This window comes from Acetatifactor aquisgranensis, from assembly GCF_943193215.1.
Classification (GTDB): Bacteria; Bacillota; Clostridia; order Lachnospirales; family Lachnospiraceae; genus Acetatifactor; species Acetatifactor aquisgranensis.
The window spans coordinates 57,672-115,342 of sequence record NZ_CALPDH010000022.1; the positions used below are offsets into that span (position 1 = coordinate 57,672).

At 49.1% G+C, this 57,671-nt stretch carries 59 protein-coding genes, 1 tRNA gene, 2 pseudogenes and 1 other annotated feature (2 of these 63 cut by a window edge); of the genes and pseudogenes, 22 read left to right on the forward strand and 40 right to left on the reverse strand.

The annotated features are described in order from the left end of the window. From NFS35_RS18415 to NFS35_RS18505, 19 genes are all read right to left on the reverse strand, one after another. Positions 1–668 carry the 5' portion of a TrmB family transcriptional regulator gene (locus NFS35_RS18415; protein ID WP_251208572.1) on the reverse strand. Its footprint begins 160 nt before the window's first position, so only the first 668 of its 828 coding nucleotides appear in the window; its start codon is at positions 666–668; the stop codon falls past the left edge of the window. A gap of 343 nt (positions 669–1,011) precedes the next feature. Then, on the reverse strand, positions 1,012–1,641 hold the full coding sequence (locus tag NFS35_RS18420; RefSeq protein WP_251208573.1) for a TetR/AcrR family transcriptional regulator: 630 nt from the start codon (positions 1,639–1,641) through the stop codon (positions 1,012–1,014). An 82-nt stretch (positions 1,642–1,723) separates the two neighbouring features. Continuing rightward, positions 1,724–6,028 (reverse strand): efflux RND transporter permease subunit, encoded by a 4,305-nt coding sequence (locus tag NFS35_RS18425; protein WP_251208574.1) that lies wholly within the window; start codon positions 6,026–6,028, stop codon positions 1,724–1,726. Between the two features lie 155 nt (positions 6,029–6,183). Further along, the gene (gene sigH, locus NFS35_RS18430) at positions 6,184–6,801 is read right to left on the reverse strand and encodes an RNA polymerase sporulation sigma factor SigH (RefSeq protein ID WP_251208575.1); all 618 of its coding nucleotides are present in this window, start codon (positions 6,799–6,801) and stop codon (positions 6,184–6,186) included. Between the two features lie 15 nt (positions 6,802–6,816). Next, positions 6,817–7,557, reverse strand: a complete 741-nt coding sequence (gene rlmB, locus NFS35_RS18435) for a 23S rRNA (guanosine(2251)-2'-O)-methyltransferase RlmB (protein WP_251208576.1) — start codon at positions 7,555–7,557, stop codon at positions 6,817–6,819. A 36-nt stretch (positions 7,558–7,593) separates the two neighbouring features. Beyond that, positions 7,594–8,142, reverse strand: a complete 549-nt coding sequence (locus tag NFS35_RS18440; protein ID WP_330640340.1) for a Mini-ribonuclease 3 — start codon at positions 8,140–8,142, stop codon at positions 7,594–7,596. Continuing rightward, positions 8,127–9,548 carry a cysteine--tRNA ligase gene (gene cysS / locus NFS35_RS18445; RefSeq protein ID WP_251208577.1) on the reverse strand — a complete coding sequence of 474 codons (1,422 nt, stop codon included), beginning with the start codon at positions 9,546–9,548 and terminating at the stop codon, positions 8,127–8,129. Before cysS ends, NFS35_RS18440 begins: the two co-directional genes overlap by 16 nt. 76 nt (positions 9,549–9,624) lie before the next feature. After that, positions 9,625–9,786, reverse strand: a complete 162-nt coding sequence (locus tag NFS35_RS18450; protein ID WP_251208578.1) for a hypothetical protein — start codon at positions 9,784–9,786, stop codon at positions 9,625–9,627. Next, complete coding sequence (locus NFS35_RS18455) at positions 9,741–9,899, reverse strand: hypothetical protein (protein WP_251208579.1); 159 nt, start codon at positions 9,897–9,899, stop codon at positions 9,741–9,743. The genes NFS35_RS18450 and NFS35_RS18455 overlap by 46 nt, the downstream gene beginning before the upstream one ends. 4 nt (positions 9,900–9,903) lie before the next feature. Then, a complete protein-coding gene (gene epsC, locus NFS35_RS18460; RefSeq protein ID WP_251208580.1) occupies positions 9,904–10,581 on the reverse strand; it encodes a serine O-acetyltransferase EpsC in 678 nt (225 codons plus the stop codon). Between the two features lie 158 nt (positions 10,582–10,739). Further along, positions 10,740–11,003, reverse strand: a binding site (T-box leader). 112 nt (positions 11,004–11,115) lie between these two features. Further along, entirely contained in the window at positions 11,116–11,652 is a 537-nt protein-coding gene (gene ispF / locus NFS35_RS18465; RefSeq protein WP_251208581.1) for a 2-C-methyl-D-erythritol 2,4-cyclodiphosphate synthase, read from the reverse strand. A 6-nt stretch (positions 11,653–11,658) separates the two neighbouring features. Further along, positions 11,659–14,001 carry a DEAD/DEAH box helicase gene (locus tag NFS35_RS18470; RefSeq protein ID WP_251208582.1) on the reverse strand — a complete coding sequence of 781 codons (2,343 nt, stop codon included), beginning with the start codon at positions 13,999–14,001 and terminating at the stop codon, positions 11,659–11,661. Positions 14,002–14,043: 42 nt separating this feature from the next. Next, positions 14,044–14,514: a GNAT family N-acetyltransferase gene (locus NFS35_RS18475; RefSeq protein WP_251208583.1), complete on the reverse strand. Its 471-nt coding sequence runs from the start codon at positions 14,512–14,514 to the stop codon at positions 14,044–14,046. 164 nt (positions 14,515–14,678) lie between these two features. Continuing rightward, a tRNA-Met gene (locus NFS35_RS18480) sits at positions 14,679–14,752 on the reverse strand. Positions 14,753–14,912: 160 nt separating this feature from the next. Beyond that, complete coding sequence (locus NFS35_RS18485; RefSeq protein ID WP_251208584.1) at positions 14,913–15,662, reverse strand: SDR family NAD(P)-dependent oxidoreductase; 750 nt, start codon at positions 15,660–15,662, stop codon at positions 14,913–14,915. Between the two features lie 77 nt (positions 15,663–15,739). Continuing rightward, positions 15,740–16,717: a hypothetical protein gene (locus NFS35_RS18490; protein ID WP_251208585.1), complete on the reverse strand. Its 978-nt coding sequence runs from the start codon at positions 16,715–16,717 to the stop codon at positions 15,740–15,742. Positions 16,718–17,157: 440 nt separating this feature from the next. Then, positions 17,158–18,822 (reverse strand): M56 family metallopeptidase, encoded by a 1,665-nt coding sequence (locus tag NFS35_RS18495; RefSeq protein ID WP_251208586.1) that lies wholly within the window; start codon positions 18,820–18,822, stop codon positions 17,158–17,160. Then, the gene (locus NFS35_RS18500) at positions 18,823–19,182 is read right to left on the reverse strand and encodes a BlaI/MecI/CopY family transcriptional regulator (protein WP_251208587.1); all 360 of its coding nucleotides are present in this window, start codon (positions 19,180–19,182) and stop codon (positions 18,823–18,825) included. Positions 19,183–19,571: 389 nt separating this feature from the next. Next, positions 19,572–19,922, reverse strand: coding sequence for a DUF2200 domain-containing protein (locus NFS35_RS18505; RefSeq protein WP_251208588.1), 351 nt, complete (start codon positions 19,920–19,922; stop codon positions 19,572–19,574). A gap of 285 nt (positions 19,923–20,207) precedes the next feature. Between NFS35_RS18505 and NFS35_RS18515 the strand changes: the two genes are divergently transcribed. Beyond that, on the forward strand, positions 20,208–20,654 hold the full coding sequence (locus NFS35_RS18515) for a hypothetical protein (RefSeq protein WP_251208589.1): 447 nt from the start codon (positions 20,208–20,210) through the stop codon (positions 20,652–20,654). A 157-nt stretch (positions 20,655–20,811) separates the two neighbouring features. On the opposite strand, the gene NFS35_RS18520 is transcribed toward NFS35_RS18515, so the two are convergent. Beyond that, on the reverse strand, positions 20,812–21,393 hold the full coding sequence (locus tag NFS35_RS18520) for an ABC transporter ATP-binding protein (protein ID WP_251208590.1): 582 nt from the start codon (positions 21,391–21,393) through the stop codon (positions 20,812–20,814). A gap of 21 nt (positions 21,394–21,414) precedes the next feature. Further along, positions 21,415–22,383, reverse strand: coding sequence for a poly(ethylene terephthalate) hydrolase family protein (locus tag NFS35_RS18525; protein ID WP_251208591.1), 969 nt, complete (start codon positions 22,381–22,383; stop codon positions 21,415–21,417). 192 nt (positions 22,384–22,575) lie between these two features. On the opposite strand from NFS35_RS18525, the gene NFS35_RS18530 reads away from it, so the two are divergent. After that, positions 22,576–23,094, forward strand: a complete 519-nt coding sequence (locus NFS35_RS18530) for a TetR/AcrR family transcriptional regulator (RefSeq protein ID WP_251208592.1) — start codon at positions 22,576–22,578, stop codon at positions 23,092–23,094. A 442-nt stretch (positions 23,095–23,536) separates the two neighbouring features. Here NFS35_RS18530 and NFS35_RS18535 read toward each other — a convergent pair whose 3' ends face one another. The 4 genes from NFS35_RS18535 to NFS35_RS18550 form a co-directional block, all read right to left on the reverse strand. Next, on the reverse strand, positions 23,537–25,294 hold the full coding sequence (locus tag NFS35_RS18535; RefSeq protein ID WP_251208593.1) for an ABC transporter ATP-binding protein: 1,758 nt from the start codon (positions 25,292–25,294) through the stop codon (positions 23,537–23,539). Continuing rightward, entirely contained in the window at positions 25,284–27,134 is a 1,851-nt protein-coding gene (locus NFS35_RS18540) for an ABC transporter ATP-binding protein (protein WP_251208594.1), read from the reverse strand. The genes NFS35_RS18535 and NFS35_RS18540 overlap by 11 nt, the downstream gene beginning before the upstream one ends. A gap of 515 nt (positions 27,135–27,649) precedes the next feature. Beyond that, entirely contained in the window at positions 27,650–28,060 is a 411-nt protein-coding gene (locus NFS35_RS18545) for a DUF3788 domain-containing protein (protein WP_251208595.1), read from the reverse strand. Between the two features lie 52 nt (positions 28,061–28,112). Continuing rightward, positions 28,113–28,547: an AraC family transcriptional regulator gene (locus NFS35_RS18550; RefSeq protein ID WP_251208596.1), complete on the reverse strand. Its 435-nt coding sequence runs from the start codon at positions 28,545–28,547 to the stop codon at positions 28,113–28,115. A gap of 485 nt (positions 28,548–29,032) precedes the next feature. On the opposite strand from NFS35_RS18550, the pseudogene NFS35_RS18555 reads away from it, so the two are divergent. Then, positions 29,033–29,329, forward strand: a pseudogene (locus NFS35_RS18555) (recombinase family protein); the annotation flags it as partial. 269 nt (positions 29,330–29,598) lie between these two features. Here the strand turns inward: NFS35_RS18555 and NFS35_RS18565 are convergent. Next, on the reverse strand, positions 29,599–29,928 hold the full coding sequence (locus tag NFS35_RS18565; protein ID WP_251208598.1) for a helix-turn-helix domain-containing protein: 330 nt from the start codon (positions 29,926–29,928) through the stop codon (positions 29,599–29,601). Between the two features lie 180 nt (positions 29,929–30,108). On the opposite strand from NFS35_RS18565, the gene NFS35_RS18570 reads away from it, so the two are divergent. The 9 genes from NFS35_RS18570 (at position 30,109) to NFS35_RS29720 (ending at position 36,088) form a co-directional block, all read left to right on the forward strand. After that, entirely contained in the window at positions 30,109–30,780 is a 672-nt protein-coding gene (locus tag NFS35_RS18570; RefSeq protein ID WP_275564705.1) for a DUF3879 family protein, read from the forward strand. Positions 30,781–30,818: 38 nt separating this feature from the next. Next, the gene (locus NFS35_RS18575; protein WP_251208599.1) at positions 30,819–31,856 is read left to right on the forward strand and encodes a DUF4885 family protein; all 1,038 of its coding nucleotides are present in this window, start codon (positions 30,819–30,821) and stop codon (positions 31,854–31,856) included. A 91-nt stretch (positions 31,857–31,947) separates the two neighbouring features. Continuing rightward, positions 31,948–32,604, forward strand: a complete 657-nt coding sequence (locus NFS35_RS18580) for a hypothetical protein (RefSeq protein ID WP_251208600.1) — start codon at positions 31,948–31,950, stop codon at positions 32,602–32,604. A gap of 155 nt (positions 32,605–32,759) precedes the next feature. Beyond that, the gene (locus NFS35_RS18585; RefSeq protein ID WP_251208601.1) at positions 32,760–32,942 is read left to right on the forward strand and encodes a hypothetical protein; all 183 of its coding nucleotides are present in this window, start codon (positions 32,760–32,762) and stop codon (positions 32,940–32,942) included. 95 nt (positions 32,943–33,037) lie between these two features. After that, positions 33,038–33,220, forward strand: a complete 183-nt coding sequence (locus tag NFS35_RS18590; protein WP_251208602.1) for a ribbon-helix-helix domain-containing protein — start codon at positions 33,038–33,040, stop codon at positions 33,218–33,220. Positions 33,221–33,983: 763 nt separating this feature from the next. After that, on the forward strand, positions 33,984–34,514 hold the full coding sequence (locus tag NFS35_RS18595; protein WP_251208603.1) for a MobA/MobL family protein: 531 nt from the start codon (positions 33,984–33,986) through the stop codon (positions 34,512–34,514). A gap of 14 nt (positions 34,515–34,528) precedes the next feature. Beyond that, positions 34,529–34,828 carry a hypothetical protein gene (locus NFS35_RS18600; RefSeq protein ID WP_251208604.1) on the forward strand — a complete coding sequence of 100 codons (300 nt, stop codon included), beginning with the start codon at positions 34,529–34,531 and terminating at the stop codon, positions 34,826–34,828. Positions 34,829–34,964: 136 nt separating this feature from the next. Then, complete coding sequence (locus NFS35_RS18605) at positions 34,965–35,792, forward strand: hypothetical protein (protein WP_251208605.1); 828 nt, start codon at positions 34,965–34,967, stop codon at positions 35,790–35,792. Between the two features lie 95 nt (positions 35,793–35,887). Continuing rightward, positions 35,888–36,088, forward strand: coding sequence for a transposon-encoded TnpW family protein (locus NFS35_RS29720; RefSeq protein ID WP_251208606.1), 201 nt, complete (start codon positions 35,888–35,890; stop codon positions 36,086–36,088). 185 nt (positions 36,089–36,273) lie between these two features. Here the strand turns inward: NFS35_RS29720 and NFS35_RS18615 are convergent, their stop codons facing one another. From NFS35_RS18615 to NFS35_RS18680, 14 genes and pseudogenes are all read right to left on the reverse strand, one after another. Beyond that, a complete protein-coding gene (locus NFS35_RS18615) occupies positions 36,274–37,497 on the reverse strand; it encodes a siderophore ABC transporter substrate-binding protein (protein WP_251208607.1) in 1,224 nt (407 codons plus the stop codon). A 60-nt stretch (positions 37,498–37,557) separates the two neighbouring features. Beyond that, positions 37,558–38,328 (reverse strand): ATP-binding cassette domain-containing protein, encoded by a 771-nt coding sequence (locus NFS35_RS18620; protein ID WP_251208608.1) that lies wholly within the window; start codon positions 38,326–38,328, stop codon positions 37,558–37,560. Positions 38,329–38,401: 73 nt separating this feature from the next. After that, on the reverse strand, positions 38,402–39,379 hold the full coding sequence (locus NFS35_RS18625) for an iron chelate uptake ABC transporter family permease subunit (RefSeq protein ID WP_251208609.1): 978 nt from the start codon (positions 39,377–39,379) through the stop codon (positions 38,402–38,404). Next, positions 39,376–40,419 carry an ABC transporter permease gene (locus tag NFS35_RS18630; RefSeq protein WP_251208610.1) on the reverse strand — a complete coding sequence of 348 codons (1,044 nt, stop codon included), beginning with the start codon at positions 40,417–40,419 and terminating at the stop codon, positions 39,376–39,378. The genes NFS35_RS18625 and NFS35_RS18630 overlap by 4 nt, the downstream gene beginning before the upstream one ends. 212 nt (positions 40,420–40,631) lie before the next feature. Then, on the reverse strand, positions 40,632–41,606 hold the full coding sequence (locus tag NFS35_RS18635; protein WP_251208611.1) for a helix-turn-helix transcriptional regulator: 975 nt from the start codon (positions 41,604–41,606) through the stop codon (positions 40,632–40,634). A gap of 145 nt (positions 41,607–41,751) precedes the next feature. Further along, positions 41,752–41,823, reverse strand: a complete 72-nt coding sequence (locus NFS35_RS29725) for a DUF2200 family protein (protein WP_334303563.1) — start codon at positions 41,821–41,823, stop codon at positions 41,752–41,754. A gap of 3 nt (positions 41,824–41,826) precedes the next feature. Further along, positions 41,827–42,057, reverse strand: a pseudogene (locus NFS35_RS18645) (hypothetical protein); the annotation flags it as partial. Continuing rightward, positions 42,048–42,578, reverse strand: a complete 531-nt coding sequence (locus NFS35_RS18650) for an ATP-binding protein (protein ID WP_330640348.1) — start codon at positions 42,576–42,578, stop codon at positions 42,048–42,050. The pseudogene NFS35_RS18645 and the gene NFS35_RS18650, both read right to left, overlap by 10 nt. After that, positions 42,578–42,835 carry a transcriptional regulator gene (locus tag NFS35_RS18655; protein WP_251208612.1) on the reverse strand — a complete coding sequence of 86 codons (258 nt, stop codon included), beginning with the start codon at positions 42,833–42,835 and terminating at the stop codon, positions 42,578–42,580. The genes NFS35_RS18650 and NFS35_RS18655 overlap by 1 nt, the downstream gene beginning before the upstream one ends. 149 nt (positions 42,836–42,984) lie before the next feature. After that, on the reverse strand, positions 42,985–45,759 hold the full coding sequence (locus NFS35_RS18660) for a TrlF family AAA-like ATPase (RefSeq protein WP_251208613.1): 2,775 nt from the start codon (positions 45,757–45,759) through the stop codon (positions 42,985–42,987). Positions 45,760–45,906: 147 nt separating this feature from the next. Beyond that, positions 45,907–46,257, reverse strand: a complete 351-nt coding sequence (locus NFS35_RS18665) for a DUF2200 domain-containing protein (RefSeq protein ID WP_251208614.1) — start codon at positions 46,255–46,257, stop codon at positions 45,907–45,909. 22 nt (positions 46,258–46,279) lie between these two features. Next, the gene (locus NFS35_RS18670) at positions 46,280–47,173 is read right to left on the reverse strand and encodes a DNA gyrase subunit A (protein WP_251208615.1); all 894 of its coding nucleotides are present in this window, start codon (positions 47,171–47,173) and stop codon (positions 46,280–46,282) included. A gap of 149 nt (positions 47,174–47,322) precedes the next feature. Next, positions 47,323–47,580: a TfoX/Sxy family DNA transformation protein gene (locus NFS35_RS18675; RefSeq protein WP_251208616.1), complete on the reverse strand. Its 258-nt coding sequence runs from the start codon at positions 47,578–47,580 to the stop codon at positions 47,323–47,325. A 62-nt stretch (positions 47,581–47,642) separates the two neighbouring features. Beyond that, on the reverse strand, positions 47,643–48,908 hold the full coding sequence (locus NFS35_RS18680; RefSeq protein ID WP_251208617.1) for a C-type lectin domain-containing protein: 1,266 nt from the start codon (positions 48,906–48,908) through the stop codon (positions 47,643–47,645). A 580-nt stretch (positions 48,909–49,488) separates the two neighbouring features. On the opposite strand from NFS35_RS18680, the gene NFS35_RS18685 reads away from it, so the two are divergent. The 10 genes from NFS35_RS18685 to NFS35_RS18730 form a co-directional block, all read left to right on the forward strand. Beyond that, on the forward strand, positions 49,489–52,533 hold the full coding sequence (locus tag NFS35_RS18685) for an SrtB-anchored collagen-binding adhesin (RefSeq protein WP_251208618.1): 3,045 nt from the start codon (positions 49,489–49,491) through the stop codon (positions 52,531–52,533). Positions 52,534–52,771: 238 nt separating this feature from the next. Beyond that, a complete protein-coding gene (locus NFS35_RS18690; protein ID WP_021373079.1) occupies positions 52,772–53,098 on the forward strand; it encodes a YdcP family protein in 327 nt (108 codons plus the stop codon). Between the two features lie 15 nt (positions 53,099–53,113). Further along, positions 53,114–53,497, forward strand: coding sequence for a YdcP family protein (locus tag NFS35_RS18695; protein ID WP_021361569.1), 384 nt, complete (start codon positions 53,114–53,116; stop codon positions 53,495–53,497). A gap of 101 nt (positions 53,498–53,598) precedes the next feature. Beyond that, entirely contained in the window at positions 53,599–54,036 is a 438-nt protein-coding gene (locus tag NFS35_RS18700) for a hypothetical protein (RefSeq protein ID WP_021404736.1), read from the forward strand. A gap of 93 nt (positions 54,037–54,129) precedes the next feature. Beyond that, on the forward strand, positions 54,130–55,524 hold the full coding sequence (locus tag NFS35_RS18705) for an FtsK/SpoIIIE domain-containing protein (protein ID WP_251208619.1): 1,395 nt from the start codon (positions 54,130–54,132) through the stop codon (positions 55,522–55,524). Positions 55,525–55,707: 183 nt separating this feature from the next. Continuing rightward, entirely contained in the window at positions 55,708–56,904 is a 1,197-nt protein-coding gene (gene mobT, locus NFS35_RS18710) for a MobT family relaxase (RefSeq protein WP_219693358.1), read from the forward strand. A gap of 12 nt (positions 56,905–56,916) precedes the next feature. After that, positions 56,917–57,051 (forward strand): DUF3789 domain-containing protein, encoded by a 135-nt coding sequence (locus NFS35_RS18715; RefSeq protein ID WP_219693360.1) that lies wholly within the window; start codon positions 56,917–56,919, stop codon positions 57,049–57,051. Between the two features lies 1 nt (position 57,052). Continuing rightward, entirely contained in the window at positions 57,053–57,274 is a 222-nt protein-coding gene (locus tag NFS35_RS18720; RefSeq protein WP_251208620.1) for a hypothetical protein, read from the forward strand. Positions 57,275–57,349: 75 nt separating this feature from the next. Beyond that, the gene (locus NFS35_RS18725) at positions 57,350–57,646 is read left to right on the forward strand and encodes a conjugal transfer protein (protein ID WP_251208621.1); all 297 of its coding nucleotides are present in this window, start codon (positions 57,350–57,352) and stop codon (positions 57,644–57,646) included. Next, positions 57,565–57,671: the 5' end (the start) of an antirestriction protein ArdA gene (locus tag NFS35_RS18730; protein WP_251208622.1), read on the forward strand. It continues 397 nt past the right edge of the window; 107 of the gene's 504 nt are visible here — the first part of the coding sequence; its start codon is at positions 57,565–57,567; the stop codon falls past the right edge of the window. The genes NFS35_RS18725 and NFS35_RS18730 overlap by 82 nt, the downstream gene beginning before the upstream one ends.

Consider the following 57,671-nt stretch of genomic DNA (forward strand, 5'->3'; position numbering starts at 1 on the left):
AATATCTTGATCAGCAGCTCATTGTTGCTGACTGTCCCGCTCCATGCCCCGGTTCCGGCCCCTCTGTCGGCCAGCAGGGCAATTCTGTCGTCCGCCACCATCATGAATCTGGACGGCATATGGCTCCCGCCCGGTTTCCTGTGATGGGAATAAAACTCCACCTCGCATCCGAAGTCCAAATCGTAGAATGAAAAGGCCACCATGCGGACATGCCTGTCCCTCAGGGCTCTGAACTCCTCCCCGAAGCACGACAGATCGAAGTCCGCGTTGAGATATATCTGGCTCCGGGCTTCTTTTAAAAGGGCTCTGGCCTTGAAGACAAACGTCTCGAAGCCCTTGAAGACAAAATGAATGTCCTTCCGCCTGGCCCTCTGGTATTCCTTCAGCTGCTTTTCCGATTCCCGTATGGCTTCGGTCATCTCAAAATGGAGCTTTCCCAGAATCACCTCCGGCGGCTGGGCGGCATACAGCGCCGTATCGCTGGGCGCCATCTCCACCATCCCCTTTTCCAGCATATGCTCCAGAGCATTGTAGATGGAGGATCTGGCAATCTCGATTTTCTTGGCCAGCTGGTAGGCCGACATGGGCTCCTGGCCCAACAGCGCCAGATAAATCTGCGCCTCCAGCTTCGTGAAGTTCAGTTTCTCCAGGTTTTCCTGAATTCCCACAGGCATCCCTCCCATTAGTTGTATATTTTATACCACTATTATATCCCGGCTGGCCGCATATTGCAAGCATTATCTGGAGATTGAGACAACGTAAAAGAGCCCCGGCATGCACCGAGGCCCTTTTACTATTTTCTTATGAGGGGGGAGATAGTGAGTTCATCAACTATCTGATATACATATTACAGGTCAAATGTGTTCAAATTGTGTCCATTTTCTAATTTAAGTCTAAAAATGCTGAAAAGCATTCCTAAACTTCCGGCAGGAAATATCCTCTGCATGGGGCCGTGCAATCGAGCAGGGGTGCGCACTTCTCCCCTGCGCATGAATAAGGGGAGCCGGCGCCCTACGCGCCCAGCTCCCCCATGATTCCCTGATACACAAAAGGCCGCATGGCCCCGGCATCCAGGCGGAAGCAATCCCTGTTGGCGATCTCCATCATATAGGACAGCACATGCGAAAAGACACAGTGTATCATATATTCCACAGGCAGATCCCCTCGCAGTTCTCCGCGCTCCACCCCCTGGCGCAGCACTTTCCCGAAAACATTCGCCGGGAGGTATGGCGCGAATTCTTCCCTGCCCACTTTCTCCCGCACCATCCGGTTGAGCTCGGAGTTGCTGACCATCATCTGCACGAACCGCAGGAATCCCTCTTTACAGTGCTCCTTTTCCTCTACCACATCCAGGAGGAAATTCACCTGTTCCCCGAAATTCTTCCGGGACTCCAGCTGCCCTCCCAGCCATGCGAAAATCCGCCGCAGATGGTAGGCGATAGCACAGGCCACGATTTTATCCTTTGTGTCAAAATATTCGTACGCCGTTCCCTTGCCGATTCCGGCCCGCTCCGTGATGGTGGAGACGCGGATGTTCACCGCGTCCACGCCCTCCGCCAGCATCGCTATCACCGCGTCATACATGGCAAGCACCTTGGGCGGCACATTTCCAGTCTCCTCCAATCCTGTCATCTTTCCCATATCTCTCCTCTCCTTTTCTCCCGGGCGGACATATGCCCTGTAAGCCCTGCAGCCGCAACTGCCCTTTTCCCGGCATGCAGCATCACTCCCTCTCCGCCAATTTCCCGGCATCCCGTTTCCTCTCTCTTATGACCGCCTCATAGATGCAGGGGATGACCACCAGCGTCAGCAAAGTACCGTAGGTCAGTCCGCCGATGGTGACCACCGCCATGGGACGCGCCATCTCCGAGCCCATATCATTGCTGAACACCATGGTGGACAGAGCCAAAATAGTAGTCAGCGCAGTCATCAGCACAGGGCGCAGTCTGGTGCGTCCGGCAGTCAGAATCGCCTCCCGCTTCTCCATGCCGCTCTCACGCAGCTGGTTCATATAATCGATGATAACAATACCATTGTTCACGATGACGCCGGCCAGCATGACAAATCCAATCATGGCGATGACGCTCACCTCGCTTCCGCTGATATAGAGCCCCATGAAGCCTCCCGTAAAAGCCAGCGGAATGGTAAACAGGATAATGAAAGGCGAAAGCAGGGACTGGAACTGCGCCACCATAATCAGGTACATGAACACCACAGCCAGCACCAGCATCAGCACCATCTGCTCCATGGCGTCCTCAATGGTCTCATTCTCGCCGGAAAATACCAGCTGATAGCCTGCAGGCATCTCATAATCCGCCAGCTTCTCCTCCACGTCCGTGGCCACCAGGCCTACGTTATAACCCTCGGCAATAGACGCGGAAACGGAGATATATCTGGTCTGATCCACGCGGCTGATGGAAGAAAGCGCTTCTGTGGTCTCAAAAGAGGCGATATCGGACAGGGGTACTTTCACGCTCTCCCCCTCCTCATCGGTGCCGTCTATCTCCAGCTGCCTGACCAGTTCTCTGGTCAGTTCAATGTCGCTGCCGTTCATGACATATACATTGTAGTCTTTTTCATCCGCCACCAGTGTCGTGGCGCTGCCGGCCTCCGCAAGCCTTGCGTAAAGCTGGGCGTACACCTGGGCCACTGTGAGGCCATAATGCACCGCCTCGTCCCGGTTGACGGTAATCCGCAGTTCCTCATCCGCGTCCTCCAGACCACTGTTGACCTCGGCAGTACCCTCTACGCTCTCTATGACAGCCGCCACTTCCTCCGCGATGCGCCGCAGGGTGTCCAGGTCACGTCCGCGCACCTGCACGACGATGCCGCTTCCTCCCATGGCGCTCATATCCATGCTGGAGGTGTCCACTGTAATCTCGGCATCCAGCCCTGCTGTCTTTTCTTTGATGATACGGCCAATCTCCTCATTGCTCATGGTCTTGTCTTCCCTTGTCACCACATAGACCGACGCGCTGTTAGTGCTGCCGCCTCCGCCGCCCAGCAGAGCCATGTTGGAGCTGCTGGACATGGCGCCCACGTTCTCCACATCTTCGATGGAGCGGATAGCCTCCACCACCTGATCTGTCACCTCACCGGTCTCCGCCAGCGTGGCTTCTTCCGCCAGCGCCACATTCACCGTCAGCTGGGTGGAATCCATATCCGACATGAAAGCCGTACCATTGGTGAACGCCAGCGCCACACTGGCCACCAGCAGCACCAATGTCAGGAGGAATACCAGTGGCTTTACCCGCAGGGCGCCGCTCAGCAGTTTTTCATAGCCTTTCGCCAGACCGCCGAAAAGTTTCCCCTCTTTCTGCTCTTTCGTCTTCACAAGAAGCTTTGAGGACATGGCAGGCACCACAGTCAGGGCAATCAAAAGGCTTGCCAGCAGGGAATAGGCAATAGTCAGTCCCATGTCCACGAACAGCTGTCTGGTGATGCCTTCCGTGAACACAATGGGCAGGAACACGCACACCGTGGTGAGAGTGGATGCCAGAATAGCTCCCGCCACCTCCCGGGCTCCTTCCGTGGCCGCCTCACGCACAGAGCGTCCCTCGCTGCGCATACGATAAATATTTTCAATCACCACGATGGAATTATCCACCAGCATGCCGATGCCAAGGGCCAGGCCTGACAGCGAAATGATGTTCAGGGTCACGCCGCTGAAATACATGCATACTATGGCGGTGACCAGGCTGACAGGGATGGAGAATGCCACCACCAGAGTCGGCCTGATATCCTTTAAAAAAAGAATCAATATCAGAATCGCAAGAACCGCGCCGAAGAGTATATTGTCGATGATGGAATCCATGACCAGATCGATGTAGATTCCCTGATCCATCAGCGTAATCAGCGACAAATCCGTATTTTCCTCCATCATCTCCCCGAACCGCTCTGCCAGCCGGTCCGACACCTCGCCGGTAGAATAGCCTGTCTGCTTCTGGATGGTCAGCATGACTCCCGCACTGCCGTCCACATTGGCATAGATTTCCCCGGAATTGTCCGTGTAGAACACATCCGCCACATCGCCCAGCGTGATGACAGGCACCCCGTCCATATGCAGATCCATCAAAGGCAGCTCCTGCAGCTCCTCCACTGTGGAGGGCTTGTCGCCTACGCGCACCATATAGCTGATGCCATCCTCGGTCACATAGCCCGCAGGCATGGAAAAGTTCTGAGCCGTCAGCAGGCTTTTGATCGTATCCACGGTAAGCTTATCCGTCATATCCGCCTGGCTCCTGGCAGTCTCCTTTGCCTCCTCCAGCTGCTCCTCGCCATCCTCCAGCTGCTCCTCCGCATCCTCCAGCTGCTTTGCGGCCTCATCCATCTGGTCCAGACCGCTCTTTATCTGTTCTTCCCCGCTGTCCAGCTGGGACTCCGCCATCTCCAGCTGGTATTCTCCCATGGAAATGGTGGCCTTGCCATTGGCAAACTCAATGGCCGCAGTCATCTGTCCTTTCTCGATAGCCACAAGCCCTGCATTGATATCACTGATGGCCTTGTTCAGATCCGTGACATTCTGACTGGCCAGGACAGCATTGATCTGCGCCACATATCCCTCATAGCCCAGGCCGCCTGTAAGCGCTGTCAATGCGGTCTGCATGTCGTCATACTGCTCCGGCAGCTTGAACATGTCCATGGAAAGCGCTTCTGAAGCCGCCATCTCAGAAGCCCCCAGTGCAGTCCCCACTGTGGTGGTCAGATTCTGCACAGATTCCGTTATAGCGCCTATATCAGGCAGATTTCCCGTTGCGATATCCTCCAGATTCAGCACAGGATACCAGGGATCCAGATCCCTTGCGGCATTGATTATCTGGGCCATCTGCTCGTCCGCGGATACCAGCATGTCCAGAGCGCTGTTGCCCACAAATTCCTGCCGCAGCTGTTCGATATTGCTCTGGGCTCCATACATGGCGTTCACGGCCTCGCTCAGCGCCCTGAGAGACTCTTCATCGGTAATCCCTCCTGAAACGATTCCCGCAAGGGTTTTCAGAGAGTCCCCCCATATCTGCATATTTTCCGCGTATCTGGTCGTATAGCTGCCATCCCGCAGCTGCTCCAGTCCCGCTCTCTGTTCTCTGATCTGAGGAATCATGGGGGCCATCTGCTGCAACCCGTCATTCAACTGCTTCGCCGTAGCCAGATTGGTCTGGATCTCCTCCAACTGGGATTTCGCCGTCAGCAGGGCATTCTTCTGTGCCGCCAGCTGGCTGCTGATTGCCTCCTGCTGGCTCTCCAGTTCCGCCTTGCCGTTCTCCAGCTCCGCCTTGCCGTCCTCCAGTTCCTTTCGTCCGTTCGCCAGCTCCCTCTGTCCGTCCAGCAGTTCCCTGCGCCCGTCCTCCAGCTCCGCCTTGCCGTCCTCCAGTTCCTTTCGTCCGTCCGCCAGCTCTTCTTCCGCATCCTTCATCTTGTCGTCGATGGCGGCAAATATCTTCTCATTGATGGCGTCCACCTTATCCTGGCGGATGATGACATTCACACTCTCCTCCAGCAGCCCAGTAGCGCTGACGCTGGCCACGCCCTCGATGCTCTCCAGCTCCGGCATGACCTGATCCTGTACATATGTACTGATCTGGGCATTGTCCATGCCATCCACGCCCACTGCCGCAATCATCACCGGCAGCATATCCGGATTCAGCTTCATGATAATGGGATTTCCGATGGAGTCGTCCCAATAGCTCTTGATCTGGTCCAGGCTCTCCCGGATTTCCAGGGACACCGCGTTCATGTCTGCCGTCTGGGCGAACTCCAGGATGACCATGGAATAGTTCTCATTGGACACGGAGCTGATACTTTCGATGTTGCTCACCGTGGCCATGGAGGCCTCCACCGGCTGCGTCACCGCCATCTCCACCGTCTCAGGGCTCGCGCCGGGATATGTCGTCATGACGATGACATAAGGCAGGCTGATGCTTGGCAGCAAGTCCGTGGTCATCCTGGTAAAGGACACCACCCCCAGCACGATGGCCAGCACCACGCCCACCAGCACTGTGTAAGGTTTTTTTACGCTGAATTTCGATATCATGTTCTTTCCTCCCTGCACATTCCGACTGACTGGTCGGTTTCCGCCGTTTATTGTATGCCCTGAATCATACAATGTCAATAGAGGGAATCTATTGTTTTTCTAAAAAAAATATAAAGACAGCCGCACATGTCTTCCATGTACAGCCGTCCTCATTTTCACAGCATCTTCTTTATCTTGGCTTTCAGGCGCTGCAGCGCATTGTCCGTGGCTTTCTCGTCCCTGCCCAGCACCTTGGCGATCTGGGTGTAGCTCATGCCGGTGATGTAGAGATCCAGCACCTGATTCTCGAAATCGCTCAGTTCCTCCTCTATGGTCTTCTCCAGATAGGCCACCCGCTCCTTGTCCAGGAACAGTTCCTCCGGGTTCAGCTCCGGCCTGTCCGTCAGAAGCTCCGCCAGCCGCAGGCCGTCCCTGTCGTCCCCGGCAGTCTCCCCGTCCAGAGGCACATAGGTGTTCAGCGGAAAATGCTTTTTACGCTTGGCGGCCTGCACCGCCGTGTAAATCTGGCGGTTGACGCACAGTTCCGCAAAAGTGCTGAAGCTGGCGTCCCTTCCCATGTCATAGTCCCGCACAGCCTTGAACAGGCCTATCATGCCCTCCTGAATCAAGTCCTCGCTGTCCGCTCCTAAGATGAACATGGACTTTGCCTTGCTGCGCACCAGGTTCTTGTATTTGTCGCAGATATAGTCCATGACGGAAGTCTCCCCCCGCCGCAGGCGGTCAATCAATTCATCATCGCTGTATTGGCTGTAGCCATCAAACCACTCACCCATATCCGAAATTCCTCTTTATCCCCTTCTCTGGCGCAGGATTTCATAGGCCAGCACACCGGCCGCTACCGAGGCATTCAGGGAGTCGATTTTCCCTTTCATGGGAATGGCGGCCACCATATCGCATTTCTCTTTCACCAGCCTGCCGACGCCCTCGCCCTCGTTTCCTACCACCAGCCCGACGGGGCCTTTCATATCAACGTCGTACATGACCGTACCGCTCATGTCGGCACAGACGAACCATAATCCCTCTTTCTTCAGCTCCTCAATGGTCTTTGCCAGATTGGTGACCTTGGCTACAGGTGTGTAGTTCAGCGCCCCCGCGGAAGTCCTGGCCACCGTGGCCGTCAGTCCCGCCGCCCGGTTCTTCGGAATGATGATGCCGTGGGCGCCAGCCAGATTTGCCGTACGGATAATCGCGCCCAGATTGTGGGGATCCTCGATATTGTCCAGAAGGATGATAAAGGGCGGCTCCTGTTTCGCTTTCGCTGCCTGGAGAATATCCTGCACGGTGGCGTACTCATAGGCTGCCGCCATGGCGATGACCCCCTGATGCTTCCCTGTGGCGGACATCTGATCCAGGCGTTCTCTGGTCACATACCTGATGATGGTGTCCTGCTTTTTGGCCTCTTTCTTAATGGCCACAATCGGTCCGTCCTGGCAGCCGTCCTGCACATAGATTTTATCTATGGTCTTGCCCGAACGGAAAGCCTCCCTCACTGCGTTTCTTCCTTCTATCGTAAATTCTTCGTATCTCATATTTCCTCCTTCTCTATTGTCCCTTTTTTGGGATTTTCATATTTCCAATCCTGCCAGTTCGATGCCCTTTTTTACCAGATATAATGCCCGCTCCATATTGTCCGCCAGATAGAGATACCCTATCACCGCCTCGAAACCGGTGGCTTTCAGATAATCCGCCACGCTGGCGTTCTTGGCCGTGGTATGCGGTTTTGAGTTCTTTCCGCGACGGTAAACCGACTGTTCTTCTTCCGTAAAGCTGTCCATCAGGGTCTGTACAATCCTGGACTGGGCGCCCGCACTGACATACCGCACGGTAATCCGATGCAGATTGTTCACGGGACGGTTCGCCCGCGACACCACCACCGTGCGTATGATCAAATCATAGACCACGTCCCCGATATAGGCCAGCGTCAGGGGAGAATAGCTGCGGATATCCTGTTGTTTACCGGGAAAAACATCCTTGATTGCCGCAAGCAGACTTCCCCTGCCCGTGTTCTTTCCCGCTTCTTCCCATGCCTGACCGCACCTGTCTCCCGCATTCATTCCGAGACTGCCGTCTCTTCCATCCTCCGGCCTGTCTGGCGTCTTTATGCTTTCTTCCATTTCACGCCCTCACGAGTATCTTCCAGGATAATCCCTTTCTCCAGCAGTTCTGCCCTGATTTCATCTGCTCTGGCAAAATTCTTCTCTTTCTTGGCAGCCTTGCGCTCTTCGATCTTCTCTAAAATATAACTCTCCATCTCGGCGTCCACACCGCTGTCCGCCTCCTTTTCCGCATAAGCTGTGGTCAGATCCAGGGACAGCACCTTGTCGAAGTCCTCCGCCAGGGCATATTTCGTGGCATCCGACATCTCCTCCTTCAGCATGTCGTAAAGCACCGTCAGCGCCATGGAGGAATTCAAATCGTCGCACAGAGCCGCCTGGAACTTCTGCCTGTAAAGTTCCGCTTTCTCCCGGTCCGCTTCCCCTTCCTTCCCCAGCCCGCCGATGCGCTTCACCAGCTTCTCATAGGCCGCCCGGGCATTGTCCAGTGCGTCAAAGGAGAACTCCAGGGGCTTGCGGTAATGGGACTGGAGACAGAACAGCCGGTACACTTTCGGGTCATAGCCCCTGGACTTCAGCAGAGAAACCGTCAAAAACTCCCCCTTGGACTTGCTCATCTTCCCCGCCTTATCGTTCAGATGATGCACATGAACCCAGTAATTGCACCATTTATGCCCCAGATAGGCCTCGCTCTGGGCAATCTCGTTGGTGTGATGAGGGAAGATATTGTCCACGCCGCCGCAGTGGATGTCCATGTACTCGCCCAGATGCTTCATGGAGATGCAGGAGCACTCGATGTGCCAGCCGGGATACCCCAGCCCCCAGGGGCTCTCCCACTTCAGCTCCTGATCCTCGAACTTGGACTTGGTGAACCACAGCACGAAATCCGTCTTGTTCCGCTTGTTCCCATCCTCGTCCACGTCGTCCCGCACGCCCACCAGCAGCTCCTCCTCACTGTGGTTGGAGAGCACATAATACTCTTTCAGTTTGGAGGTGTCAAAGTAGATGTTCCCGCCGCTCTCATAGGCGTAGCCCTTCTCCATGAGCCCCTCTATCATGCGGATGAACTCAGAAATGCAGTTGGTGGCAGGCTCCACCACATCCGGTGTCTTGATGTTCAGGTCTGCGCAGTCGGCGAAAAAAGCATCCGTGTAGAACTTCGCAATCTCCATCACCGTCTTGTGCTCCCGCTTCGCGCCCTTGAGCATCTTGTCCTCGCCGGTGTCCGCGTCGCTGGACAGATGTCCCACGTCCGTGATGTTCATGACCCGCTTCACATCATAGCCGATATACCGTAAAGTTTTTTCCAGCAAATCCTCCATAATATAGCTTCTCAGGTTCCCGATATGGGCAAAATGGTACACCGTGGGGCCGCAGGTGTACATGCCTACCCTCCCCTCCTCATTGGGGATGAACTGCTCCACCTTTCTGGTGAGCGTGTTGTAGATTCTTAGCTTGTTCTCCATTTTTCTCCTCTCTGCCCCACCGGGCTATAGTGCTTATTTTCCTACCGTAAATCGATTCGTCTTTCTCTCCATACCCTCACAGCCGGAAACGCTCTTTGATTTCCAGCCTGTATCTTTCGTCATAGCTCTGTAGCCTGCGGAAAGAAGTTTCGATATCCTGCTTCGATGCCTTGCTGCGCAGCCTGTTCTCCGTCACGTTCCTTGCTTTGCGCACCTCTTCGGAAGCCGCCAGCTCCACATAGTAGTCGTCATATGGTTACGGAAAAGCCGTAAATCCGTTATCTTCATCAGTTCTCGGCCTACGGTCATCTTGCCCACGGCACTGTTGCCGATGATGAATACCAGCTTCATGTCTCTATTCCCTTCTGCTGCTCCCCGTCAGGGCTTTCATCTGCTGCTCCAGCTCCAGGATGCGGTTAATCATCTCCGAATTGGCATGCTGCAGATTCGCGATGTCCTCCTTGATCGGATCGGGCAGATCCGTCTGGTTCAAAGTCTCCTGGGGCAGCGCCTGATTGCCCCGCTTCACCACCCGCCCCGGCACGCCCACCACCGTGGAACAGGGGGGCACCTCGCTTAGGACCACGCTTCCCGCGCCTATCTTGGAATTGTCGCCGATAGTAAAGGAGCCCAGAACCTTCGCCCCCGCGCTGATCATCACATTGTTGCCGATGGTGGGATGGCGCTTGCCATGCTCCTTACCCGTACCTCCCAAAGTCACCCCCTGGTACAGGGTCACATTGTCCCCGATAATGGTCGTCTCTCCGATAATGACGCCATTTCCGTGGTCAATAAAGAACCCCTTCCCAATCTTCGCGCCGGGATGAATCTCAATCCCTGTCTTGCGCACCCCTCTCTGCGAAACCCACCTGGCCCAGAAATAATGCCCTTTCTCGTAAAGCCTGTGGGCAATCCGGTAATGTATCATCACCTTAAAGCTGGGATAAAGAAACACCTCCATGGAAGAGTGAATAGCCGGATCCCGCTCCCTGATAATGCGAATCTCTTCCGTAATATTCCTAATAATCCCCATACGATCCCCTTTCCAGAACCACCCCTTCAACACTACACCCCTACACAAAACCTGCACTTGCGAAACCCCGGGAGAATGCCTGCCCCTGGCATTCTTCCGCGTGGGATGGCCCATAAAGCGAACTTCTTCCCACGCTAAAACCGCGGACAGTCCCTCTCTTTAGAGACGGATAATCCGCGGTTCCACTCTACTTAAAGGCCCATGGGCCTTTCCCTCAATACGCCTAACGCGCGCCTGCGTGTCCGCCTACCATTCCTGCCCGCCTGCCCGCTCCTCCGAGGGGCTTCTGCGGTCAAGGCCTTTCAACGAACCTGCTCCCGGATGCACTTCCTTTTCCCCCGGCGAGGACTGCTTCCAGCACCTTTACAGTCCCTCTCTGACACCCTGTCCGGAAAAGTACTCTCTCCGTTCCCTGCATTTCACACTTATGATAAAATCAATGGCAATTCCCTACTAAACAGAATATGCAAAAAAACCGATTCTGTCAATCAATATTTTCATTCATTTGTCTGCATGCATTTTGTCCGCAACAGCTCAACCTTTGCGGCAGCCCGCACAGCCCCCGCACCCGCCCGCAATCTGCTGCGCCGTCAAGTCAAATGGACTCGTCAGCAGGCATACCGCCTGCGCAGCGATGCCCTGGCCTGCGCCGGTGAAACCCAGACCCTCTTCTGTGGTGGCTTTCACGCTGACGAATTCCGTCTCCAGCCCCAGCGCCTTTGCGATATTTTCCCGCATAGCGTCGATATGAGGGCGCATCTTCGGCGCCTGGGCTATGATGGTGGAGTCGATGTTCTCTATCACGAAGCCTTTTTCCTCCAGCAGCGCTCCTACCTTTTCCAACAGCGCTATGGAAGAAATCCCCTCATAGGCCGGGTCGCTGTCCGGGAAATGCTTTCCGATATCGCCCAGGGCCGCCGCCCCCAAAAGGGCGTCCATGACGGCATGGAGAAGCACATCTGCGTCCGAATGGCCAGCCAGCCCTTTCTCATACTCTATCTTCACACCGCCGATTATCAAATTCCTGTCCCGGACAAGCCTGTGGACATCATATCCTGTTCCGATTCTCATACTGCCCTATTTCCTTTTTTTCTTGGGGAAAGAGAACGCAAGCCCTTTCTCGCTGCCCTCCATCCTGATGTCACGCAGTCTGGAAGAACGGCTCTCCTCACGGTCGCGTTTTCTGCGGCTGTCGCGGTCGTCATCCCGCCTCCTGCGGCTCTCACGGCTGCTCTCCCGCTCGAACCTTCCATGAATTCCTCGGTCCTCTCCTCGGTCACGTTTTCTGCGGCTGTCGCGGCTCTCCTCGCGGTCGAATCTCCGGCGGCTCTCACGGTCGTCATCTCGGTCGCGCCTCCTGCGGCTCTCACGCTCTTCGTCACGGTCACGGCCGCGGCGCTCCTCGCGGTCTTCCTCCCTGCCGCGCCTCCTGCGGCTCTCACGCTCTTCGTCACGGTCACGGCTGCGGCGCTCCTCGCGGTCCTCATCCCGGTCGAATCTCCGGCGGCTCTCACGCTCTTCGTCACGGTCACGGCCACGGTCCTCATCCCGGTCGAATCTCCGGCGGCTCTCACGCTCTTCGTCACGGTCACGGCCGCGGCGCTCCTCACGGTCTTCCTCCCTGCCGCGCCTCCTGCGGCTCTCACGGTTCTCGTCCCTGTCGCGTCCGCGGCGCTCCTCATCCCGGCCGCGTCTCCTGCGGCCTCTTCTTCCGCGCTCTCCACGGCCGCCGCGGGACTCATAATCATCGGCCTCTATCTCCGGCCCGATATCACCGATATGATATTTCAACATCACGGCAGCAAGGTCTAAAGCATCACAGCCCTCTTCCTCCATCTTCCGCTCCACATAACTCTTCATCAAATCTATGTCGTCGCGTCCGTGAAGCTCCCAGGACTGGTTCAGATATTTCTCCGCTTTCGCCTTCATTACCTTGGAGGCGGCGGGAAGTTCCCTCTCCTCGATGGCAGTATGGCAGAAACGCTCTATCTGTTTTACACGGAAAAGCTCTCTTCCGCTGACAAAGGTGAACGACCGTCCCGTCTTGCCCGCACGGCCTGTCCTGCCGATACGGTGCACATAGTATTCGTTGTCCTGGGGCACATCGTAATTGATGACCACCTCCACATTGTCCACGTCGATGCCTCTCGCCGCCACATCCGTAGCAATCAGGATATTGGTGCTGCCGTTCCTGAAGTGGTTCATGGCTACATCCCTCTGGTGCTGGGACATGTCCCCATGAAGCCCCTCCGCACGGAAATCGGCTTTCTTCAGCATCTCCGAAACCTCGTCCACCTTGATTTTCGTATTACAGAAAATCAGGCAGAGCTTCGGCTGATAATATTCCAGCAGGCGGATGCAGGCGGCATCCTTGTCCTGGCTCTTTACCCTGTAATATCTCTGGGACACCAGCGGGATGGTCAGCTCTTTCGCGGCCACCCTCACCAGTCTCGCGTCTTTCTGGAACTGGTTGGCAATCTCCAGAATCGGCTGGGGCATAGTGGCGGAAAACAGGGCTGTCTGATGGGCATTGGGTATCTCGCCCAGTATCAGCTCCATATCTTCGCGGAATCCCATATCCAGCATCTCATCCGCCTCGTCCAGCACTACCATGTTCACATAGTCAAGCTTGATGGTGCGGCGGCGCATATGATCCATCACGCGTCCGGGCGTGCCCACCACGATCTGCACCTCTTTCAGGCCCCTGATCTGCTTGCTGATGTCCTGGCCGCCGTAAACAGGAAGCACCTTAATGCCGTGCATATATTTCGCTATATGGCGGATTTCCTCCGCTGCCTGCATGGCAAGCTCCCTGGTGGGGCAGAGGATAATCGTCTGAAGCTTCCTTAAATCCGGGTCAATCTTCTGCAGGGCAGGGATGGCAAAGGCTGCCGTCTTGCCGGTCCCCGTCTGGGCCTGTCCGATGATGTCCTCTCCGTCCAACAGGTAAGGAATCGCCTGTACCTGGATGGGGGTCAGCTTCTCGAAGCCCATCTCCCGTACCGCACGCACGATGCGGTCATCCAAAAGGGGCTCGATGGAAGCCAGACTGGACGAATCCACACCGTCCGCGTCCCCTTCGTCTGTCCGCGCATCCTTTTTCTTTTCGGAAACATCATCTGTATGCTCCGCTGCCTGTTCCTGTGTCATGTCTTCTGTATCGAGCTCTTCGTACTCATCTGAGCTTTCCGTCTCCTCCGACGTCTCTTCCGCGTCAGAGTCTTCGCCCTCATCCCATTCTTCCGTGGTTTCCTGTAGTTCTTCCGTCTCGTTCCACTCTGTCGTTCCGTTCATATCTGTTCCCTCGCTCTGCTTAGCTCTCTCCGCGGCCTTTTCCGTTTCTGCTGCCGCATTCTGCTCTGCCATCTGATCCTGCTCCGCTGCCATATCCTCTGCCAGCGCTTCGTTCCATTCGTTCATCCTGAATTACCTAAACTTCCCTTCTTTAAAAATGTGTGCCGCCTACAGTATCTTTTCCATTCCAGTCTTCTGGGGCAGCAGCCCGCAGCTTTCATAGAATCTCTTCGCGCCCTGATTGCATTCCCATACATTCAGGGTCAGGTTATAGCAGCCCTCTCTTCTGGCAAACTCCAGCACATACTCATACAGGTCCCTGCCTATATGCTTCCCTCTGGAAGACTCGTCCACACACAAATCGTCGATATACAGTGTCCTGATATCCGTCAATATGTTGTCGTTTAAATGCTGTTTAAATACGCAGAATGCGTAGCCCACAACGTTGCCGTCGGCATCTACCGCAACGAACACAGGCTTTGTGTCATCGCATAAAATAGCCAGAAGCTCCTCGTCCGTGTACTTTTTCGTGTCGCTCTTGAACAGATCCGGCCTCCCGTCATGATGCACCGCCAGGACCTGGCCCAGCAGTCTGCCTATTCCTATCAGATCCCTTTCTTCCCCACGCCTGATAACCATATTTTTCCCTCCGGAAGAGCATCTTATCACATCTGCAACCCAAAAATCTCCAGACCTTTTTGTCTGGACAAACAAAATCCTGAAAACCGCAGAGGTCTTCAGGGTCCGGCTGACATAACTTAAAAAGAATGCCGAAAAATCATATTTCTCAGCATTCTTTCTAGTAGCGAGAGGGGGATTTGAACCCTCGACACTGCGGGTATGAACCGCATGCTCTAGCCAACTGAGCTATCTCGCCATATAAAAAAACTTGTCTGCACAACCGACTTTGTTAGTATACAATGAGAATCTCTTTTTGTCAACAAATTTTTTTCAAAAATTTATATTTTTTCAAAAACATATTTCAGGACGGCCAGACGCGATCCTCTGCCCGGCCGTCCATGAAGTCCGTCATGCCGTCAGGTCCTGGCAGCTCCGTCCACGGACAGGATGACCCCTGTCACATAGCTCGCCATATCGCTGGCAAGGTAAAGGAATGCGTTGGCCACGTCCTCCGGCTCTCCCACACGTCCCAAGGGAATGCCCGCGATAATGGGCTTGATGACCTCTTCAGGCAGCACCGCCACCATGTCGGTCCTGGTGACGCCGGGCGCCACTGCGTTCACGCGGATATTGTCCTTGCCCAGCTCTCTGGCCAGGGACTTGGTCAGTCCGTTCACGGCGAACTTGGACGCGGGATAAGCCACGCCTGATGGCTGTCCGTAGATGCTGACCATGGAGCTGGTATTCAGAATGACGCCGCCTCCCTGCTCCTTCATCACCTTGGCCGCAGCCTGGGCGCAGTTGAACACGGCATTTACATTCAGCGCCATAGTCTTCGCGAAATCTTCCGGCTTATAGTCGTAGATGCTGTCCCTGGCGGAGACGCCCGCATTGTTGACCATGATATCGAGACTGCCGAAAGTCTCTTTCACTGTGGCCACTGCCTTTTCGATTTCAGCAGAATTCTGCAGGTCGGGGCATAATCCGATTACTTTGTACTCCGGATTCTCCGCTCTGAGCTTATCCAAAGCCTTGTCCACAGTCTCCTGCCTGGAACCGCACAGGGCCACGCTTGCCCCATTGTCCAGATACAGCTTTACGATTGCATAGCCGATGCCTCTTGTGCCGCCGGTGACCATGGCGGTCTTGCCTTTTAATAATTCCATGTTCCGTTCCTCCTGTTTTATGTTCCGCATGGATGCTATTCCTTAATATAATCAAGTTCTGTCAGATTAATACCTGCTCAGCCTACAGCCACATGCTTTCTGAGAAAAGCAGCGGCCATATTCCTATCATCATTATAGCAATCAATTCCCAAAGTGTAAAGCCTTACTTCCGGTTCCCGTCCCACAAATCTATCATCTGCCTGGCGAAGTTCAGCTCCTTTCCTGTCCATCCGTAGAGGATGCAGGTGCGGTAGGCGTACTCCGGGATGCAGACATCGTTGTACCCGGCGGTCTGGATGGAAAATACGTTTACGTGGGAGTTCACTTTGCGGCGATATTCCAGAATCAGGTCGAAGACGTTTATGTAGCTTGACGGCACCTGTGGCCATAAATTCGTCGATCAGGGCGGAATGGGCATGGGTGATGCGGACGGCGTCCCTCAGGCCAATCTCCGCGTTCTTATATTTTGCGGCCTCATAGGGCTCCAGGCGCTCCAGCTTTGCCGCTATGGAGCGCTTCAGGAGGCTGGGCATATTCTGTTTTCCATGGTTGCTGTAGAGGAAATAGGCCAACTGGGACAGGGCATCGTCCCCCCGGCTCATGACCCGGCGCTCCAGCTCCCCGAACAGGCCGGGGTGGATCCGGGTGAATTCCTGCCGCCCGGGGTGCAGCGCCGCCCTGACCATGATGACCTGGGGATTCAGGCGCATGGAGAAATCCGCCCGCAATGTGGCGGCCCAGCGCAGCGTCCCCTCGAAGTCCGCCTCCAGGGCCTCGTCTATGGCGCTCTCCATGATTTCCGTGGTGGTGCGGCCCTCCCAGGCGCTGCCGAAGAGCAGGTGGCCCTCCAGGAGCGCGCAGCATCTGTATTTTCCGTCCCGGAGGCCTCCGCCCAGTCCGCCCTCCCGGTAATAGGAGGGTTCCCCGAAGATGGAGGAAGCCGTAATCATCTTCAGGGTGTCCAGCGGGCCCACCCTGTAGGATTCTCCTCCCATGAAATTTTCCACTGTCCCGTTTTTTCCGGCAGAATCAAGGACATCTCGAAAGCGGCTCATTTTCTTTTTTGACCTCCTGTTCCGGTTTTTCGTCAGATTTCCTGTCCGGGAGCAAAACAGCTCTCTCTTTGGAAATAAGTTCCGTATTCTCTGTTGGATTGCCTGATTTCATACCGCTCTCCTTTTCATGCTGGAAAAAGCCCCGAGAAAGGACGGAGACGGTGTGTCGTGCTCTACCATTGAGCTACCGCCGGTCTCCCGGCAGATGGGATTCGAACCCATAACACCGCGATCTGAAGTCGAAGTAACCGTCTCCTGCGCATCGGGGCTGTGTCTGCTGTTATATGTTTTGGGTATAGTGGGATACATATTTTTTATCGGCCGGAACCGGGGATTTGTCAACTCTCCTCCCTGTACCTTTTTGCCGTATTTCTGCCGCAATCCTTCCGCATTTCCGGTCTGTCACTGCTCCCCGGCGCTCCCTGTCCGGCACTGTCTTGTCAATAGCGGGAGTCATGCCTCTCCAGCTCTTTGGTGCGCCTGTCGTATTCATCGTCTCCCGCATGCCAGGCGTCGACGGCGGTAATCTCTCCCAGGCGGTTCCTCCGGACAGCAATGTCTACACCTCCGTCTTCCCTGGACTGATAGGAGCCCAGCATCTCGTCCCGGTAGATGCGCACCTGCTCCCCCTGGTAGCGCAGGAAGCCATTGTCCAGGCATTCGATTCCCCATTCGGCGTATTGGGCGTCCACTGTCTCCGCATCCAGGCACAGGCTCACCGACACGTCAAAGGCGCTCCGCTCCACGCCGAATTCCCGGGCCAGCGCCGCCTGGACCGCCTCCCGGATGATGTCCGGGTCCTGGGAGGCATCCGCGTCCAGCACGGAGAACACTGCGTCCTCCGCCCGCTTCTGGGGACGCTGCCCCAGGGCGATGTCCCGGGTGATTTCCACCTTCACGCCCCATCTGGAGCCTGAGCTGGCGCAGTAGCTGGTCAAGGCATGGGAAAAAGGGGCCTGCCCCCCGGTGGCAGAGGCAACCGTGCCCCCCGCCAGCAGCAATACGGAAAGCAGCAATGCAAAGGCCGAGGCTTTCCGGAACGCCAGAATCCCCTTCACCCGCCTCTCTACCTCGGTTTTGGAGAAAGCGCTGTACAGCAGGGAGCTGCGGCTGGCGCTGACGGCCATGGCCAGCAGACTGTAGGCATAGCTCTTGCGCTGGTCTGTGTCATATTTTTTCAGCACGGCGGCGTCGCAGGCGGCCTCCAGGTCGGAAGCCAGGCATTTCGCCATCAGCCACACCAGGGGATTGTACCAGTGCAGCACGACGGCCGCCAGCATGACGGCTTTCACCCAGTTGTCCCTGCGCCTGATATGCATGGCCTCATGGGCAAGCACATGGCGCAGCAGCACGGCATTTCCAAAGTCCATCCGGGTGGGCAGGCAGATGCGGGGGCCGATCAGCCCGCAGGCCAGCGGGGAGGCGATCTCGTCATTGGTGAACACCAGCACATGGCCCATCCCCATGTCCCGCAGCAGCCCGTTCACAGTCTCATTGCGCTCCATCAGCAGGCCGCCTTTCAGTCTCTTCGCGTAGGTGATTTTCTGCCATGCCAGGATTCCCGCCACAGCGGCCAGACCCAGCAGGTACAGCGCAGGCAGGGCATTTCTCAGGGAATCGCTTCCCAGGGAATTGTTTCCCGGGAAAAAACTTCGCGGCAGGAAGGAAGTGCCGGTATCCATGACGTAGCCGGAAGATCCTTCCATTACCCCCTCCTCTGCCACTGCTGTGTCGTTATCCGTGCCTGGGATGTCAGGACTCTCCGAAGCCCAGGCGCGCGCTGTCCCATCGCCTCCTGTCGCTTCGGACCCTGCAGTGCCGGACTGCGTCTGTGGCAAATCCTCTGCAACCCATGTCGTCTCATCTTCATGTATCGCCACAGATTCTGACAGCCCCGTCAGCCCGGCAGGCACCGGCAGGCTTAAGGGGCTGCTTAAGGAAAAGGGCACCAGCAGACGCAGCAGCACCACGCCCCAGAGCGCGGGGAACACGAACTTTGGCAACTTATTTTTGAGCAGCGCCCGCAGCAGCAGAACCGCCGCGATCATGACGCTCCCGTAAAATGCCATCAGGTAAAACGGCATATTCATCCTGAAATGTAACATTTATTTCGCCTCCTCTATCATGCGGGCAAGCCGGAGGGCCTCCGCCTCCGAAATCCCCTGGTTCTTCAGAAATGATGAAAAGAACAGCTCGCTGGAGCCGCCGAACATCTTGTCGATGAGCTGTTCTGTCTCGCTTTTCGCCACCTCTTCCCTGGTGACCAGGGGCGTGCACAGGAAGCCGGGCTCGCTGCGCTGGATGGCGCCTTTTTCCATGCATTTCTTGATGACGGTGTAGGTGGTATTCTTGTTCCAGCCGATGCGGCCCGCCAGTATGTCTACGATGTCCTTGGCCAGGGTAGGCCCCTGTTCCCACAGAACCTCCATGACCTTCAGTTCCGAATCAAATAGCTTTCCGTCCATGGAACCTCCTTTTTGGTGAGTTGTGTTTTTGGTGTTCTGAATTTTGGTGTTCTGAAAATACAAAAGGGACTATTGCAATAGTCTGAGCTCGTTTATAGACTATCACAATAGTCCAGTGTTGTCAACTGGGCTTTGGGAAATATTTTTTTCTATTTTTGTCGCACATGTCCATCGGCTCACTCTACCCCCAGGGCTTTATAAGCCGCCCCCTCCGCACTCTGATACGGAATCAGCTGAAAAGAGCTCATCAGCTCCGGCGGCACTGTGGCAAAATCGATAAACGATGTGCCGGCATTCTACACATTCAGACATCTCATCCCTGCGATTCCGGCTTCGGATAATTACCTCTAAATACGATGATGTATAATATCCCCCTCTCCCGGAAACCATCACCTGCGCAGAATCTTCTCCAGCGCCTTCCCTCTGGCAAGCTCGTCCACCAGCTTGTCCAGATAGCGGATTTCCTGCATCAGGGGCTCTTCGATATCCTCCACGCGGACTCCGCAGACCACGCCTTTTATCAGTCTGCGCTCCGGATTCAATGCCGGGGCCTGTAAAAAGAAGTCTCCGTAGGTGATATCGCTTTCCATAAGTTCCGCCAACCTGTCCTTGCTGTACCCGGTCAACCAGCCGATGACTTCATCCACCTCCGCTCTGGTGCGCCCTTTCCGCTCCGCCTTTGCAATCAGCATGGGGTACAGTTTCCCAAAGGCCATGCCATATATCTTTTCGTTTTTCATCCTCTGCCTCCTCGCAAAAATCTCAGTTTCGTGCCGGTTTCCTGGCCAGCTCCAGATCCATTGTGTAGTATACTGTCATGATGCCCGCCTATGAGCAGATCAAAGTCCAAATCAAAGCCCAGATCCTGAACGGTGAGCTGGCCCCCAATCAGCCCCTGACCTCCATGCGGCTGCTGGCAGGCCTTCCTGCTGTTCTCCTTCTCCCTGAATCCTCTCGCCGTGGAGGAAAAGGGGGATAAAAAATACGGAGAGGCCTATATTGTCGGCAGCTATGGGATGAATATCATGACATGGAACGATTTGGACTTTTATATAGATAAGTCCAGTCTGAATGGGGCAAATTACTATGGCCTAGCGTCAGAGATCCTCAAAAAATTTGTGCCAGGCCATTTTGACGGAGCGTTCCATATGGAAAATGAATCGGCATTTTTAGGATTTGAAACAAGCATATCGGGCGACCGCTGGAATGTAGATATCTGGTGGAAAAGCCAGACTGAAATCAACGATTCCATTGCATACGCCAATGATATCGCCCGGCTCACGGGCGAAAACCCGACGCTGAAAAATGCCGTCATCACCATAAAACAGGATTTAATAAGCCGGAGGCTTTATGGATTCGATAAAGGGAAAAAGCATTGTCACAGCAAGGAAATATACGATGCGGTTTTTCATGAGGGAATCCTTTCTACAGAGCGGTTTTTAGCATATGCTGAATCATTCCAAAAGTCCTAGATGCTATCTCGATAATGCAGCAGCCCACGGAGGCGGCAATCCCATCCGGCTCACGGCCAGAGGAATTTCGTGCAGAAGGAATTGCCGGGGAAGCCTGAATCTTCAATAGGGTTCCTCGCCGGCTCCAAATCCATGGTATGGTACACTGTCATGTGTTTTACAGTTTATAGTAATACTGCTCGCCCCCGTCCGTCCTCACGGCTCCCACGGCCACGCCATAGAGTCTCTCCGCCACATTTTCCTCCAGCATCTCCTCCGGCGTGCCGCTCCAGGAGATCCTCCCCTCTGCCACAGCAGCGATCCGGTGGGAAATCTTCAGGGCCAGCAGGATGTCGTGGAGCACCAGGACGATTGTCTTGCCCTCCCCGGACAGCCGCCGGACGATTCCCGCGAACTTCATCTGCTGCCCGATGTCCAGGTAGGTGGTAGGCTCGTCCATGACGATGGCAGGAGCCTCCTGAGCCAAGGCCATGGCAAGGTACACCTTCTGCCGCATGCCGCCGGACAGCCGGGACATCTGCATCCCGGCCAGCTCCTCTATGCCCATCTGTCTCATGGCCTCCCTGGCTATCTGAAAATCCGACTCCCTGTATCTCCTGGGATAGTTCAGATAGGGGAACCGCCCATGGAGGACCATGCGGTCCGCGGAGATGTCAGGCACGTTCTTTCCCTGGGGGAGATAGGCGATGCTTCTGGCCAGCTCTGCCCGGGACAAATTTTCTTGGAACAGATTACCCATTGGGTTTGCATAGTCTGATCCTTACTTATTCTTCTCGATATCCTGCCAGTTGGCGTTGTTTAGGATTTCCGCGTTTTCGCCTATAAGCGCTTTGCCGGCGTCTTCATCTCCCCGCAACTGGTATAGCATCCACGCCGTCATATATCCGTCGGTCTTCATCTGCATTTCCTCATGCTCCGCTCCTGCGACTCTTGCACGAAGCTTACATACATTGTCCGGCATCGCATTATAATTCTCGACCAAAGAGGAAAGCGGAGCAACGCCAAGCCACTCTTTCGCTACGTCCGTCGCACCGGTATCATCAGAATTTCCGGCAGCAGCAGTCATAAACCACGGAATCGACACTTTGGAAGCGTCATATCCGCCCCACATCTGTGCAAGGTAGGAATGCGCTGCGCTGCCTGTAAAAATGGTTTTGTACAGACCGCTGTTTTCATATTCGGTTACCGCTCTGAGCGCACCCGCACCGCCTTGTGAATATCCGGCAATTCCGATATTTTGGGTATCGATTTTGGCATAAAACAGGCTGTTGGAATTTTGATTCTGCCCCAGCATGTAATCCAACGTTCGTGAGGTGGATGTCCCTGTTCCCGACTGTCTGTCGTCATTGCCGACAACAATAAATCCCCATGAAGCAAGTCTTTCAAAATAGGGTCCGTAGTTTAATGCTGCTGTATTGCTGCCGTTCACGACAACTATCATCGGATAATCATCTTGACTATGCTTCATTTCAGATGGATACCAAATACGGATATTCCCTATCGTCTTATCTTCGGATTGGACTACCTCGCGGGATACTTCATAACCGCCAAGGCCCGCATACTTTTTCTCTAATTCCGAATCAGACCAAAACTGCGTGTAGTAATCATTCTCCAGCCAGGGCTTTTGGGAATCAATGTAGTTTTTGGTCAGCAGGAATCCCGCTGCAAGTACGATTAAAATGACAATCGCTAAAATCACAAGCCCCACTATTTTCATGACTTTTCTCATAGATAAATCTCCTTCCGCTTGACAGAATAATCTGGTTTCGATATAATAATTTCGGAACAAGTGTCATGATATAAAACATTTGTTTCATTTAAGTCATATTATATTGACGGTCCCATGGAGCGTCAATGCGAATCAGTAAAAAAGATGCCGCCATCACGCTATGCGGTACAAAAAGGGGGATTTTGTTCCTTTATGAAGAAGAATCAAACAGCATTTATGAAACTATGTCTTGCGGACGCGCTTATCAAGCTGATGAAGACCCAAGACTTTGATACAATCAATGTAAACTCGATTTGCAAGGAAGCAGACATCGGCAGAACTACTTTTTACAGATACTTTGACAACAAAAACAGTAAAGAGGAAATGCTCCTTTTCAAGATAAAATATGAATGGGAGCAGTATTCGGATAAGCACGAAATCGGCAAGCAGGGAAAGAACTCTGATTTGACAGAATTTATCTATGAAAATAGGCGTCTGTTTTCAATGCTCTATCACAATGATCTTATTTCTGTCATTATGCGTGCGCTTGAGGATTTGATACCTTCGGGGGAAACATACGATAAGCAAGCCTCGTATCTTATGTCCTTTTTTATCTATGGATACTTCGGGATCATCTATCAGTGGATGAAATATGATTTTGATGAAACGCCCGCGCAGATACAAAAGCATATTAACGACACCATCACCTCTGGCCTAAATCAAAACCTATAAAGACAAGCTGGCAAGAAAATTGCGTTTTCAGCCTTTAGTCCTCCAGTATAATATATTCGCACATAGGTCACGGTTCCCCGATTGCCACGCTTATGTTTATTCTTGTTATGAGATTTTCCTGCTTAACGATTTCACTTGCCGTGAAACCAGACTGCATAACGCCGGCTGGTTGAATCGCATGATTACATTAGGCAGTATTCAGCGTTATGCAGCATAAAATCAGCGGAGTCCGCAAAACTCTTCACCGGATGGCCATCAACGGATCCATACGAAACGGGCGGGAGATTCCGGGGGACTGGAGAAGCTTTCTTTCAATACCCGCCGGACACACCAGGGCGTTGACAAAGAACCATCCATAAAATTCTACCCCTGTGATTTTGCGTGCAGACTCTCCGGCTTCCTGACCATCTCCCAATGCCAGATGCCTGCGGATATCTTCTCCCTATTGATACCACTGTCTCTGCAGCTCATACATCGTCTTATATTCCCCTTCGGCCGCAATCAACTCATCATGGCTCCCGTCCTGCACAATGCGCCCCTCCTTAATCACAAGAATCCTGTCCGCAATCTGCGCGGAAGCCAGCCGGTGGGTCACGATAATCGAAGTGCAGTTCCGCGACAGTCTGCCAAATTCCTCATACAGGTACTTCTCTTCCAGGGCATCTATGGCAGCCGTAGGTTCGTCCAGAATCAAAAGGCTGTTGTTCCTGTATATCCCTCTTGCGATTGCGATCCGCTGCCATTGGCCTCCGGAAAGTTCCGTCCCTCCGAACTCTCTTCCCAGCATGCCGTCCATTCCCCCAGCCCATCCAGGGTCTACGCCAACGTCATCACAAATCCGATTCAGCCTGTCCACAGACTGATCGCCGGCAGCGTCACTAATCCTGATATTCTCCCCCAGCGACATGCTGTAACGGCAGAACTTCTGAAAAACCGCAGAGATTCCCCTTACAATCCGTCCGGCGCCCTTCTGCACGCCCTCATAGGAAACCGTCCCCTTTGTAGGCGAATACAGCCCCGCAATGATATGGCACAGCGTGCTTTTCCCGCTTCCGTTCTCTCCTACCAAAGCAACCGTCTGCCCCCAGGGAATCCGCAGATTGATATCCGAAAGCACGAACTTCTCTCCCTCTGTCCCAGACTGCGGGTAGGCAAAAGACACATCCTCCAGCCGTATCTCGAACTTTTCAGGCAGTGCAATCTGCTCCTGTTCCCCCGGATCCTCCCCTATGAACGCAAGGTAGTTCTTTACCATGGCCATATTTTCTATGGCGATGGCCAGGCGCTCGGATATCACTTCGTCCATGAACCCGTAAAACTCACGGAGCGCAGCAAAGACCGCCGCAAACGCCCCCACGGAAATGATGCCCGCCAGCACATAATAGACCAGCATGGCGATAATCGCGCCATAAGCCGCCACAGTCAGGACATGGATGCAGAAATTCACCCTTTCCTTCCGGAGCTGCATGCGGAAATGCAATCCGTTCAGCTTCTTCAGCATCTGATTGTACCTGTCGAAAAAGCAGCTGCCGCATCCCCACAGGCGGGTCTCCTTATAATACTCTTTTCCGATGACGCAGTCCCCATAATAGTCCATCTTCCTCCGGACAGGCGCGGCCTCATTCTCCAGATGCTCAAAGGATATCATATGCAGCAGTCTGGTTATCACGTTTGGTATGAAAATAATGACTGTGCTGATGCTGAGGACAGGCGCCAGGGAAAACAGGTACCAGCTCATCACCACAAAATAAAAAGCATAAAAGAAAAGGATATCCAGGATGGTAGTGCTCACCCAAAAGACACCTTCCGAACCACGGACAGCTTTGTTGATCCGATCCAGTTCCTCCGCATATTCAAAGGCAATCGCATCCTTCCTGTCAATCGTCCTGAACAGAACCTTATTGGTCTCTTTTATGACCTTTCGGTTCAGAATCTGCCCATAACAGTTCGCCACGCCGTTCATAGTCTGCGCAAAAGCATATGCCGCTCCTAACAGCAGTATTTTGACCACAAGAGGTAGTATATCTCCCCCATTCTCTGAAATCCCGTCAAAAAAATACTGTACGCTCATGACCTGCAAGACCCAGGAAACGCCGTGCAGCATCTGCAATACCGAGTATAAGATAATGCTTTTCGGGAACATCCTGTACAGAAGCCTTATGCCCACCAGATTATTGTAAATAAAATTCTTATGTCTCATACCAACACCTCTGACTGTCGAACATCTCCTTATAAAGCCCGTTCTCCAATCCAATCAAAGCTTTATGCGTCCCCTGCTCGACAATCTTTCCCTGATCCAATACCAGAATCTCGTCCGCCATGCGCGCAGCGCCCAACCTGTGCGTGATCAGAATCGTGAACTTTTCCATGGAATGCTCTTCTTCCTTGGAAATCCCTTCTTCCTTGGAGCGCTCTCCTTCCATTGTGACCTGCCAGAACATCTCATACACCTTTGCCTCCCCTTTGGGATCCAGGGCCGCGGTCGGCTCGTCCAGAATGTTGATTGGGGCTTCGCTGTACAAAAGCCTTGCAATCGCTAATTTCTGCCACTGGCCTCCGGACAGATCCACGCCGTCCTTCTCCAGTTTCCCCAGCTTGCTGTCTAACCCCCAAGGCAGCTCCTGTACACAGGCTCCCAATTCCATTTTTTCCATGACCTGCTCCAGCAGCTGCTCCTTGTCCTCCTTCACGTTCCCCACCAGGATATTGTCCCGGAACGACAAAGCATACCGGGCGAAATCCTGAAACACCACAGAGAACATCCACTTCAGCTCCCCATATCGGTATTCCCGCAAGTCCTTTCCATTAATCAGAATCTGCCCCTGATACTCCTCGTACAATCCGGTCAGCAGCTTCGTGAGCGTGGATTTGCCCGCGCCGTTCCTGCCCACCACCGCATAGCACTTATTTCCCCGGAACACAAACGAGCAGTCCCTGAGCACATACTCCTCCCGCCCCGGATAGCGGAAGGACACCTTCCTGAATTCAATCGATTCCACCCGGAATCCCGGAATCTTCAACGGTTCCGCAGCGGCGTCCTCTTTCTCCTCCATGGCCCAAAAAACGTTCACATCCTTCAGGTACGCATTGAAATCCGCAACCCCCTGCATGATGCCTGACAGATTCCACGACATGCCCTGGACAAGGTTCAAAATAGAGGTCACAAGTCCCACATATAACCCGTTCGACAGCTTCCCGCTGCTCAGGGCGGGAAGGAGCAGCAGCATGATAATCACTGCCAGCATGACCATGGTCAGCGAGCCGCTCTTCATATTGGCATATCTCTTCTTCTCGATGGCAGCCTCCTTCTGGTTCGCATAGTCGCTGAGACGGTCATACTCCTTCGTTATCTGTCCGGAATACCCGAACAGGGTCCGCTCTTTCGCATGGTCTCTGTCCGACAGGATTGCGGACAGATATTGATACCGTCTTTTGACCTCCACCGCGTCTTTTTGCAGGACGTAATTCTGTCTGCCGGTTCTATAGGCCAGAGAAAAAAGCGGGACGCTCACCAGCAAAATCGCCGCGCCGCTCAGAACGCTTGCCTGCATGACGATGCTCATAAGGGCCACGCATTTTACCACCAGCTCAATCCCGTTACAGACCGTTTGGTAACCCGCCCAGAAACGGCCCTCTACCTCTCCGCAGACACGGTATATCAATGCGCAGGACTGGCTGTCCTCTATGTACCTGTATTGAAGCGCCGCCTGCTTCTTCATGAACCGGTTCCTTAACATGGTCTTTAAACGGTTCTGCGCCGATGCGTTGACCAGGTTTGAGACAGATGGTATCATCTGCTTGAAAACCACTATCCCAAGCAATAGGATAAGGGGCACTAAGACCATACGGACGCCCAGCGCGCCGCCATATGCCCCTTCCACACGGTTCACGAATTCCGCGATTGCAAGCGCCTGCACCGTCGGCAGAAAGGCATTGATTACGGCAACCAGCAAGAGATATCCTGTATGGAAAGGTATCATTTTTATCATATCCCGCAGGAATACAAAGAGATTGTATTTCGTCTTTTTCCGGCTTTTCATTTTGGTTTTTCCTTCGCTCCACAGCCTTTTATTTTTTGATTATTTTGTACCAACCGGCACAACAGGCCAGGGAATCATCCCTTTGATACGAAATGTTTTGTCGGCTCATCTAAATGATATATTTCTTCTTTTAGGAATTCGGGATATATCGTTACATCTCGAATTTTCTCAATCGGCATCCACCCAATGACCACATCACAATTATCTTTTTGTGGTTATGATTGATTATGAACTATACGCCTGACGCTTGCAATGTATATTTATCAGCTCGCTTTCCACGGATTCGTAATTCCGAAAATGGAAGAACGAAAAACAGGAAACTTTTTTCATAATTTCTTGTCTTGGTGTGCCGCTGTGACGGGCGGCGGTTATTCAGTTTGCTGTTTGCACAACTCTACAAATTAATTTCCCGCACTGGAACATACAAATAACAATACTCATGCATACCAACTTAAAAAACCATAATATTCAACCATTGGGAACGTGTCAAAAATGGAATTTTACAGGATTGATTGTTATAAACATTTTGCCTCTAACAGTTTCACAATATCTTCATAATGTTCCTGGCAGATAACCCGATAATGTATCCAGCCGCCATCACCACAAGGATATTTATTATCAATGTGTTCCTGGGTGTATTTTTTCAGCTCCCCATAAACCGCTGCATACTGCACATCCGTTAATCTCATCATAACTGTAAATGCGCCATCTTCAGCAAAGATATTACACATAAGCTTTTTCTTTTTATAATGTCCGATTCCCCAACCGTATTTATTGCCATAAGGGAAAACAACTTTCTGATCTGTATGAAACATAGTCGTTAGCCAATCATTTATCCTGGAAAAGCGTTCTGCATTTTCCGAACAATATGTTGTCATTTCCTCTACGGTTGGAATATGCTGCTTATTCAGCATTCTCTCATACATAGCCGCCCTCCAATCCCAATTTACTGCCTTTACCGCACCGCAAAACCGGGATTTATTTTGCTTTTATCGGGATATAATAGTCCATCTGTTCATACCCCATTATTTTTTTCGCAAGCGGCGGCGTAATTATATTTCCTAATTCTGAACGTGATGTGTCACGTTTAAATCCATTTTCGCTTAGAAACTGGTCAATCTCTGTGTCCATTAGCCCCTTATCTGTCTTCTGGTCTATGTCCGTTGCTACAGCATAAAGACCGCCTTTGAAGTCTATTATTTCAAATTCGTTTGGAACATTCATTCCATCTTCATACATATACAGCCAGACAAAACCCTCTCCTGCCCAAAATAGGAAATCTTTCGGAAATAACCCTCTTTTTTGTGAAGATAACCATTCGTCGAGTAGATTGAAATTCCCCTCTCCGAACATACCTGTTCCAGACGAAACCATTTTACAGGCCGGCATTTCATAAATTCTTACACTTTGCATTGTTGTCCCCCAGATTTTCGTTTTGTCAATGACTAAGTTATTATAGCATTTCACTCTAAAGAATGAAATAGATTTCCTTGCACTTTATAAAGAAAATTAACTTAAGAAAAACAATACCGGAAATGTCCGGTTTATCATCATCTTATGTTTCCGGTGTTTTCTTCTTCGTCCAATTCCGCCTCGGCATCACGGATGATGTCCTCCGCAAAGTTGAGAGAGTACAATCAATTGGACTGGAACAAAAAAGAAACTACCTCAATGCATGTTGTGAATCCCAAAAGCCTTCCGCCTGCCTACAGCTTTGGCCTCCGGTTTTTCTTCCTGACACTGTCTCTGTTTTTCCGGCATAAACAGAACGAGACCTCCGAAGAAGTCTCGTTTTGTTCATGGAGTTATAAAATATAAAAGACTTCTTAATCAAAATAAGTACAAAACAGCCACAGCATAGCATTTATGCGGTACTGGCGGAAAGGAGGGAATTGATTATGAGTCACGATTTAACAGCATTATACGAGAGATTGAGCCATGATGACGAGTTACAGGGCGAGAGCAACAGCATATCCAACCAAAAGGCAATGTTGGAGGATTATGCGGAAAAGAACGGTTTTACGGGCATACGCCATTTTACTGATGACGGTATTTCCGGCACGACCTTTGAGCGTGAGGGATTGCAAGCCATGCTTGCAGAGGTAGAAAAAGGCAATATCGGTACTATCATTGTGAAAGACATGAGCCGACTGGGAAGAAATTATGTGCAGATGGGAATGTTATGGGAGCAGTTGCGCAGTTGTCAATTACAATGCAGGGGAACAGACCGCCACCCTCTACACAAGGGATAATGCAGTCATGCGGAAACTGGACACGTTTGTTGCCGACTTCCCTGACACATACAAACTGACAGGGCAGGACAAAGTGTCTAAGACTTATTCTTTCCCAAAATCGCACGTCAGTTATCGCAAGCCGAGGAAACTAAGCGAAGAACAGAGGGAACAGGCAAGGGAGCGCATGAAAAACATCAACGGCATTTGATACAAATGTAAAAATCGTGGGATTATTTACGCAGGGAAGATTTCAGGGCTTGTATGGTATCTGTAATAACCATCAGTTCATGGCTGGAACAGTCCTCTAAAATATCCGTGATTTTAGAGATATAAGTGTACTCTGCCCTGTTTAGTTCATCGCATAAAAGTTCATCAGCGGAACAGGATAACGCATTTAATATGGCGATAAACACTTTCAGGCTCGGAATACAATTCCCTGTTTCAATGTGGGATATGTGCGTTGTGCCGACATCACATAATTCCGCCAGCTTTTCCTGCGACAGATTGCAGGCTATTCTCCGCTCCCTGATTTTCCTGCCGATAGTTTTATAATCTATCATTGCGACCACCTCATTTGCATTGTAAGCGCAGACAGATAAAACGATAATGACCTAAAATGCAGATAGACTGAATAATGCAGATGCTATTAAAAATTTGAAGAAATCTGCCGATAAAATATATAAAGTATGAAAGGGATTTCAAATATTTATCAAGGAGGAAGCGGTTATATCGTTATATCAATGAATATTAGTGGGTTTGGCGCAGGCAGCAATTCAGCTTACAAAAGCATCAATACTAACAGCAAGCAGTACAAAGCGGCGGCAAAGAATCATTTGGCGGCTCTCATGGAAGAAGAAGCCATGATGACGCCTGAACAAAAGATGCTATACAAGTTAATGGGCGGGCGTGAAGCGCATATGAGGAATGTAATGCAGAATTATAATTCCGATGGGGATTTTATCGGACCGGGCGGGGTTGTCGTTCCGGGAATGTACCATGGGGAGGACGGAAAGGTTGACCGCTCAACATGGCAGCAACTGATACCCGTATCTGACGATATGAGGCAGAAGATGTTTGACAACGTAAAAAGGGAGTTCATTCAGGAGAATGGAATCTCTAATGGTGACACAACAAAAAGGTCACAGATATTCAGGGAATACCAGTTAAGCGTCAAAAAAGAGGACAGGGCAAAAGGAACATGGACGCTGCAGCAGTATGAGGGCAAATACCGTTCTGCTATGTATGCGGCAGTCAAGGCGGCTAATCCAAAATGGGAGCCGGGGCAGCCGTTTGACCCTTCCATTTTAGACAGTGTTACAAGGGAATCCGTAGAAAGCACACTTGTGAAAAGCGGCAATACATTTGTGAAGCGGTCATCTGTTTCCGGCAGTTCATTAGACGTGCAGGTCTGATATAGAAAGCATACAGCAAACAAAAGCGGGGTTATAAAATGGTTGTTATAAATAATTCGGATTATTATAGTAAAATACCAGCGGGCAGGGATTTTAATAACCTGCCTGCTGATTCCAGTGCTGGCACAACTGTAGGCTATCAATATGATGGATTTACGGAGGAAGACCGTTTTGTACAAAAAGTTCTGCGGGAGCATTATGATAAAATGTACAGGGAAAATATGTCACATTCCGATCCGATGGCATATGTAAGGTCAAAATACTGCGATGTGACCTCTCCCAACTTTTGCTCATACATGACGGCAGACCAGCGTTCCATAGCTTACCGTACAGAAAAAAGAATGCTGCAGACAGGAGGAAAACCTGTAGGCGGATTTGCCCGGTATGATTATGCTTTGAAGGATTACAAGGACTTATATACAGGCGGTTCAAGAAGTACGGGCTACAGCCGTAACACGGATAAGGAAAAGCAGTATGCCCGAAGTGTTATAAACCAGCAGATTTCAGAGCTGTTTTCCAGTCATGGGATATCCTTATCGAAACAAATAGACTTGAAATTTTCTGTTAATCCGTATACATATCAATTAAACGTGTCAGGAAATACAGATAAAGATACTTTATCACTGATAGAGAAACTGCTGAATGAGGGAGATAATGCAAAAAACATATGGACACATGCGTGGCTCTGTATGCATGATGCAGATAATGAAATTGTCAATCTGCAGGCAAATACAATAAAGGCAAACCAATATTCTTTATGGCATGAAGTATATAATACAACAGGGTATGATATACGCAATGCGGCATACAGGAACGGTACTTTTATTGCGGAAGACGGTACAGACTTACTTGCATTGTTTAAGGAGAAAGCAAAGAACGGCGCAGGGTATGAACTTTATTCTAACAGGTGGCTGGAATATGCTAAGAATGGCTGGAATAAAGAAAATGATTTAGTGCTGGAAATAGGTTTTGACAGTAGCGGGTTGTATGACATAGGACAGGAAAAGGGATATGGGATAGCACAAGATGCATGGGTGAAAAGCAGTGGTCAGAGTATGTTTGATGCCAAAGTGTAAGAAAAAAGCCTTGCCAGAATGAAAAAGCCGAATATTTTCGGCTGTCCATTAGATGTGAGTGTATAAACAGTTTTACAGACAGGTGGTTATTATGGGTATATCGTTAAACAGTGTAGCAAACGGCGTAAAGAATGTTACAAGCGCAACTTTAGCAACAGGACAGCCAAACTGGTCTTACATTCCGTCCGCCGCAAAACAGACAAAAACACAGACTGAATTTATAACAGAGATAAAAGAACTTGCCCGAAATGCGGCAACGGTAACAAACAAAGCGGACAAGGACAGCATTGACAGGCAGCTATTACAGTTGAGGGCGGAGTATCTGTCTGATGTATCTCCCGACAGAAAGAGCCTGTATCAGTCTGCAAAAAACGCCATACAAAAGAGCAGCAATACGAATCCCAAATGCAGGGGGATTGGCGAACTATCCCTGCTGGACTTTCTGGAACAGGCAGACGGCAGGGGAAACCTTGCGGAAAAACAGTTTGCGCTTGCAGGCGGGGGAACGCTCACCTGCCCTATCCTCTCCACAGGCGGATATGGTGCGGTTATTGAATGTCAGGGCGCAAAAGTTTTGATGAACACAGGAAACGGCTGGAGTTATGAAATGACACCGGCGGAACTTGCAAAGAAAAACGAGTTTTATAAAATCTATTGGAATGAGTACCGGACTGTCAAAGGAAACAACGAACTTTCCGAATTACCCGATTATCTGGAAGAGCGAAGTATATTTGACAGGAAAGCATAAAAAGAATCAATAGATAGATGATAAATTTTTTATAAACCGAAGCATAAGCGAAAATTGAATATTGTTTACCTTTGGGTAGCGGTTATCTTAACAGACAATCTGCTATCTTTTTTATTTTCAGCAACCACCAACATAATGCAGAAAGAGGTATTAAGGTGATTGAGGGCAAAAACGACACAAGCAAAAACTTAGAGAAAGCATTGCAGGCATTGAAACAGGCAAAACGGCGTGTAGCCAACGAAAAGAAAAAGCAGAACGAGAAGAAACGCAAAGCCGAGAACCACCACAAGTACATCATGGGCGGCATTATCGTGAAGTATAGGCATAGGAACGAATGATGATTGCAGGAAAAATTTATAATCGTTTCCTTTCTGTTGACTTTCATGCGCATGTTAGTGTATGATATATATGCGCATGAAAGTGAGGTGATAAAGTGGCGCAAAAGAAAATGGGACGTCCACCGAATGGCGATAAACCCATGAAAGACAGGATATTTGTCTTAGTCGATGATGACACAAAGGAAAAACTGGAACAGTGTAAAAAAGCACTGGACACCACTACATCTGATGTTGTCCGTCGTGGTATCGACAAGGTGTATGACGAACTGGAAAAATAACGGAGGCGGCGAACCCCTGTAAAGAATTGCGCCACCTCACACTGCGCCCACCTACAAGGCGGACTGCGTAAATATTATACACTACGCATTCTTGTCTTGCAAGTGGCGCATGGAGCAAAACGGGAAGGAAACGATTAAAATAACAACTTTGTCAGAGGGTATCGGTTAGGTGTTTTAATGACTATGGAGGTATTTTCGGGGCAGGACAGCTTTTTAGGAAATGATGAATAAAACAAACTGAATATTGGTGCTTATGGTGGCGGTTTATCCCAACGGAAAATCAGCCACCTTTTTATTTGCAAAGACTATCAACACAGCATAGAAAGAATGAGGTATCGAAATGATTGAAAGCAAGAATGACACAAGCAAAAACTTAGAAAAGGCATTGCAGGCGTTGAAACAGGCGCAACAGCGTGTAGCCAACGAGAAGAAAAAGCAGAACGAAAAAAAGCGGAAAGCCGAGGTAACGTATCCACCCTGTTTACAGGGTGCGCACAGATATACCACCAGAGGTGGTATGTGCGCTCTCCGAGGGGCAAGTTTCACTTGCATGGACTCCTGCGGAGGGCGTTGTCTGCCTTGCGGCAGCCAAAAGGGGAAACGACAATTCCCCTTCGCAAGCTGCGCTTGCTACCCTTAAGCGAAGCCCTGCTTCGCTTTGTGAACATTTGCGTTCAGACAAAAGCCAAAGTGCGGCTTTTATCTGCCCACAAAGTCTGTCCATGCGCCCCACTACTCTATTGGCAGAATGTAGGTGTTGCGTATGGGTAATGTCACGAAACAGGCAAGCACACGTTTTTCCATAGTCAAGCGGAGCAAAGGGCAGTCGGCAGTTGAGAAAGCGTCCTATATTAGCAGGAGTATTCTTGTCAACGAGTTTGACGGGCAGACCTACCGCCCGAAATACCATGAAGATTTAGTCCACAGCGAAATCACTCTCCCACCCAATGCGCCCAAAGAGTATGCAGACCGAGCCGCTTTATGGAACGCCGTTGAACTGTCAGAAAAAGGGCAGAAATCACAGCTTGCGAGAATGTTAAAAGCGTCACTCCCCAACGAATGGAGTTATGAACTTGCGGAGGAAGTCGTGAGGGATTATGTGCAGAGGAATTCTGTTGATAAAGGAATGTGTGCGGACTGGGCAATCCATGACAGCGAAAATGACAAAGGACAGCGCAATCTTCATATTCATGTTTTACTCACAATGCGCCCTCTCACTGAAAACGGGGAATGGGGAGCAAAGACCAAAAAGGTTTGCCGATCCAAGCCACCTATAAGGAGAGCCAGTCACTAAAAAGGCTTGCAAAAATGAGATACGATAAGGAGCATAAGGACAGCTTATCGAAGTACCCCGAATTAAAAGAACGTATGCAGAGCCTTTTACAGAATGGGGAAAAGATAACGCCGAAACAGTGGAAAGCCGAGATACAGTCTTTGCAGTCCGAGTATGACAGTATCGGCAAAGAGCAGACCAAGACCGCAACAGAATTAGCGTATGCGGAAGTTATCAGCTATAACAGGAAGAACCTTGCGAGGGAACTTCAGAACGAGAGCCGACAACGTAACAGGCAACAGAGCCGACCGAAACGGAGGGAGGAAGAAATTTAATGTGAATTTTATTGTAAAGGCAGGCATTTTTTTGTATAATTGAAGTGTGGCAGGAACAGGATATATCGTATCTTGTGCCACAGATTTTAGAAATCGAGGTGATAAGGTGTCAAACGATAAACAGATAGAGGAAGTCATGGCAAAACGTACAGCAAAAAACAGCGTATTCCTTGACCTTTTTCAAAACAAGAGTTATCTGCTAAAGCTATATAAAACGCTCCACCCGGAGGACACCACAGCAACAGAGGATTCACTTACAGATGTGACAATCACAAATGTGCTGACTGATAATCTGTATAACGATTTAGGCTTTATTGTCAATAATAAGTTGATGATACTTGTGGAGGCGCAGTCAACATGGACAGTGAATATTTTAATAAGAATTTTACTGTATCTGGCGCAAAGCTATCACGAATATTTTCAGCGTACCAGCCAAGACTATTACAAAAGCAAGAAAGTAAAAATGCCAAAGCCTGAACTTTATGTGATTTTTACGGGGAACAAAGGGCGGAAACCCGATAAAATATCTTTGTCTAAAGAATTTTTCGAGGGCGCAGATATAGATATTGAGGTAAAAGCAAAAGTTATCTATGAAAGCGATACAGATGATATTATCAATCAGTACATCATTTTCTGCAAAGTTTTTAACGAGCAGACAAAACAGCATGGAATGACACAAAAGGCGGTTACAGAAACAATCCGCATATGCAAGGACAGGAATGTTTTAAGGGAATATTTAGCGCAGAGAGAAAAGGAGATTGTGACGATTATGATGAGTTTATTTGATGAAGAGCAGATAATGAAATCGTTTATCAGAAGCGAAAGGCATGATGAAGCTAGAGAAACAGCGGAAAGAATGATTAAAGACGGGGAACTTTCTCTTGAAAAGATTGCACGTTATGTTCCTGCATTATCAATGGAGGAATTAAAGGAGATTGAAGCCGAGGTTATGCAGTTAGCGTAATCGGCAAAACAATTTAATATTAAAATCACAGCGTAAAGGCGCATGGAACAGTAAATTGTAAACCATGCGTCTTTTTTTGCGCCCAAAGGAGGAATATGAGCGACAACATTCAGACCAACACTACAGGGCGATTAACGCCCTGTTTACAACAGAAAATTGACAAGACAAGGTACTTAGTCGAGGTACATTTTTCGGCTACCAGTAGCCAAAGCGTAAAGGATAAGTTAAAGCGTGTCATTCTCCACGATTTGGAGCATGGGAAACAGGGCAGACCGAGAAAAAGTGATGAAAAATGATAAATACGTCCTTGACAAGTAGCAACAGGGTTTATACCTTAAGATACTATCTGCCGTTCTTACTGCTCCCGGGCCGCCGACAGGAAACGTTTTACGGTCTCCATGGGGAATGCTGTATTCCCATTCCATGGGCAACACCTTCCGGAGCGGATGCACGTTTGCCCAGACGGGAATCGCCAGGAGCACTAGTCAAGAAGCGCTTTTTCCAGGTCGCTGAGCATAATGCCCAGAGATGTGATGCCGCCCTCCGCAAGATACCAGATGCCGGGGTTCTCCAGGATGACCAGATTGCCATTCCGGTACGCATCTGTCTTCATGACCAGCTCATTCTCCATGATTTCCTGTGCCAGCTGGGCGCCGGTGGCGCTGATGGCAGAGTCCCGATCCATGACAAAGATATAGTCAGGATTCAGCGCAACGATGGCCTCAAAGGAAACCTCATTGCCGTGGGTGAGCGTAACACCGGCGCTCCCGGATGCGTCATTGCCGCTTTCGCTGCTGCCTTCTCCCTCGCTGCCCTCACCGCTGCCGCTCCGGCCACTGCTTTCTTCTTCGTTTCCCTCATCCCTGCTGCCATGTCCGCCGCTTCGCCCGCTGTCGCTTCCCGCTGCCGCCGCGTCCACACCGATGTTGTCAAATCCAATCTCGTTGACAATCAAAGAGCAGCGGCCGTCATTGCCCAACAGGTTAAAGCTGCCGCTGGTGCTCATGCCCAGCACACAGGTCTTCCCCTGAGCGAACTCCGCCAGCGCCGCAATCTGGGCATCATACTGCGCCAGCATTTCATCCACATGCTCTGTCTCCCCAAAGATGGCGCCAACCGTTTGGGCGTTGGCGCGGATTGCTTCCACCAGGCCCTCATCGGATACAGTCGTCAGCCGCAGCACCGGGGCGATTTCCCCCAGGGAATCCATATACTCAGCCATGCGGCCGCCCATCAGAATCAAATCCGGCTCACAGGCCATGACGGCTTCCAGGTCTGGCGTCTTGACAGAACCCACAATGGGCAGTTCGTCATTGTAGGACTGAAGGTAAGGCAAGGTGATGGTGGGCGCGCCCACAACGCAGCCGCCCAGCCCCAGATTGTCCAGGATGTCCAGGTTGGCCAAATCCAGGACCACCACGCGCTCCGGCTTATAGGGAACCGTGACTTCAACGGGTTCGCCCGCGGCATCCATGCCTGTCACGACAATTGTCCCGGAGCCCTCCGGTGCCCCGCCCTGGCCGGAATCTTCTGTGCCATCCGCGTCAGTCTGGTTTTCAGAACTGTCGCTTTCCTCCGACGACGATTCTGCAACGCTGTCAATGGCTGTCTCCTGACTGCCTCCTACGGTATCCCTTGTGTCTCCACAAGCAGTCATGCCCAGGACCATGGCAAAAGCAAGAATGAAAGAAAGTAATTTTTTCATGATATGGTTCGTCTCCTTTTCTGTGATATTTTAGCAAATTAGATTCTTAATTTCGTTTTTTTAATAATAAATAGACAACGGTTTCCCTTCGATTTCCATGATTTCGAAATCCACATTGTAGATTTCCGCCAGGTTCTCCTTCGTCATCACCTCCTCCACCGTTCCCATCTTCACGATTTTCCCGCCCGCAAACGCGCAGATATAATCAGAATAAAAAGCCGCATAATTGATTTCGTGCAGAACCAGGATCACCGTCTTCCCAAGCTCGTCACAGAGCCTGCGGACGATTTTCATCATATTGCTGGCGTGGTAGATATCCAGATTGTTGGTGGGCTCATCCAGAAGGACATATTCCGTGTCCTGGGCGATGACCATGGCGATATAGGCCCGCTGGCGCTGGCCGCCTGACAGTTCATCGATGAACTGATCCTGAATCGGGCCCAGCTCCATGTAATCCAGCGCCTGGTCGATGATTTTCTCGTCCTCCGCCGTATTGCGGCCGGCGGAATAGGGAAACCGGCCAAAGGTCACCAGCTCCCGGACGGTCAGCTTCATCTGGATATTGTTGGTCTGGGTCAGGATAGCCAGGCGTTTGGCCAGCTCCCTGCTCTTCCAGCCGGAGATGTCCCGGTCTTCGAAAGACACCTCACCGCTGTCTCGGGCTATCAGCCGGGAGATGATGCCCATGACCGTGGATTTCCCGGCACCGTTGGGGCCGATGAGAGAAGTCATCTTGCCCTTGGGAATCTCGAAGCTGACAGAATCCACCACCGTCTTCCCGTCATATTTTTTGACCAGATTTTTTACTTTCAAATCGATACCTCCCTGCATATAACATAGTCTGCCAGCATCTCTCAGCCGCTTTTACAGGACTCCCGGAACCCATTCTTACCGCTTCCTCCGCTTACATCTTCTTATTGGTCAGGAGCAGGTAAAGGAAATAGATGCCTCCGAATACGCCGATGAACACGCTGATTGGAACCGCATAGTGATAGACCCGCTCCACGATCAGTTCGCCGCCAATCATGATGGCCATGCCGAACAGCGTGGAGGCCAGGATAAGCTGTCTGTGCCGGAATGTCTTCAAAAACTGCCTGGCCAGATTCGCCATGATCAGGCCGATGAAGGAAATCGGCCCTACCATGGCCGTGGCCACGGCTATGCACAGCGTCACGCCCAGCAGCAGCCTGCGGACGCATCTGTCGTAGTCAACGCCCAGGTTGACGGCCTGTTCCTTGCCCAGCGCAATCATGTCCAGCAGGGCAATGTCTTTGCGCAGCACGAAGATCACAGCTGCCAGAACAACCAGGGATGCCACGATGACTTCCGCGTTGACGTTCTCAAAGCTGGCCACCAGGGTCTCCAGCAGGCTGTCATACTCATTGGGATCCATGATGCGGGTCATGGTGGTCTGTATGCTGGAGAAGAAGGAAGTCAGCACCGTGCCGATTAACAGGATGTACAGCACATTGTGCCGGGCTTTTTCGAACAGATACCCGTAGACCACTGTGGCCACAATGGCCATCAGCGCCAGATCCACCGCGAAGGCCAGGTTGCTGTTGGTGGCCAGAAGGCTGGCAGATCCCGCCACGAACACCACCGCCGTATGAATCAGGGAATACAGGGCATTCATCCCCAACAGGCATGGGGTGACGATTACGTTATTGATGATGGTCTGGAACACCATGGACGCTCCGGCAATGGCAAACGCCGTAATCAGCATGACGATGAGCTTTGGTGAGCGAAGCTTCATGGAGTAACGGAACAGTCTGGCGCTGCCGAAATTGACCGCATAGAACATATAACCTGCGGCGCACAGCAGCACCACCACTGCCAGGATAATCAGTTTGCGCTGGTTCGCGCGGATGGCGGCTCGGTTCATTTTCCATTTCCTCCTTCCATGACGGCAGCGGCAAGGCGGCCTTCACGGGCCTTCCCGCCCAGCCGGATCGCCTTTCTGCCGTGGTTCAGCCGGTAAAGCAGCATGGCGATGAAGACGATGCTGCCCACGATGCCGATGATCAGTTCAATGGGAAGCTCATAGGGGGCGATGATGCTCCGCCCAATCATGTCGCAGGCCAGCACGAAAATCGAACCGAAGAGCGCCGTATCCACCAGAGTGCCGCGGATCTTATCCCCCTTGAACATGGCCACCAGGTTGGGGACGATCAGTCCTATGTAGGAGATGGATCCCACTACCACCACCACGGAAGCCGTAATCATGGCCGCGATGCTCAGCCCCATGAACAGCACGAAATTATAGTGGACGCCCAGATTTTTCGAGAAATCCCTGCCCATGCCCACGATGTTGAAGTGATTCGCGAACACGAATGCCAGAATCACCAGCGGCACCACCAGGTAGACCAGTTCATACCGCCCCCGCAGCACCATGGAGAAATGTCCCACCAGCCAGGTGGACAGCGCCTGGCTCATCTCGTATTTGTAGGCAAAGTAATTGGTGATTCCGGTGATCACATTGCCGAACATGATGCCCACCAGCGGCACCATGATTACATCCTTGAACTGGATGCGCTGGATGAACCAGACGAAGATCCACGTCCCTCCGATGGCAAAGACAAAGGCGAAAAGCGCCCTCCCCCACAGGGTGGACTTCGGCATGAACAGCAATGCCAGCAGGATCCCGAACTGAGCCGAGGAAATGGTGACGCCCGTGGTAGGCGAAACGAACTTGTTCATACAAAGCTGCTGCATGATCAGGCCGGCCACGCTCATGCCCACGCCGGTGCACAGGATGGCCAGCAGCCTGGGAAGTCGGGAAATCAAAAATATCTCCCACCGTTCTATGTCGCCCCTCAGCAGGCTCGGCAGATTCACGTCCAGTACGCCTATGAACAGAGAGCTGCCTGACAGAATCAGCAGAGCCGCCGCCAAAATAATAGTAAGCCGATACTTTTTAATCACAGTCCCTCCTTTGTTAGTTTTAACTAACCCTATGGATTTAAAAAACGCAGTATCACTCTGAAGACCCGCTCTGATATACTGCGTGTTTTTCTGTCAGCCCGCCGTATTTCTTTTGCAAAAACGGCAATCCTGAATTCCATGTGCTATTATAATCTCCAGCTGCGCTCCCCACAACTCCAAACAGCTACGGTTATGCTCCAAAAAGGCACAGATTAGTCTTGGCTAACCATCCTTGTCCCCATGCCCTTCCGGTATTCCGTGGGCGAGACCCCCATCACGTCTCGGAACGCCTTCGAGAATTTACTGCTGTTGTCATAGCCGAAGGCGCTGGCTATTTCCGAAACCGACTGTCCTGTGGTCTGCATGCGCAGGGCCGCCGACTGCATCTTATAGGCCCGGACATAGGCGTATATGGATTCGCCGTAGACGCTGTAAAAGCTTTTTTTCAGCTGCGCGGGGGATACGAAAAAGCGCGCCGCCAGCTGTTCAATGGTCAGGCGGGTATCCATGTGTTCATTGATGTAGCCGCATACCTTTTTGGCCAGTTCCACATGTGTCCTGGAACAGGAGCGCCGCTCCGTCTGGGACAGGTTCATGTCCAGGCTGTTCAGGAACATCAGCAGCTCCAGTATCTTTACCTTAAAATAGCCTTTCTTCATGTCCTGGGGCACGGAATACAGCTCCGAAAAGACATGCTCCAGCCGGGCCGTGGATCTCATGACGAGATATCTGTCTTCTCCGCAGAACTTTTCCAAAAGCGCACTGGGGCTCACATTGACGTCCTCCAGAAAGCAGGACAGACAGGAAGGCGCGCTGACGGGGTCAATCAGAATCGACACGCCGTGATAGTGCCTGGTGGGACAGTATACCACCGTTCCCTCTTCCCTGCTTTTGCAGACAGATATGTCTCCACCTGACAGGTAGAAGAAGAATTCCCCCGCGTCGTACTCGAACCGGCCCTCCCGGCAATGAGTGATTTCCAGCATGCCTGACGGGTAGGAGGAGGGATAGGTGTAGCTCTGGATATGGGCGTCTTTATAGCACAGCCAGATGCCGGAAAAGACCTGGTGTTCCGTTATCAGCAGCTCTCCCGCGTCATTCTTGATCTGGTATATGATGCTGTCTTCGTCTCTTTGCAGGATTCGGGCATCTCTGTCCGCGGTTCCGTCACATAGTTTCTTTTTCATCAATATGCTCCCTGAGTCGGCTTAGCCTGGCGCTTATCCTGGCGGGGCTTATGTGCATTGCCTGCATGCGTGGATTCTCTGACTTTGAAGTTCCGGCTTTTTGCACAATCGGATGTTCTCGTAATGGTTCATTATGAACAGGAAATCATCCGCGTAGGATTTTCTCCAGCGCCTTCCCTTTGGCAAGCTCATCCACCAACTTGTCCAGGTAGCGGATTCATTTTCCTGTCCGGCTCTTCCAGTTGCATTGGATAAAGTCCAGAAGAGTAATCTTATTGGTGATTTTCTGTACCATGCTGACCAGTGCAATTTCCGCATTACGGGTCTCCATATGACCACACTCCATCTTAATATCCAGCACAGGCACCAGCATCTCTTGTGGCGAAGAACCACTGTGCACATAATTCACGCCCCCGCCAGCCACTTTGGAGACATTGCTGCTTACGGAAAAATCTTTTTATATCTTGCATTATTTGTGTTTCCATCAGGCTCTATAACCCCTGCTTCCACAAGCTTCTTCAAATAACGCCATGCGGTAGCTGATGACCTTCCTGTCAACTGCTCGGCTATCTGTGTCGAAATGACCAAATTTCCCTCCAGATATTCAATAATCGGAAACATTTTCTCATAATCTTTTGCTACTAAAACTTCTTTCAAACTTCTTTCATTTTTTTGATTGAAGTTTCTATCTTCTTTCATCTCCTCTTCATTTGCATATACCATCTTTAATGTCAGAGTAACCTGATTCAGCCTCGTATCTTCTTTCAGTTCTGGTTTTATCCAACCCTCATTTTCCCATGCAGATAAAATCGCCGGGAAACCGGAACCGGCATTGTCACCGAATCCAATCATCCTGAGCATCGTCTGCATACGGGGATTCCTTGACTTTGAATTTCCGCCCCGATAAATGTCCTCAATCGAAAGTTTCAGGATTCCGGGATTGGTAAACTCAAAGCCATCAGCATGCTTTATTACTTTTCTCTTACCGCCTTATGGACAGGCGTTTCATCAATCCGCTGCATTCCTTCCAATCTGAATGGCTTCTTCAGGTCAGCAGTCAGCTTTGGCGTAACCTTCGTAAAGAAATTGAACAAATTATTTTCCCATGTCCCATCATATGTGATACGGTCATTCCAGCGAATCTCCAACGTAACCTGGCTTTCATCCCGGTAATCCATGAACACATTATCGAACTCGTCCCGTATGGCAAGCCCATCGCCGAACATCATCAATCCGGCAAGCGTCAGGCCCTCTTTTTCTTCCCTTCGGTCTTTTCTGTATCCACCAAGTTTTTCAAGAAACGACTTGTCATCAAGGGAATTCCATACATTGTATTTCGAACATTTTCAATATGCTTTGGGCAATAAATTAACTGTACTTACTCAACTATATGGAAATGATACTTCTTTGCTCTCATTTCAAAAGCATACTTTGTACCTTCCATGACATCACATATTTCTTTTCCTATTTTCTTATCATCCATCGTGCCCTCATATCTGACTTTGACATCATCTGTTTCAGAATTCATTGACACAATATACTCTGCATCCGCATTAACCGGAATATTCGCATTATGTGTCACTACAATAACCTGTCTCTTAGATTTGGCTTCTTTTAATCGTGCTACTACCAAATCGTAAACCAATTTATTGTCCAAATCATCTTCTGGCTGGTCTAATAGCAACGGCAAATCTCCATAAGCCAAAAGAAACGTTAATATTGCTGTAGTTTTTTGACCTGCAGAGGCATTTGAGAGTGGAATAAATTTTTTCGCACCTTCCGGCTTGTATGATACCTCCAGGTCATCCTCTGGAATAAATGCAATCATTCTTGAGAACGCTTCTGGCGTCATATCCCTAATTGCTGAATTCATTCTTCCCTGACATGTCTTTTTATCCTTTTCATCCCTGATATCTTGCATCAATTCCCTAAATTTCTTCATTCCATCTTTTTCAAAAAAGTAAGTTGATAATTTACTGATTTCATCATCAATCGTTGCATTGTCTTTTTGTAAAACAGATTTCATCATATTCACAAAAGAAGTCTTGTTTCGTCCTTTCTTCACCACAAATTTCACATTAGAACCTTTTCCAATAACTCCATTTATGAAATCTGCTCTCATACTCCATATTTCATTAGCGGCCCTTTCATATTGCCCGTATAACAGTTTCTGCGTCTCTTCCGCAGTACCTAATTTTGCTTTGTCCGATTTAATGTTATCTAATTCTGTCAATTTGTTCTTTTTTCTATCCAGCAGCTCATCTAATTTATCAAAATCAATACCTTGCTCCTGAAGTTCTTTACACACTTTATTATATTGATTTTCTGCACTCTCTTTTCCTTTTTTCCATTCTGATTTATCAATTTCTTCCAGTAAGCTATCTGTGTCTTCCTCAAGCAACCTGATGGATTCCAATAAAGCATTTTTTCTAATCAGAAATGCCTTTTGATCTTTATCCAACAATAGTTCTAATTCAGGATTCTCCATCTCTGAAAGATTGGGATTCACCAGTTCCAATGACATAATCGAATTCTTTAGTTCTGTTACTTTATCACTTTTTTGTTTTATGTAATCATCTATTATCTTCTTTTGTGCACTATACTTTTCTTTTTCCCTTAATGCGTCAGATATCCCACTTGATTCATACTTGCTGATTTGCTCTTCTATATCTTTTAATTCTGTGTTTATCCTTGACTCCTCACTTATTGATTTTTTCAAATCATAAATTTCAAGTGATTTTGCAATATAAGAATTAAAGATTGTATCCTTCTCATTTATTTTTTTGCTGAGGTCTGCAATATCTTCGTCTATAATGCTTAATAAAGAATTGGCATCTAGTGCTAATTCGTAAATCTCCTTCTGGGTATATGCCTGTGCTTTGAAAAAATTTAGGAAATTATCATCGGCCACCTCTGACCAGCTTTCGTTCACATACTTATACAATTTACGCGACTGATTACTCATACTGGAAATATTCGTGACAACTAATTTATAGGAATCAGCAAGTCTCTCAAAATATATCTCCAAAGTAGAGTTTTTTGTAAATACACCTCTCGCTATTCCTTTACCTTTTTCCTTTTTACTTTCTCTATAAAAATAATACTGCTCATTCTTTATCTCCTCTAAATTATCCCCGCCAAACGAACACATACCTCCAACCAGCATACGGATAATAGACGATTTTCCGCTACCTCTTCCACCAATTATTGTATTTAACTGAGGATTAAAATCCACAATTATGTCCTCTTTTTTATTAAGAAGTGTGTCGGTTGCTTTTATGGACTTTATCCACAATTCTGGCTCTGCATCCGGCTTATTGGGACTTTCATACTCATTCCGTACTCTCATATCATAAGATAACAATGCCTGACGCACGCTTTCCAGATTCGGCTTTTGATCCATTTTAAGCCAGGAATAATTTCTTCCGATTCCCCATAAACCATGCTTTGCATCTTTTTCTGAACACGGATTATCAGAAAATGTCAGAAATGGCAATCCAGCTTCTTTTGCCAACGAGTAGGCCTTGTACCATTCTTTTGCTTTATCATCTGAAATTTCCTTGTCATATTTTTCACTTAATAATCTGCATGTCTCTTTTATATCCTTGTTGTTTTCATACACATCCCATACACTCTTATTCACAATCTGAACAGCATTTATATATTTTCTGTCCAAAACCTTTTTGATATTGTCATGGCTGATTTGAGAAATTCCGCTGTAATCATCTATATGGGCAGCTATCACCAATGCTCCCGCCTTTTGCGCCATATCGCATATCTCAAAAATACTCCCATTAGAGGTATTAGCGCTATTTCCCAATTCATTTTTTGTGATTCCTACCTTTGCCAAAAAGTCTCTTACATCAGCTCCCTCACAGTGAACATCAAAAAGGATTAGAATATGGATTTTACTTGAATCACACGATAACTCTACCGCCGGGAAAACTACTATTCCCTCTCCTTCACATATTGCCTTAATTTCATCTATTCCTCTGTAGTCATTATGATCTGTAATCGCTATACACTGTAATCCTTTCCTTTTTACTTCCTCAACCCATTCACTTGGAGTATCTTTCTTCTCCCTGTAGCACGCGCTGCACATTGTGTGCAAATGAAAATCACACTTATACCATCTTAATCCTACGTATCCCATCCTATAAATCCCCCTTTTATTTTACATTTGTACTTAATTCTTTAAAGTAACCTATTTTTTTAAATCTTCCAAGTGTTTCCAGCGCCCCTCAAAGCAAATCGGGTAGCCCCGTAGGTTCTCAAGGCATATCCCCTTTTCCGGAAGACATCACCGGCGCAGGATTTTCTCCATCGCCTTCCCTTTGGCAAGCTCGTCCACCAACTTGTCCAGGTAGCGGATTTCCTGCATCAGGGGCTCTTCAATATCCTCCACGCGGACTCCGCAGACCACGCCTTTTATCAGCCTGCGGTTCGGGTTCAATGCCGGAGCCTGCAGGAAGAAGTCCCCATAGGTGATATCGCTTTCCATCAGTTCCTCTAATCTTTCCCTGCTGTATCCTGTCAGCCAGGCGGTGACTTCGTCCACTTCTGCCCTGGTGCGCCCTTTCTTCTCCGCCTTTGCAATCAGCATGGGATACAGTTTCCCAAAAGGCATGCCGTATATCTTTTCGTTCGCCATGATGCACCTCCCTGGAAGAATCTCAGTCCCGCTTGGGTTCCCTGGCCGGCTCTTCCTTCCGCAAATCTTTCTCATACATCTCTCTGCTGTTCATCAGCCAATCCAGTTTTTTCCGCGTCTCTTCGCGTTTTTTTCTGTCGAAATCCTGAATGGACATGTGCTGGAAATACCTGGACTGCTCCTGGCTAAACCCAAACTTTTCTCTCATTGTCTCCGCATATTCATGGAACCCATCGGCATTTTCCATGATTGCAATGATTTCGGGATAGTTCTCCGCCGCAAGCAGATGCGCCTTTGCTTCCTCTATCTGACGGTCCAGCTTACCGATCTGCGTCCGGGCATATCTCTCCCGGCTTTCGTCATCGTACGGCAAATCTGGTATGCCGTTCCTTCTTTCTTTCATCTTCGCCGCTTCCTCTTGATAGCTTTTATATTCCTGCTCCGTGAGCATGTCAAATCGGATCTGCAGCAGCTTCTTTACCTGATAGTCGGATAGGTCAAACGCTTCTTTCAGGGAAACAATCATATCTCTTTTGTCTTTGCTTCCCTTTATCACTTCCAGAATCTCCGCGCTGTGCTCAAACGCCCAAATATAGTCCTGGCATAGCTCTAAACGGCTGTCATAATACTCCCAGTTGTCATCATCCTCATACCGCAACCTCCCTTTCGGGAGTTTCCCGTGCATTTCCCTGTAATCCGACTTAGAATACTCATTCGTGCTCACATCGGCCCTTACCCCAATCTGCTCATATTCCGCCAGTTCATCCACGGCTAGCGCATATGCTTTGGACAACGCTGCATAAATGGACTTAAAATCGTCCACATACACTGAAATCCGCTGAACATCACCCGGATAGTCCTCCGGAACATACTTCCCGAAACGTTCTATCAAAATTCTCACCTGGTTGCACCGCATATCAATCCCTCTCTCCCATAAATTATTTTGGTGTTAGTCAGTAAGTGGGTTGGTGGCACAATTTCAGGCTTTTCAGGACCTTAAAATATGCGGACTGCAAATGGGGAAAGCGGCTTACCAACCCATATGCTGACTAACACCATTATTTTTCATCTTTTCAGAAAATCGCTGAACTCTTTCAGTTCCTTTTTTCTGCTCTCGGGAAGGCTGTTGAACTCCACATTGCAGACCGCTCCTTCCAAGGCATACAAATGCACCAGACAGACATTCGGATACCTTTCCTTCAATTTCAGGAAGGCCTGTTCCGCGCCTGAACGGATCAGCTCCTCCGCTGAGCCAATCCCAACGGAATCCAGCTTCTTTGCCATTTCCCTGCCAATATTCATCATGGATGCCAATTCCGCCATGTTCTTCTCTCCTCAAACGACTACAATTTTGCATTCCAATTGCCGACAGTTCTGTAAAACGCTCATTCATCATATTCACAAATATAACCAATCCGTCCTGCATAGGAGGGCGCGGCAGACAGGATATCCTCCGGCACATCGTTGAGGTAGCACCTGCCATCCGCCGTTCGGTATAGGATGGCTACGTATTCCTCTTTTACCTCTCTCCCGTCCTCGGCAAGCCCCTCATAGCTTGGCTCGCCCTCCAGCCAGAAACCGGCGAACAGGGCCTTATACAGGTCTAACATACCGTATCCCTCCGGCGTTCCGGGCTCCAGCCAGCCGAATCCAAATCTGTCCGCCCTGTTGGCGCCTACAAAAAATGTAACCGCCGTTTTTTCTTCCGAAACAATCTGTTCCTGCACCCACCGGAATTCTTCCCATGAGGTGAGGGTCGCCAGATAACCGCCCTTTTCCTCACAGGCCTCATACGCCTCTGTCCACGTCAGATCTTCCACGATCAGTTCATAGCGGTGTGCTGCCGAGGCCGTTTCCTTTCTTTCCAGCAGAGAGCGCATCTCAACTTCAATATAATACGTCTCCGGCGTCTTTCCCTCCTCTTCCGGATAAACGGCATGAAACCGCTGTTCATATTCCGCTTTCTCTACCGGCTGCTCCAGCCAATGGTATTCGAAAATATAATCATCATTTTCATCAAGCTTCGGCCCGTCCGGCGGATCCTGGCAGGTTCCTCCGCCTATGAAATCCCAGGAGCCGTCCTTGATGGCGTATACATTATCATAATAATATCCCATGTTCCCTTCGGAATTGCAGAGGAGATTCCCTTTCTCAATATAGGTAAAATACAGGCGGCTGGTCTGCAGCACATCCAGAACCCCATCATGCCAGGTCAAAATCTGGCAGCCTCCCGCTTCAAAGCCGGAATCTATCACAAGCTCCGGAATCTCATCTTCGTCCACATAGATCAGGCTGTAAGTGCAGGAACCGCTGGCTTCAAATCCATCCAGATAGTCAAGGTATGCCTGCTCCCAGGGCTCCTTATCGGCAGGGCTTTCCATGTCCGTTTCTGTGCCTGAAGCTTCCTTGTTTTCTGAATCGTCTGAATCATCCGGGCCGTCTTCCTCTTTCGCGCCACTGCTTTGCGGCGGCTTTTCTTTTGGTTCTGAGTCGTCTGAATCATCCGGGCTGTCTTCCGCTTTCACGTCACTGCTTTGCGGCTGGTTTTCTTTTGTCTCTACATCCGGTATCGCTATTGCGTCGTTTCTCCCACAGGCCGTAAGGAAAAGGGCGACCATACCGCACAGCAGGGCCAGCTTTTGTCTTTTCATCCAAAATCTCACTTTCTCTATCTTGATTGGGAGGCCGGCAGTCTATTCTTCAGGCCCCTGTGCAAATTCTTGTGCAAATTTTCGGTGGACATCTTCCCCGGCGCGCAAGTACAGAAACCTATCGCGCAGAGGGCTACCGCTCGTATTTCGGGCTTGTGCGATTTGGAAAACAGACCGGAATATTTGCATGCGGGTTCGGTATGAACCACTGGTTTCCACTGTCTTGATTATAAAATATTTACCTACAACATGCAATGTATATTTATAGCTTGAAATCCCGCCATTTTTTTCTATAAAAACACAATAAAAATCTGATTATCCGCTAAAACACAGTATCTATCAGCATTTTCAAGGGAACAAATACATCAATTTACTACTTATTTACTACCATTGAATGAGCCTTGATACGCCAGTTTTCCTAGATATGCAAAGATATGGTACAGCACATCAGTATTGAAACAAGAAAAAAATTGAATATTTTATAGACTATGGAACGCCTAAAATGACGTTCCTTTTCTATTTTCAGCCGTTCTTATTGGACGGCTATTTTATTACCCAAAATGAAAGGAGCATTAGATTTATGAAAAAGATGTTAAAACGATTGTGTACGGGCTTCTTAGCTCTTGCAACTGTCGTTACTGCTTTACCGACGACACCCGTCCATGCAGAAAGCAAGCAATACTGGACGGAGTCAAAGGAGCGTGTCGGTATCGTTGAAAAAGTAATGAATGACGGTTCGATTGGTTCTACTTTTAACGAGGGGCATTTGACCGTTGAGGGCGAGGACGCTTACTGTATCGACATTAACACAGATTTTAGAAACGGCTACAAAACCAAAGCTGACGTAAGCACCCGTATGAGTGCCGACCAGATAAGCGACGTTGCCTTATCTATCGAATATGTAAAACAGTACACAGACAGCCACAGCGGAATAAGCAACAATCACGCCTACCTTTTAAGACAGCTTGTTGTCTGGCAGAGATTGAGCGTACATCTTGGCTGGCAATGTGATAATGTGCGAGCTTCTTATGATGAAATTCCAAAGGCAACGCAGGACGAAGTTTTCTCTGGTGCAAAAGCCTTTGTCAAAGAGAATAAAGGACGCTATGAATGTGGCGGTTATATCTACTCTGGCGAGGGGCAGGAATTAGGACAATTCTGGGCGAAGCTGAATGTTGGAAATGCAAAACTGCAAAAGACTTCCAGTAATACCAGCATTACAGACGATAACGGGAATTACTCTGTTGCTGGTGCAACATACGGTGTCTTTGCTGATAAGGACTGCACGAAACAGCTTGCCACCCTTACGACTGATGAAAACGGAAATACAGATGTTGTAGAGGTAAAAGCAGGCACAGTTTATATCAAGGAATTATCTGCACCAGCAGGATATAAAGTAGATAAAACTGTATATTCCTTAAAGGTTGAAGCTGGAAGGACAGCGACCTTGAAAGTATCAGATACACCGAAAGTAACAGACACTTTGATTAAGCTTTTCAAGATTGATATGGAAACACAGAAAGACAATCCGCAGGGAAACGCTTCTCTAGCAGGTGCAGAATTTACATGGAAGTATTATGCTGGCTTCTATAACAAAGACAATCTCCCTGCCGAAGCTACTCGTACATGGGTTACAAAGACAATCGCTGAAACAGACAGCGACGGGACAACTCATTACATCACAAAATTAGCGGACGCATACAAGGTGTCTGGCGACAGTTTCTATATGCAGGACGGCAAGGCAGTTCTTCCTTTAGGAACACTAACCGTTGAGGAAACAAAAGCTCCAAACGGTTACTTGTTAGACGGTGCGTATATGCAGGCTGGCGATAAGTCGGAACAGATTAAGGGCTTATATGTAACACAGATTACCGAGGACGGCGACCTTGCCGTATTGACTGGAAGTAACCAGTTTTCCGTATCAGACAAAGTTATCCGTGGCGGTGTGAAAATTCAGAAACGAGATTTAGAAACGGGCGATACAAAGCCACAAGGAAGTGCTACCTTGAAAGATACTGCCTTTGACATCATTTCCTTAAATGACAATTCTGTTTTGGTTGAGGGCAAGCTATACAAGAAAAATGAAGTGGTAAAGACAATCCATACAGACATTGAGGGTATCGCTTCTACTTCTGCCGACCTTTTACCTTATGGAAAATTCCATATCGTTGAGAGTGAAGCTCCAAACGGTTACTTGACAGACGGTGCGAAGCCGATTGACTTTGCAATCACAGAAAACGGAAAAATTGTGGACTTAACCGACGAAGCTCATTCTATCTACAATCAGATTAAGCGTGGAGATATTGAGGGTGTAAAAATCGGTGCAGGCACACACAAGCGTCTTGCTGATGTTCCCTTTAGGATCACAAGCAAGACGACGGGAGAAAGTCATGTAGTGGTAACTGATGATAACGGGCAGTTCTCCACTTCTTCTGACTGGGCTTCACATAAGCACAATACCAACGCAGGCAAGACCAGCGAGGACGGTGTATGGTTTGGAACTTCTGAACCAGACGACAGCAAAGGTGCATTACCTTATGATACTTACATCATTGAGGAATTGCGCTCCGAAAGCAACAAAGGCTTTGAGCTTATCCCACCTTTTGAAATCGTGGTATCAAGAAATAATCTTGTGATTGATTTAGGAACGCTGACTGATGAATACGAAAAAGAAATCTCTATCCATACCACAGCGACCAGCAAGGACGGCGAAAAGACTATCCTTGCAGGAAAAGAGGTTACAATCGTTGATACTGTCAAATTAGACGGACTTACAAAAGGCACAAAGTATCATTTGAAAGGCTGGCAGATGTTAAAGGAAGAAAACGCCGAGCTTATCATTGACGGGAAACGTGTAGGAAATGACTATACTTTTATCGCTGATGATGAAGAAATGAAAATAGAAATTGCCTATACATTCAATGCGTCCGAGCTTGGCGGTAAAAACCTTGTTACCTTTGAAGAATTGTATGATTTAAGCAATCCAGACAAACCCGTAAAAGTTGCGGAACACAAGGATATTGAGGACGACGGGCAAACGGTATTGATTACAGAGCGTATCATCAAGATACATACGACTGCTACCGATAAGGACGGCAACAAAGAGCTTGAAGCTGGAAAAGAGGTAACAATCCTTGATACCGTAACCTTAGAGGGCTTAGAAATCGGTACACAGTACAAACTTGTGGGCTGGCAGATGTTGAAAGAAGAAAATGCAGAGCTTCTTATCAATGGAAAACCTGTGGAAAGTGATTACACCTTTACTGCTGACAGCGAAGCTATGAAAGTGGAAGTTGCCTTTACCTTTGACGCTACTTCTCTTGACGGCAAACAGCTTGTAACTTTTGAAGAATTGTACGATTTTAGCAATCCAGACGAACCGAAGAAAGTTACCGAGCATAAGGATATTGAGGATAAGGGACAGACGATTACCTTTAAGGAAAAGCCAGAAGAACCAGAAAAACCCGAAACACCACCGACACCAGAAAAGCCTAACAGACCTAGCGACAGTCCCAAAACGGGCGACAGTACAAATGTAATGGCATTTGTCGTGATGTTGCTTGTGTCTGCTGGTGGATTAGCTGGAACATATCTTTACAAACGCCGTAAAATGAAGAAATCATAAGGCGGTAACGGTATGATGAAAGAAAAATCACGCTCTCCGCCGAAGCTGTCAAACGGCAGACTTCCGCTTATTCTGGCTTGTCTGCCTACAACCTGCAAGAACACGGATAGTCAAGGGTGCGTAAGCATTGACTTTACCCTTTACTATCTGGGGGATTGCTGGTACTTCCCCAACCGCCAGAATAAGAAATCACAATCAATTAACTTATCAAAAATAGAAAGAAACGAGGTAAAACAATATGGAAATGAAATATGTCGTGCCAGATATGGCACAGTCTTTTGGAACTCTTGAATTTGCAGGCGAAAGCGAGCCTATCTTTGAAAGGGATAAAAACAACCGCAAGGTCATAGCCAGACGAAGCTATAACCTTTATTCTGACGTACAGAAAGGCGAAAATGTTGTGGTGGAAATTCCCGTGCAGGCTGGCGAAAAGCATTTCAAGTATGAACAGAAAGTAAAACTTGTCAATCCGAAGTTATACGGCAGAGGGTACGCAATCGGGGATGTGGGACATACCGATTATGTATTAGTAGCTGATGATATTGTAGCAGTTGAAGAAAAGTAAAGGAGTGAAGAATTTATGAGATTATCAAATGGATTTGTCATTGACAAAGAGAAAACATTTGGAGAATTAAAATTTACAGCGGTGCGTGATGTGTTCTTGCAAAATGAGGACGGGACACCGAGTACCCAGCTTAAAAAGCGTATCTATGATTTGAAGTGCAGTCTGCATGGTGGAATTATCCCCGTGTCCGTACCGCCAGAAGTACCGTTAAGGGAATTTCCTTACAATGCAGTCGTGGAGCTTGTCAATCCCGTAGCCGATACGGTATCACGAAAAACCTATACGGGTGCAGATGTGGATTGGTATGTAAAGGCAGAAGATATTGTACTGAAGAATAAAGGCAATCAGAACACAGGCACTTCACAGAACCATACACCGCAGGGACAACCGAAAAAATAGACTTGCTGAATAGATTTTCGTTGTAGAGGATATACGGAACTGTTATAATATGGGTATGAAGAAAGCGACAAATTAGAATTTGATAAGGAGCGAAAAGAAAAATGTGTGAAGAATGTTACTCTGATGAAAATAGAATAACACCATTACTAAATCCCTTGGACTGCTTAGAAAACCACACTCAATATATTTGTGGAACTTGTGGACGTTGCATTTGTATTGAACATGACCCAAACAGAGGATTACAAAGATGGAATTTTCCTTTTAAGTCATTGGAAATTGCAAAACTTTATTTACGAACAGCCGATTATACAACGAAAAGTTCATGTGGTATTTATGAGATAGAGAACAGTAAAGGCAGAGTATCTTATAAAATATTCGCCGGGAATGAGGATTTACATCTATTCTTGAAAAAGAATAAAGACAAGAAATGCAAACAAATGACACCTGTGTTTAATGTTGGAGAGTATAAAGAATATTCACATACAGAAGTACGAAAATTGACTTCTGATGAAATAAAACAATATATGAGTGAACGTTAAATTCCAGTTTGACAACTTCATATCCATGCACACAAAGCAGTTAGTCTATACGATTGACTGCTTTTTTCATACCCAGAAAGGAGTGATTGATTTATGAGAATGATTTTAAACAAAGGACACCGTATCAGAGCCAGCGATAAGAACCTTGTCTATCGCTTTTCAATGGGGACACTCCTGTTTGTGTTCGTAGCGGTTATCCTGCTATTAAATACAAAACAGCTCATGCGTACCGACTGGGAACATTTCAGCTTATTAGACAATGGCTTTACGCTTTCCCTTTACAACTTCATAACCATACTGATAGCGACTGGTGTTTGTGCATTGGTCGCTTTTCTGTATTACCGCTTCTGTTACGACAGTTTCAAAAAGCTACTGCACCGTCAAAAGCTGGCACGAATGATACTGGAAAATAAGTGGTATGAAGCCGATACCGTACAAGACAGCGGTTTTTTTACTGACCTGCAAAGCAGATCAAGGGAAAAAATAGTCTGGTTTCCAAAGATTTATTATCAAATGGAAAAGGGACTGCTTCATATCCGCTGTGAAATTACGCTGGGGAAATATCAAGACCAGCTTTTACGGTTAGAGGATAAATTGGAAAGTGGCTTGTATTGTGAGCTGACCGACAAGACCCTGCATGACGGCTATATCGAATATACCCTGCTTTATGATATGATAGCGAACCGCATTACCATTGATGAAGTACGGGCAGAGAACGGCTGTCTTAGACTGATGAAAAATCTTGTCTGGGAATATGACGCACTCCCTCACGCTTTGATTGCTGGTGGGACTGGTGGCGGTAAAACATATTTTCTGCTGACACTCATTGAAGCCTTACTGCATACCAACGCTATCCTTTATATCTTAGACCCGAAGAACGCTGACCTTGCAGACTTAGGGACAGTTATGGAAAATGTGTATCACACCAAAGAAGAAATGATTGATTGCGTCAATGCCTTTTATGAGGGCATGGTACAGCGAAGTGAGGAAATGAAGCGACACCCGAACTATAAGACGGGCGAAAACTATGCCTATCTGGGACTGCCATCCTGCTTTCTTATCTTTGATGAATATGTGGCATTTTTTGAAATGCTGGGGACGAAAGAAAGCGTGGGCTTACTTAGCCAGTTAAAGAAAATCGTTATGTTAGGACGACAAGCAGGTTATTTCCTTATCGTTGCCTGCCAGCGTCCAGACGCAAAGTATTTCTCGGACGGTATCAGAGATAACTTCAATTTCCGTGTGGGACTTGGGCGTATCAGCGAATTAGGTTACGGTATGCTGTTTGGTTCAGATGTGAAAAAGCAGTTTTTCCAGAAGCGTATCAAGGGGCGTGGCTATTGTGATGTGGGAACAAGCGTTATCAGTGAATTTTACACGCCTTTAGTCCCAAAAGGACATGATTTTTTGCAGACTATCGGCTCTCTTGCACAAGCAAGGCAGGACGGGACGGCGACGTGCGAAGCGAAAGGCGACGGCACGGACTAGCCGTTGCTGGTGTGGCGTCAGCCACGCCAGCAGGTAAAACCCCTCGGTATCTAACAGAGGGGTACGTTTGCAAATAGACAATAGACGAAAAACATAGGAAACATAAGGCTTCTAGCATGATTTCCTAGAAAAAATCGGCTGTGAAGTCGCCTTAAAAAACTTCACACTTGACAGATTGGGGGTATGGTTCTGAATGAAGAACAATGGATAAAAGAATTACGGGAGAAACGGATTGCCTACGGTATCTCACAAGGCAGGCTGGCGGTGGCTTCTGGTATCACAAGGGAATATCTCAACAAGATAGAAAGCGGAAAAATGAAGCCGTCAAAGGAACTTCTTCATACTCTGCATAAGGAACTGGCAAGGTTCAATCCAGAAGCACCGCTTACCATGCTGTTTGATTATGTAAAAATTCGTTTTCCCACGCTGGATATACAGCACATCATCAAAGATATATTAAAACTGAATATCAACTATATGCTCCATGAAGATTACGGGCGTTACAGTTATACGGAGCATTATTCTTTAGGGGACATCTTTATCTATACGTCGGCTGACGAAGAAAAAGGTGTTCTTTTAGAATTAAAGGGGCGTGGTTGCAGGCAGTTTGAAAGTTACCTGCTGGCACAGCAAAGAAGCTGGTATGACTTTCTCATGGACGCATTGGTAGACGGTGGCGTGATGAAGCGTATCGACCTTGCTATCAACGACCATACGGGCATTTTGGATATTCCAGAGCTTGCGGAAAAATGCAGGAAACGGGAATATATCGGAAAGTCCAGAAGCTATAAGTTTTACCAGTCGGGTGAGCTTATCAAGCACAGAGAGGACGACAGAGAATATATGGGACGTACCCTTTATCTTGGTTCGCTGAAATCTGATGTGTATTTCTGTATCTATGAAAAGGACTATGAGCAGTACGTCAAGCTGGGGACACCTTTGGAAGAAGCCGACATTATCAACCGTTTTGAGATACGGCTTAGAAATGAACGTGCCTATTATGCAGTACGAGATTTGCTGACCTATTATGACGCAGAACAGACCGCCTTTTCTATCATCAACCAGTATGTGCGGTTTGTTGATGAAGAACCCGACAAGCGAAAAAATGACTGGAAGCTCAATGACCGCTGGGCTTGGTTTATCGGCGATAACAGACAGAGCTTGAAGCTGACGACAAAGCCAGAGCCTTATACCTTAGACCGTACATTGCGGTGGGTACAAAGGCAGGTAGCACCGACCTTGAAAATGCTGAAAAAGATTGATAAGGGAAACGGGACTGACTACATGACAACAATCGAACAGCAGGCAAAGCTCACAGAAAAGCATGAAATGATAATCAAACAGCAGACGACCCCTGCAAAAGATTTAGTAGAAAGTTAGGAGTGATAAAAAATATGGGTATTATTAAAAGACTTCCTGCTGGTATCTATAGGAATGGGTATCGGCGTAGTCTTGATGTGTATGTTAAGTGTCGGTAAGGAAGCCGACTATAAAATGAAACAATTAGAAGAAAGCGAGGACAAATAACATGAATTTCGGTCAAAATTTATATCAATGGTTTTTATCAAACGCACAGAGCTTAGTGCTTATGGCGATTGTGGTTATCGGTATCTACTTAGGGTTCAAGCGTGAGTTTTCAAAATTCATTGGCTTCTTGATAGTTGCCTTGATTGCTGTCGGCTTGGTATTCAATGCCGGCGGTGTGAAAGATGTACTGTTAGAGCTGTTCAATAAGATTATCGGTGCATAAGTGGTGTGTAAAAGAAGTCATTCTGAAAAGATCGACTGCTTTTTCCATACTCAAAAATTAGATTGGAGTGATGAAATGAACGATATTTTTAAGGATATGCAGGCAAAAGTCGGCTGTGAATACATTTCCGACCTGCCCTCTTACAAGCGTAAGGTGTGGCATGAAATGAAACTACTGAACCTTGCCAACTATGAAGAAAGACAGTTAGAAGATTTTTCAAAGTATGTGTTTGGTATGTCGTACCAGACCTTAAAAGATGTGATGAAACAACAGAAAGGACGTGAGGAACAATGCAGGAAACAAGGGTGCTGGTGGAAACGAGAGGAACAACTGGCGAAGAAACAATATCATACTGGTTCGACTTGCCGATAGATGTTGCCGGGTTTGAAGAAAAGCT

Bases quoted from the DNA above. Each gene is read 5' to 3' on its own strand.
- NFS35_RS18455 (WP_251208579.1), bottom strand. From the start codon at position 9,899: ATGAAGCTGGTATTCATCATCGGCAACAGTGCCGTGGGCAAGATGACC.
- NFS35_RS18680 (WP_251208617.1), bottom strand. From the start codon at position 48,908: ATGAAAAGACAAAAGCTGGCCCTGCTGTGCGGTATGGTCGCCCTTTTC.
- NFS35_RS18500 (WP_251208587.1), bottom strand. From the start codon at position 19,182: ATGGACGGAAAGCTATTTGATTCGGAACTGAAGGTCATGGAGGTTCTG.
- NFS35_RS18705 (WP_251208619.1), top strand. From the start codon at position 54,130: ATGAGAATGATTTTAAACAAAGGACACCGTATCAGAGCCAGCGATAAG.
- NFS35_RS18550 (WP_251208596.1), bottom strand. From the start codon at position 28,547: ATGCAAAGTGTAAGAATTTATGAAATGCCGGCCTGTAAAATGGTTTCG.
- NFS35_RS18660 (WP_251208613.1), bottom strand. From the start codon at position 45,759: ATGGGATACGTAGGATTAAGATGGTATAAGTGTGATTTTCATTTGCAC.
- NFS35_RS18475 (WP_251208583.1), bottom strand. From the start codon at position 14,514: ATGGTTATCAGGCGTGGGGAAGAAAGGGATCTGATAGGAATAGGCAGA.
- NFS35_RS18655 (WP_251208612.1), bottom strand. From the start codon at position 42,835: ATGATGTTCGGCGATGGGCTTGCCATACGGGACGAGTTCGATAATGTG.
- NFS35_RS18490 (WP_251208585.1), bottom strand. From the start codon at position 16,717: ATGAGCCGCTTTCGAGATGTCCTTGATTCTGCCGGAAAAAACGGGACA.
- NFS35_RS18690 (WP_021373079.1), top strand. From the start codon at position 52,772: ATGGAAATGAAATATGTCGTGCCAGATATGGCACAGTCTTTTGGAACT.
- NFS35_RS18700 (WP_021404736.1), top strand. From the start codon at position 53,599: ATGTGTGAAGAATGTTACTCTGATGAAAATAGAATAACACCATTACTA.
- rlmB (WP_251208576.1), bottom strand. From the start codon at position 7,557: ATGAGATACGAAGAATTTACGATAGAAGGAAGAAACGCAGTGAGGGAG.
- NFS35_RS18425 (WP_251208574.1), bottom strand. From the start codon at position 6,028: ATGATATCGAAATTCAGCGTAAAAAAACCTTACACAGTGCTGGTGGGC.
- NFS35_RS18675 (WP_251208616.1), bottom strand. From the start codon at position 47,580: ATGGCGGAATTGGCATCCATGATGAATATTGGCAGGGAAATGGCAAAG.
- ispF (WP_251208581.1), bottom strand. From the start codon at position 11,652: ATGAGAATCGGAACAGGATATGATGTCCACAGGCTTGTCCGGGACAGG.
- NFS35_RS18575 (WP_251208599.1), top strand. From the start codon at position 30,819: ATGGTTGTTATAAATAATTCGGATTATTATAGTAAAATACCAGCGGGC.
- NFS35_RS18720 (WP_251208620.1), top strand. From the start codon at position 57,053: ATGAATTTCGGTCAAAATTTATATCAATGGTTTTTATCAAACGCACAG.
- NFS35_RS29720 (WP_251208606.1), top strand. From the start codon at position 35,888: ATGAGCGACAACATTCAGACCAACACTACAGGGCGATTAACGCCCTGT.
- mobT (WP_219693358.1), top strand. From the start codon at position 55,708: ATGGTTCTGAATGAAGAACAATGGATAAAAGAATTACGGGAGAAACGG.
- NFS35_RS18600 (WP_251208604.1), top strand. From the start codon at position 34,529: ATGAGATACGATAAGGAGCATAAGGACAGCTTATCGAAGTACCCCGAA.
- NFS35_RS18595 (WP_251208603.1), top strand. From the start codon at position 33,984: ATGGGTAATGTCACGAAACAGGCAAGCACACGTTTTTCCATAGTCAAG.
- NFS35_RS18525 (WP_251208591.1), bottom strand. From the start codon at position 22,383: ATGAGAAAAGTCATGAAAATAGTGGGGCTTGTGATTTTAGCGATTGTC.
- NFS35_RS18695 (WP_021361569.1), top strand. From the start codon at position 53,114: ATGAGATTATCAAATGGATTTGTCATTGACAAAGAGAAAACATTTGGA.
- NFS35_RS18670 (WP_251208615.1), bottom strand. From the start codon at position 47,173: ATGCGGTGCAACCAGGTGAGAATTTTGATAGAACGTTTCGGGAAGTAT.
- NFS35_RS18495 (WP_251208586.1), bottom strand. From the start codon at position 18,822: ATGTTACATTTCAGGATGAATATGCCGTTTTACCTGATGGCATTTTAC.
- NFS35_RS18440 (WP_330640340.1), bottom strand. From the start codon at position 8,142: ATGGAAGAAAGCATAAAGACGCCAGACAGGCCGGAGGATGGAAGAGAC.
- NFS35_RS18620 (WP_251208608.1), bottom strand. From the start codon at position 38,328: ATGCAGGGAGGTATCGATTTGAAAGTAAAAAATCTGGTCAAAAAATAT.
- NFS35_RS18505 (WP_251208588.1), bottom strand. From the start codon at position 19,922: ATGAAAAACGAAAAGATATATGGCATGGCCTTTGGGAAACTGTACCCC.
- NFS35_RS18580 (WP_251208600.1), top strand. From the start codon at position 31,948: ATGGGTATATCGTTAAACAGTGTAGCAAACGGCGTAAAGAATGTTACA.
- NFS35_RS18570 (WP_275564705.1), top strand. From the start codon at position 30,109: ATGAATATTAGTGGGTTTGGCGCAGGCAGCAATTCAGCTTACAAAAGC.
- NFS35_RS18485 (WP_251208584.1), bottom strand. From the start codon at position 15,662: ATGGAATTATTAAAAGGCAAGACCGCCATGGTCACCGGCGGCACAAGA.
- NFS35_RS18665 (WP_251208614.1), bottom strand. From the start codon at position 46,257: ATGGCGAACGAAAAGATATACGGCATGCCTTTTGGGAAACTGTATCCC.
- NFS35_RS18520 (WP_251208590.1), bottom strand. From the start codon at position 21,393: ATGGGTAATCTGTTCCAAGAAAATTTGTCCCGGGCAGAGCTGGCCAGA.
- NFS35_RS18545 (WP_251208595.1), bottom strand. From the start codon at position 28,060: ATGTATGAGAGAATGCTGAATAAGCAGCATATTCCAACCGTAGAGGAA.
- NFS35_RS18565 (WP_251208598.1), bottom strand. From the start codon at position 29,928: ATGATAGATTATAAAACTATCGGCAGGAAAATCAGGGAGCGGAGAATA.
- NFS35_RS18725 (WP_251208621.1), top strand. From the start codon at position 57,350: ATGAACGATATTTTTAAGGATATGCAGGCAAAAGTCGGCTGTGAATAC.
- NFS35_RS18470 (WP_251208582.1), bottom strand. From the start codon at position 14,001: ATGAACGAATGGAACGAAGCGCTGGCAGAGGATATGGCAGCGGAGCAG.
- NFS35_RS18535 (WP_251208593.1), bottom strand. From the start codon at position 25,294: ATGAGACATAAGAATTTTATTTACAATAATCTGGTGGGCATAAGGCTT.
- NFS35_RS18605 (WP_251208605.1), top strand. From the start codon at position 34,965: ATGGCAAAACGTACAGCAAAAAACAGCGTATTCCTTGACCTTTTTCAA.
- NFS35_RS18635 (WP_251208611.1), bottom strand. From the start codon at position 41,606: ATGAAAAAGAAACTATGTGACGGAACCGCGGACAGAGATGCCCGAATC.
- NFS35_RS18625 (WP_251208609.1), bottom strand. From the start codon at position 39,379: ATGAACCGAGCCGCCATCCGCGCGAACCAGCGCAAACTGATTATCCTG.
- NFS35_RS18615 (WP_251208607.1), bottom strand. From the start codon at position 37,497: ATGAAAAAATTACTTTCTTTCATTCTTGCTTTTGCCATGGTCCTGGGC.
- NFS35_RS18685 (WP_251208618.1), top strand. From the start codon at position 49,489: ATGAAAAAGATGTTAAAACGATTGTGTACGGGCTTCTTAGCTCTTGCA.
- epsC (WP_251208580.1), bottom strand. From the start codon at position 10,581: ATGGGGATTATTAGGAATATTACGGAAGAGATTCGCATTATCAGGGAG.
- cysS (WP_251208577.1), bottom strand. From the start codon at position 9,548: ATGGAGAACAAGCTAAGAATCTACAACACGCTCACCAGAAAGGTGGAG.
- NFS35_RS18420 (WP_251208573.1), bottom strand. From the start codon at position 1,641: ATGGGAAAGATGACAGGATTGGAGGAGACTGGAAATGTGCCGCCCAAG.
- sigH (WP_251208575.1), bottom strand. From the start codon at position 6,801: ATGGGTGAGTGGTTTGATGGCTACAGCCAATACAGCGATGATGAATTG.
- NFS35_RS18530 (WP_251208592.1), top strand. From the start codon at position 22,576: ATGAAGAAGAATCAAACAGCATTTATGAAACTATGTCTTGCGGACGCG.
- NFS35_RS18540 (WP_251208594.1), bottom strand. From the start codon at position 27,134: ATGAAAAGCCGGAAAAAGACGAAATACAATCTCTTTGTATTCCTGCGG.
- NFS35_RS18515 (WP_251208589.1), top strand. From the start codon at position 20,208: ATGACATGGAACGATTTGGACTTTTATATAGATAAGTCCAGTCTGAAT.